Annotated in this window: 47 protein-coding genes (2 of these 47 cut by a window edge); 38 read left to right on the plus strand and 9 right to left on the minus strand. The window is 39.2% G+C overall.

All coding sequences use genetic code 11. The features are described from left to right. Window positions 1-304 carry the 3' portion of a glycoside hydrolase family 30 protein gene (locus OQ268_RS00245; RefSeq protein ID WP_265854049.1) on the plus strand. The gene continues 1,151 nt to the left of window position 1, outside the view, so the window shows 304 of its 1,455 coding nt (coding positions 1,152-1,455); its start codon lies beyond the left edge, outside the window; its stop codon occupies window positions 302-304. Window positions 305-421: 117 nt separating this feature from the next. Further along, the gene (locus OQ268_RS00250) at window positions 422-877 is read left to right on the plus strand and encodes a hypothetical protein (protein ID WP_265854050.1); all 456 of its coding nucleotides are present in this window, start codon (window positions 422-424) and stop codon (window positions 875-877) included. Window positions 878-990: 113 nt separating this feature from the next. Here the strand turns inward: OQ268_RS00250 and OQ268_RS00255 are convergent, their stop codons facing one another. Further along, window positions 991-1,677: an RluA family pseudouridine synthase gene (locus OQ268_RS00255; RefSeq protein WP_265854051.1), complete on the minus strand. Its 687-nt coding sequence runs from the start codon at window positions 1,675-1,677 to the stop codon at window positions 991-993. A 168-nt stretch (window positions 1,678-1,845) separates the two neighbouring features. Beyond that, window positions 1,846-2,661 carry a 3-methyl-2-oxobutanoate hydroxymethyltransferase gene (panB, locus tag OQ268_RS00260; RefSeq protein ID WP_265854052.1) on the minus strand — a complete coding sequence of 272 codons (816 nt, stop codon included), beginning with the start codon at window positions 2,659-2,661 and terminating at the stop codon, window positions 1,846-1,848. Window positions 2,662-2,980: 319 nt separating this feature from the next. Here panB and carA point away from each other — a divergent pair, with 319 nt between their 5' ends. From carA to OQ268_RS00280, 4 genes are all read left to right on the plus strand, one after another. Beyond that, on the plus strand, window positions 2,981-4,093 hold the full coding sequence (carA, locus tag OQ268_RS00265) for a glutamine-hydrolyzing carbamoyl-phosphate synthase small subunit (protein ID WP_265854053.1): 1,113 nt from the start codon (window positions 2,981-2,983) through the stop codon (window positions 4,091-4,093). A 195-nt stretch (window positions 4,094-4,288) separates the two neighbouring features. Next, on the plus strand, window positions 4,289-5,053 hold the full coding sequence (locus tag OQ268_RS00270; protein WP_265854054.1) for an ABC transporter ATP-binding protein: 765 nt from the start codon (window positions 4,289-4,291) through the stop codon (window positions 5,051-5,053). 65 nt (window positions 5,054-5,118) lie between these two features. Beyond that, a complete protein-coding gene (locus OQ268_RS00275) occupies window positions 5,119-6,228 on the plus strand; it encodes an ABC transporter permease (RefSeq protein WP_265854055.1) in 1,110 nt (369 codons plus the stop codon). A gap of 91 nt (window positions 6,229-6,319) precedes the next feature. After that, on the plus strand, window positions 6,320-7,003 hold the full coding sequence (locus OQ268_RS00280; protein ID WP_265854056.1) for an XAC2610-related protein: 684 nt from the start codon (window positions 6,320-6,322) through the stop codon (window positions 7,001-7,003). A 1-nt stretch (window position 7,004) separates the two neighbouring features. Here OQ268_RS00280 and OQ268_RS00285 read toward each other — a convergent pair whose 3' ends face one another. The 4 genes from OQ268_RS00285 to kbl form a co-directional block, all read right to left on the minus strand. Next, window positions 7,005-7,580 (minus strand): TetR/AcrR family transcriptional regulator, encoded by a 576-nt coding sequence (locus OQ268_RS00285; protein WP_265854057.1) that lies wholly within the window; start codon window positions 7,578-7,580, stop codon window positions 7,005-7,007. Next, complete coding sequence (locus OQ268_RS00290; RefSeq protein WP_265854058.1) at window positions 7,580-7,990, minus strand: Rieske (2Fe-2S) protein; 411 nt, start codon at window positions 7,988-7,990, stop codon at window positions 7,580-7,582. The genes OQ268_RS00285 and OQ268_RS00290 overlap by 1 nt, the downstream gene beginning before the upstream one ends. After that, window positions 7,990-9,030: a phenylalanine--tRNA ligase subunit alpha gene (pheS, locus tag OQ268_RS00295; RefSeq protein ID WP_265854059.1), complete on the minus strand. Its 1,041-nt coding sequence runs from the start codon at window positions 9,028-9,030 to the stop codon at window positions 7,990-7,992. The genes OQ268_RS00290 and pheS overlap by 1 nt, the downstream gene beginning before the upstream one ends. 147 nt (window positions 9,031-9,177) lie before the next feature. Then, window positions 9,178-10,365: a glycine C-acetyltransferase gene (gene kbl / locus OQ268_RS00300; RefSeq protein WP_265854060.1), complete on the minus strand. Its 1,188-nt coding sequence runs from the start codon at window positions 10,363-10,365 to the stop codon at window positions 9,178-9,180. A gap of 241 nt (window positions 10,366-10,606) precedes the next feature. Between kbl and OQ268_RS00305 the strand changes: the two genes are divergently transcribed. The 15 genes from OQ268_RS00305 (at window position 10,607) to OQ268_RS00370 (ending at window position 37,304) form a co-directional block, all read left to right on the plus strand. Beyond that, entirely contained in the window at window positions 10,607-13,054 is a 2,448-nt protein-coding gene (locus OQ268_RS00305; RefSeq protein ID WP_265854061.1) for a DUF5686 and carboxypeptidase regulatory-like domain-containing protein, read from the plus strand. A gap of 107 nt (window positions 13,055-13,161) precedes the next feature. Beyond that, window positions 13,162-14,112 (plus strand): oxygen-dependent tRNA uridine(34) hydroxylase TrhO, encoded by a 951-nt coding sequence (gene trhO / locus OQ268_RS00310; RefSeq protein ID WP_265854062.1) that lies wholly within the window; start codon window positions 13,162-13,164, stop codon window positions 14,110-14,112. A gap of 175 nt (window positions 14,113-14,287) precedes the next feature. Further along, window positions 14,288-17,170, plus strand: a complete 2,883-nt coding sequence (locus OQ268_RS00315; protein WP_265854063.1) for a ligand-binding sensor domain-containing protein — start codon at window positions 14,288-14,290, stop codon at window positions 17,168-17,170. A 327-nt stretch (window positions 17,171-17,497) separates the two neighbouring features. Further along, window positions 17,498-20,518: a SusC/RagA family TonB-linked outer membrane protein gene (locus OQ268_RS00320; protein ID WP_265854064.1), complete on the plus strand. Its 3,021-nt coding sequence runs from the start codon at window positions 17,498-17,500 to the stop codon at window positions 20,516-20,518. A 20-nt stretch (window positions 20,519-20,538) separates the two neighbouring features. Continuing rightward, on the plus strand, window positions 20,539-22,089 hold the full coding sequence (locus OQ268_RS00325) for a RagB/SusD family nutrient uptake outer membrane protein (RefSeq protein ID WP_265854065.1): 1,551 nt from the start codon (window positions 20,539-20,541) through the stop codon (window positions 22,087-22,089). Window positions 22,090-22,107: 18 nt separating this feature from the next. Then, entirely contained in the window at window positions 22,108-22,995 is an 888-nt protein-coding gene (locus tag OQ268_RS00330) for a LamG-like jellyroll fold domain-containing protein (RefSeq protein WP_265854066.1), read from the plus strand. 427 nt (window positions 22,996-23,422) lie between these two features. Then, complete coding sequence (locus OQ268_RS00335) at window positions 23,423-26,458, plus strand: SusC/RagA family TonB-linked outer membrane protein (RefSeq protein WP_265854067.1); 3,036 nt, start codon at window positions 23,423-23,425, stop codon at window positions 26,456-26,458. 13 nt (window positions 26,459-26,471) lie between these two features. Next, entirely contained in the window at window positions 26,472-27,953 is a 1,482-nt protein-coding gene (locus tag OQ268_RS00340; RefSeq protein WP_265854068.1) for a RagB/SusD family nutrient uptake outer membrane protein, read from the plus strand. 20 nt (window positions 27,954-27,973) lie between these two features. After that, window positions 27,974-28,801: a LamG domain-containing protein gene (locus OQ268_RS00345; protein WP_265854069.1), complete on the plus strand. Its 828-nt coding sequence runs from the start codon at window positions 27,974-27,976 to the stop codon at window positions 28,799-28,801. Window positions 28,802-28,864: 63 nt separating this feature from the next. Continuing rightward, on the plus strand, window positions 28,865-30,532 hold the full coding sequence (locus OQ268_RS00350; RefSeq protein ID WP_265854070.1) for a glucoamylase family protein: 1,668 nt from the start codon (window positions 28,865-28,867) through the stop codon (window positions 30,530-30,532). A 9-nt stretch (window positions 30,533-30,541) separates the two neighbouring features. Further along, window positions 30,542-31,912 carry a glucoamylase family protein gene (locus OQ268_RS00355; protein ID WP_265855150.1) on the plus strand — a complete coding sequence of 457 codons (1,371 nt, stop codon included), beginning with the start codon at window positions 30,542-30,544 and terminating at the stop codon, window positions 31,910-31,912. Window positions 31,913-32,146: 234 nt separating this feature from the next. Then, complete coding sequence (locus OQ268_RS17945) at window positions 32,147-32,284, plus strand: GxxExxY protein (RefSeq protein ID WP_407673992.1); 138 nt, start codon at window positions 32,147-32,149, stop codon at window positions 32,282-32,284. Between the two features lie 93 nt (window positions 32,285-32,377). Beyond that, window positions 32,378-34,123: a discoidin domain-containing protein gene (locus OQ268_RS00360; protein ID WP_265854071.1), complete on the plus strand. Its 1,746-nt coding sequence runs from the start codon at window positions 32,378-32,380 to the stop codon at window positions 34,121-34,123. A 26-nt stretch (window positions 34,124-34,149) separates the two neighbouring features. Further along, window positions 34,150-36,447, plus strand: a complete 2,298-nt coding sequence (gene bglX, locus OQ268_RS00365) for a beta-glucosidase BglX (RefSeq protein ID WP_265854072.1) — start codon at window positions 34,150-34,152, stop codon at window positions 36,445-36,447. A gap of 74 nt (window positions 36,448-36,521) precedes the next feature. Continuing rightward, a complete protein-coding gene (locus tag OQ268_RS00370; protein WP_265854073.1) occupies window positions 36,522-37,304 on the plus strand; it encodes a carboxylesterase family protein in 783 nt (260 codons plus the stop codon). Window positions 37,305-37,443: 139 nt separating this feature from the next. Here the strand turns inward: OQ268_RS00370 and OQ268_RS00375 are convergent, their stop codons facing one another. Together OQ268_RS00375 and OQ268_RS00380 are read right to left on the minus strand one after the other, a co-directional pair. Then, window positions 37,444-38,172 (minus strand): YebC/PmpR family DNA-binding transcriptional regulator, encoded by a 729-nt coding sequence (locus OQ268_RS00375; protein ID WP_265854074.1) that lies wholly within the window; start codon window positions 38,170-38,172, stop codon window positions 37,444-37,446. Between the two features lie 111 nt (window positions 38,173-38,283). Beyond that, entirely contained in the window at window positions 38,284-39,231 is a 948-nt protein-coding gene (locus OQ268_RS00380; protein ID WP_265854075.1) for an NAD-dependent epimerase/dehydratase family protein, read from the minus strand. A gap of 411 nt (window positions 39,232-39,642) precedes the next feature. Between OQ268_RS00380 and OQ268_RS00385 the strand changes: the two genes are divergently transcribed. The 11 genes from OQ268_RS00385 (at window position 39,643) to OQ268_RS00435 (ending at window position 50,995) form a co-directional block, all read left to right on the plus strand. Then, entirely contained in the window at window positions 39,643-40,227 is a 585-nt protein-coding gene (locus OQ268_RS00385) for a gluconate 2-dehydrogenase subunit 3 family protein (protein ID WP_265854076.1), read from the plus strand. Between the two features lie 26 nt (window positions 40,228-40,253). Next, window positions 40,254-41,954: a GMC oxidoreductase gene (locus OQ268_RS00390; RefSeq protein ID WP_265854077.1), complete on the plus strand. Its 1,701-nt coding sequence runs from the start codon at window positions 40,254-40,256 to the stop codon at window positions 41,952-41,954. A gap of 78 nt (window positions 41,955-42,032) precedes the next feature. Beyond that, window positions 42,033-43,190, plus strand: a complete 1,158-nt coding sequence (locus OQ268_RS00395) for a Gfo/Idh/MocA family protein (RefSeq protein WP_265854078.1) — start codon at window positions 42,033-42,035, stop codon at window positions 43,188-43,190. Window positions 43,191-43,198: 8 nt separating this feature from the next. After that, a complete protein-coding gene (locus OQ268_RS00400) occupies window positions 43,199-44,251 on the plus strand; it encodes a sugar phosphate isomerase/epimerase family protein (protein WP_265854079.1) in 1,053 nt (350 codons plus the stop codon). A 57-nt stretch (window positions 44,252-44,308) separates the two neighbouring features. Then, the gene (locus OQ268_RS00405) at window positions 44,309-44,692 is read left to right on the plus strand and encodes a c-type cytochrome (RefSeq protein ID WP_265854080.1); all 384 of its coding nucleotides are present in this window, start codon (window positions 44,309-44,311) and stop codon (window positions 44,690-44,692) included. Window positions 44,693-44,719: 27 nt separating this feature from the next. Further along, window positions 44,720-46,177: a Gfo/Idh/MocA family protein gene (locus tag OQ268_RS00410; RefSeq protein WP_265854081.1), complete on the plus strand. Its 1,458-nt coding sequence runs from the start codon at window positions 44,720-44,722 to the stop codon at window positions 46,175-46,177. Window positions 46,178-46,267: 90 nt separating this feature from the next. Continuing rightward, on the plus strand, window positions 46,268-46,948 hold the full coding sequence (locus OQ268_RS00415; protein ID WP_265854082.1) for a 3-keto-disaccharide hydrolase: 681 nt from the start codon (window positions 46,268-46,270) through the stop codon (window positions 46,946-46,948). Between the two features lie 156 nt (window positions 46,949-47,104). Further along, window positions 47,105-48,346, plus strand: coding sequence for a nucleoside permease (locus OQ268_RS00420; protein WP_265854083.1), 1,242 nt, complete (start codon window positions 47,105-47,107; stop codon window positions 48,344-48,346). Window positions 48,347-48,348: 2 nt separating this feature from the next. After that, on the plus strand, window positions 48,349-49,239 hold the full coding sequence (locus OQ268_RS00425) for a hydroxypyruvate isomerase family protein (RefSeq protein ID WP_265854084.1): 891 nt from the start codon (window positions 48,349-48,351) through the stop codon (window positions 49,237-49,239). A 10-nt stretch (window positions 49,240-49,249) separates the two neighbouring features. Beyond that, the gene (locus tag OQ268_RS00430; RefSeq protein ID WP_265854085.1) at window positions 49,250-50,122 is read left to right on the plus strand and encodes a sugar phosphate isomerase/epimerase family protein; all 873 of its coding nucleotides are present in this window, start codon (window positions 49,250-49,252) and stop codon (window positions 50,120-50,122) included. A gap of 3 nt (window positions 50,123-50,125) precedes the next feature. After that, window positions 50,126-50,995, plus strand: coding sequence for a sugar phosphate isomerase/epimerase family protein (locus OQ268_RS00435; RefSeq protein WP_265854086.1), 870 nt, complete (start codon window positions 50,126-50,128; stop codon window positions 50,993-50,995). 86 nt (window positions 50,996-51,081) lie between these two features. Here OQ268_RS00435 and OQ268_RS00440 read toward each other — a convergent pair whose 3' ends face one another. Next, a complete protein-coding gene (locus OQ268_RS00440; RefSeq protein WP_265854087.1) occupies window positions 51,082-52,089 on the minus strand; it encodes a lamin tail domain-containing protein in 1,008 nt (335 codons plus the stop codon). Window positions 52,090-52,138: 49 nt separating this feature from the next. Between OQ268_RS00440 and OQ268_RS00445 the strand changes: the two genes are divergently transcribed. The 6 genes from OQ268_RS00445 to eno form a co-directional block, all read left to right on the plus strand. Next, window positions 52,139-53,128 carry an aspartate-semialdehyde dehydrogenase gene (locus tag OQ268_RS00445; RefSeq protein ID WP_265854088.1) on the plus strand — a complete coding sequence of 330 codons (990 nt, stop codon included), beginning with the start codon at window positions 52,139-52,141 and terminating at the stop codon, window positions 53,126-53,128. A 19-nt stretch (window positions 53,129-53,147) separates the two neighbouring features. Continuing rightward, complete coding sequence (locus tag OQ268_RS00450; RefSeq protein ID WP_265854089.1) at window positions 53,148-53,417, plus strand: CDP-alcohol phosphatidyltransferase family protein; 270 nt, start codon at window positions 53,148-53,150, stop codon at window positions 53,415-53,417. 53 nt (window positions 53,418-53,470) lie between these two features. Beyond that, on the plus strand, window positions 53,471-53,788 hold the full coding sequence (locus OQ268_RS00455) for a hypothetical protein (RefSeq protein ID WP_265854090.1): 318 nt from the start codon (window positions 53,471-53,473) through the stop codon (window positions 53,786-53,788). 74 nt (window positions 53,789-53,862) lie between these two features. Continuing rightward, window positions 53,863-55,272, plus strand: a complete 1,410-nt coding sequence (dacB, locus tag OQ268_RS00460) for a D-alanyl-D-alanine carboxypeptidase/D-alanyl-D-alanine endopeptidase (RefSeq protein WP_265854091.1) — start codon at window positions 53,863-53,865, stop codon at window positions 55,270-55,272. Between the two features lie 229 nt (window positions 55,273-55,501). Further along, window positions 55,502-56,560, plus strand: coding sequence for an alpha/beta hydrolase (locus OQ268_RS00465; protein WP_265854092.1), 1,059 nt, complete (start codon window positions 55,502-55,504; stop codon window positions 56,558-56,560). Between the two features lie 171 nt (window positions 56,561-56,731). Then, on the plus strand, window positions 56,732-57,671 hold the 5' portion of the coding sequence (gene eno, locus OQ268_RS00470) for a phosphopyruvate hydratase (protein ID WP_265854093.1). The gene runs 356 nt beyond the window's last position; 940 of the gene's 1,296 nt are visible here — the first part of the coding sequence; it begins with the start codon at window positions 56,732-56,734; the stop codon falls past the right edge of the window.

The raw sequence follows: 57,671 nt of genomic DNA on the forward strand, positions 1-57,671 counted from the left end.
GCACACTGATAAAGGCGGCTGTACCTCTTGCCTTGGTGCGTTAACCATAACACCGGGCATAAGTAGAAATGTGGCATACTATGTAATTGCTCATGCTTCTAAATTTGTACCAACGGGTTCTGTAAGGATTGCTTCAAACATCACCAGCAATTTGCAAAACGTGGCATTTAAAACCCCCGAAGGCAAGATTGTACTTGTGGTTTGCAATAATAACAATAGCGAAACGGCATTTAACATTAAGTACAATGGTAAAATAGTTTCTAGCAACTTAGCGCAGGGTGCTGTTGCCACTTATGTTTGGTAAAGAATTTATCTTAATTATTAAAATGAGCCCTGCAATTTGCGGGGCTTTTCTTTTTAAGCAGAAATTTAAGCAATATTGGCAAGGCCTTTGTAGCCGGTAAACAAATCAACCCGTATTATGAAAAGAACAATACCGATAGTGGCTATGGCACTAATGAGCTTGGCTGCTTGCCAAAACAACACCAATAGCAATGGCGAAGAGACTAAAAATAGTCAGGCAGAAAATAATGGAGCGGAATGCTTTGAATACGTTAACAACAAAGATACCGCAAATTTGAAATTAAATTTCGACGATGATAAAATTACCGGCACGCTGGCCTATAATCTATTTGAAAAGGATAAAAACGATGGGGTTATCGCTGGTATTGTGAAGGGCGATACCTTGATTGCAGACTATACATTCAATTCAGAAGGAACGACCTCTACAAGACAGGTAGTTTGGTTAAAACAAGATGGAAAATTAGTTGAGGGTTTTGGAGATATTGAAGAGGTAGATGGGAAAACCATGTTTAAAAATGTTTCTTCACTCACTTTCGGAAAATCGATGGTATTTACCAAAACCGAATGCAATTAAAACAATATAGAATGAGATGCGGCAATCGCTTGCAGGTTGCCGCTAGATTTTTTTTGATGTTTTAGAGCCACCAAACATGATGCTGAAATGTTATTAATAAACAGGTTTACACCTTAGGCATTTTCGAATCTTTCCCAAAAACCATCTACGGGTAGTTTAGCGAAGATATTAACCGGTTCTTTTTTTACGGGATGAATAAATTGTAAACGCCGAGCATGCAAGCAAATACTTCCCTTTCTGCTTCCTCGGGGATAGCCATATTTATTGTCGCCAACTATGGGACAGCCCATTGATGAAAGCTGAACTCTAATTTGATGCGAGCGCCCCGTTAGTGGGTCGACCTCGATGAGGTAATAATCGCCAAGCTTGATTAACAGGCGGTAAGAAAGTTCCGCCCTTTGGGATCCCTGAACCTCACTATTGTAATAGGTTACAACATTCTTCTGGGGATTTTTAACTAACCAATGTACCAGCGTACCCGACTCGTTTTCGGGCTTGTTTCTGGCCACTGCCCAATAAGTTTTCTTTACCTCACGATTTTTGAAGGCGGCGTTCATCCTTTCTAGCGCCTTACTGGTTTTTGCAAATAAAATTACCCCACTTACAGGCCGATCTAGCCGGTGCACAACACCTAAAAATGCCCCGTTGGGTTTATTGTATTTCTTGGCAATGTATTTTTTTACCTGCTCATCCAAAGGTTCATCGCCGGTTTCATCTACCTGTACAATATCGCCCGCCCTTTTGTTAATTGCGATTAAATGGTTGTCTTCAAAAAGAATGTCTTTATCGGTAATTGGCATATAAATAAAAAACGCTGTTATTGTACGCTATGGTTAAAGTGTTGTGTACCACATGATGTTCTTAAACCCGATTGCAGTGGCAGCCTCCGATTTTTTTCAATCGGAGCTATAACGGAAAGCGGGACTAACATCAATTGAAATGCTGCCAGTGCTTTCCAAAAAAAATATCTAGTACTGCTCTTTCTCGTTTGGAAAATCGTTACCCTTCACATCGTGAATGTAAGACTGCGCTGCGCCAAGAATCTCTTCGTACAAATTAATATATTGGCGCAGAAAACGTGGTTTAAAGCCTTTAGTGAGGCCAATCATATCGTTTACTACCAAAACTTGTCCATCGCAATGTGGCCCGGCGCCAATGCCAATGGTTGGAATATGCAGGCTTTCTGACACCTCTTTTCCAAGCGCCGCCGGAATTTTCTCTAACACCACAGCAAAACAACCTGCGGCCTGTAAGGCCAAAATGTCGGTTTTAAGCTTATTGGCCTCAGCGTCTTCTTTAGCTCTAACGGTATAAGTGCCAAATTTATAAATAGATTGCGGCGTTAAGCCCAGATGACCCATTACCGGGATACCGGCAGTAATTATACGCTGTACAGATTCGATGATTTCTTCGCCGCCTTCTAGCTTAACACCATGTGCACCAGACTCTTTCATGATCCTGATAGCCGAATTTAAGGCTTCTTTAGAATTACCTTGATAAGAACCAAAAGGTAAATCGACCACTACAAAAGCACGCTTTACAGCCCTAATTACCGAGGCCGCATGGTAAATCATTTGATCGAGGGTAATTGGCAAGGTAGTTTCATGGCCAGCCATTACGTTTGATGCCGAATCGCCAACAAGCAATACATCTAAACCAGCATCGTCTAAAATGGTGGCCATCGAATAATCGTAAGCTGTAAGCATTGATATTTTTTCACCTCGCTGCTTCATTTCCTGCAAAATGTGCGTGGTTATTCTTTTTATTTCCTTGTGTACCGACATGGCTTGGGTTTTAATGCCCAAAAGTATTGTTTTTTCTTCAATTAAGCTGATAAGCAAAACGTAAAACATAGACGCAATCTCAAACTAAAATAATTTTTAAAATTACAGGGCTTAGATAGCCAGGAGTTGATGAACTTGTGATTTTCATGCGGGCTTATTTTATTTTTCTCTTTACATTGCCAATCTTAAAACCTATCTTTGTACCCCGAAATGGAAGGGATTTATTCATCTTTTTTTGCATCCGGCAAAAACAGCTTTACTGCTGAAAGCAACCCTTTTTTCAACTCTTTTTTAACCCAAAATCCACATTGTAATTACCATGACTAACTACACCAAGTTACCTGCGATTTTATTACTGGCCGATGGTACGGTTTTTTACGGCAAAGCTGCCGGAAAAATTGGCACCACAACGGGCGAAATTTGTTTTAATACCGGGATGACAGGTTACCAGGAAATTTTTACTGATCCCAGTTATTTCGGACAAATAATGGTTACCACCAATTCGCATATCGGCAATTACGGTATCCAAAGAGAGGAAATTGAATCTGATTCGATTAAAATTGCTGGTTTGGTTTGCAAGAATTACAACATTGTTTATAGCCGTAAGCAAGCAACAGAATCTATTCAGGATTATTTCCAGAATGATAACTTAGTGGCCATTTCTGATATCGACACGAGGGCGCTTGTACGTCATATTAGAGATAAAGGTGCCATGAATGCGATTATTTCTTCTGAGATAACTGATTTAGATGAATTGAAACAGAAACTGGCAGAGGTGCCATCAATGGAGGGGTTAGAGCTTTCTTCTAAGGTGAGTACAAACGAACCATATTTTTTTGGTAACCCAGATGCGAGCCTAAAAGTTGCTGCATTGGATCTTGGCATTAAGAAAAACATCCTTCGTAGTTTCGAAAACAGAGATATTTATGTTCAGGTATTTCCGGCTAAAACCACTTTCTCCGAAATGGAAAAATTTAGTCCCGATGGATATTTTATTTCTAATGGTCCTGGCGATCCATCAGTGATGCCATATGCTGTAAATACCATTAAAGAAATTTTAGAGGAAAACAAACCTTTATTCGGAATTTGCTTAGGGCACCAACTATTGGCGGAAGCCAACGACATTGGCACCATGAAAATGTTTAATGGTCACCGTGGGTTAAATCATCCCGTAAAAAATGTTATAAAAAACCACTGCGAAGTTACTTCGCAAAACCATGGTTTCGGTGTTGTACCAGACGAGGTTTTAAAATCTGATAAAGTAGAGGTTACCCACATCAATTTGAATGACAAATCTATCGAGGGCATCCGAGTTAAGGGTAAAAAAGCATTTTCTGTACAGTACCACCCAGAATCATCTCCTGGCCCGCACGATTCTCGTTACCTGTTCGATGATTTTGTAAACGTAATGAAGGGCGAATTGGTCTGGTAGCCAATTAATATGATAAAGCAACTGATGTAGGCATCATTACTACAATGATAAATCTGCGAACCTTTAGCTTATTGGCTTAAGCTTCGCAGATTTTGTTGTTTATTCCTTTGGCCTTCAAAAAACTATCTGGCGTTTTTTTGGGTACGTAAAATAAAACTCATCATCTATTCACTTAAAGGTTGTTACATTAGCACCATGGAAACAAAAAAAGCCATTATCAGCGTAAAAAATCTGTTTAAAAAATATGATGATTTTACCGCTGTAGAGGATTTAAGTTTTGAAGTTTATGAAAATGAAATTTTTGGCTTACTTGGGCCAAACGGTGCGGGTAAAACGACTACGCTGGAAATCATTGAAACTTTAAGAGCTAAAACTGCTGGCGAAATTATAGTTGATGGATTTTCCGTAGACAAGCATCCGCAGGATATTAAAAAAATAATTGGTGTACAACTCCAGGCAGCGGGCTACTACCCTAACCTAAACCTCCTAGAGCTTATTGAGCTTTTTGCCGGTTTATATGGTGCTAACATTATACCAATGGAGATGCTTGAGAAGGTAAACCTACAAGACAAAGCAAAAGCAAAATACAAAGCTTTATCTGGCGGGCAAAAGCAGCGTTTCTCTATCGCAACCACATTAATTAATCAACCAAAAATAATTTTTCTTGATGAGCCAACAACCGGTTTAGACCCACAGGCACGCAGAAATTTATGGGATTTAATTATTGAAATTAGAGACGCCGGCACCACAGTTGTAATTACGACGCATTACATGGATGAAGCGGAACAATTGTGCGATCGCGTAGCCTTTGTAGAGCGAGGACAGATTATTGCACTAGATACGCCAGATAATCTTATTGACCAATTGGTAAACAGTGGTTTTGAGCGTAAAAAGGAGGTGAAGAAGGCTAACCTGGAAGATGTTTTTATTAATTTAACAGGTAAAGAGTGGAGAGAATAATCGCTCAGCTAAACTGGTAAAAAGCAACCTTAACACAAAACGATATAACAGATTTACGATAAATCATGGGCGAAAAAAATGCAAAAGCTGCTTCGGGCAGTAATAAGTACAGCAATGTTAAGGCAACTTTGGCCTTGGCGAAGGCTAGTTTCCGATCCATTATGCGCAGCCCGTCTGCCGTGGTTTTTACGTTAGCCTTTCCATTGATCTTCATTCTGGTATTTGGTTTTCTGGGCGGTGGCGGCACACGGATAGACGTGGGTGTTACGCCAGGGTCTGACCTTAATAGCCCCGTTATTACGATGCTTGATAAAACGGGAATGATTCGGCTGGTGCTAGATAAAAGCAAAGCTGATTATGATAAACTCTTGGAAAAGGGAAATATCGATGCCATGATTGATGTGCATAGGAAGGTAAATACTGCTGCTTATTCTGTAAATGTAGTTTATACCTCTGCATCTAGAGATAAAGGTGGAATTTTAAAATCTGTATTGAATAGTGTTTTCTATGATAAGACCTTAAAGCCAACAGTTGCCGAGATCAAGGAGAGTACTGTTACCGGAAGAGCGTATAAAACCATCGATTTTATTTTACCTGGTCAGCTGGGTTTCTCGCTTTTAAGTACCGGGGTGTTTGGAACCGCATTCGTTTTTTTAAGCTTGCGCCAAACACTCGTAATTAAACGTTTTTTTGCCACACCGGTTAGTAGAGCTAGCATTGTTATTGGTGAGGGCATTGCAAGAATCGGCTTTGCCCTAATTGGGGCCTTATTCATCATCTTAATAGGTCATTTCTTTTTTGGTTTTACATTAGTGCATGGAGCAATTACGGTGCTTAATATGTTGCTGCTTGCTACCTTGGGTGTCATCGTTTTTATGGGATTTGGCTTTATCATCTCTGGGATCGCAAAAAACGAAAGCATGGTTCCACCAATTTCAAATATTGTAACCCTTCCTCAGTTTTTATTATCGGGCACATTCTTTTCTATCGAGGCTTTTCCGAAATGGTTGCAACCCATCAGCAGGGCTTTGCCATTAACCTATTTGAACGATGCCATGAGAAAAGTGGCTTTTGAAGGGGCCGGTTTGTGGGATGTGAATTTCCAGATTATGATTTTACTAATCTGGGGAATTGTAATTTACGCCGTAGCAGTTAAAGTATTCAAGTGGGAATAATACAATATGGGATTTAAAACCCTATTCTAAACTTAACTTTTTTTAACTTTTATGGTTATTTTATTGAAGTACTTTTGAAGAAAAAGGCTTGATGAAATTTTTCGGCTCACTTACAATATTACTTCTTGTTGCCATAACCGGCCGAGCTCAATTTAAGTTTCTTGCAAATAACTGTTCAGAAAAATACAAAGCTAAAATCTTTGTAGCGAACTGCGAGGGTGGAATTTGCGATGGTAAAGCAACGCTGATTATTTATGATAAAATAACTGATCGAGAGTTGCAAACGTTTAAGTCGACGAACTTAAATTTTGCGTTAAACAGCAACCAAAATGCTGCCATTGGATGGTTGGATCTTGGCAAATACCAAAGCCCGCTTGTTTTTGGTGATTTTGATTTTGATGGCAATGAAGACGTAGCCATTAGAAATGGCAACAATGGTACATATGCAAGTCCTTCCTTTGATGTTTACCTTAACAACGGAAGCAAATTTGAATTGAATGTATCTTATACTAAACTGGCGAGCGAAAACTTGGGCATGTTTACTGTTAACGCCAAAAGTAAGCTCATCAGTATCGAACAAAGAGACGGCTGCTGCTATTTAAAGAAAATTGACTATGCCCTGAATGGAAAAAAGGGCTTAACTGAAGTGTCATCGGTAATTGAAGATTCGACCATTGGCGATGAAGTAATCGTAATTACACAGAAACGGATTAATGGTGCTATAAAGAAGACGGTTCAAAGATTTAAAACCAAGGAATACTACGCTGAGCAATAAATTACAGCGCTGCCTTGACTAAAAACGGCAAAATTTCTTTTTGGAAACTCACAAAATTTTTCCGCACATCAGCGTCACTTACAGAAGTAAAGGCAAATGAAAATACGATACTTTTGCTCGCCTTTAGTAAGAAAGCTAACCCCTCTCTCCTGGCGGGATTATTTTTAAAGTTATCAAGTTCGAGATAGGCAGCGAGTAGTAACGCCTCTAACTGATCTGATAAGTGTTTTAAAAACTCTTGCGAATTTGCATTCTCGCGAACAAAATCCCAACCAATAAATTCATTACACGCCGTAAAAGACAGTCGACTGGTTTTCATTACCAAAGCTTTCAAATGCTCTTCTTCAGAACCGTAGCTTACCTTATTATTGATAATCTCATTTAAATTTTGATCGAGGTAATCCATCAAGATACTGTCTAAAACCTGCTCCTTGCTTTCGAAATACTTGTAGATGGTAGCTTTAGCAATGCGGGCTTTCTTTGCAATCTCGTTTACACTGGTTTTATGATAACCGTACTTTCTAAATAGCTCTTTTGCTGCTTTCTTTACGGTTTCTTTAATTTTTTCGGCTTCCATTAATTGCTTACATTTATAAGTACATTGCCTTGCAAAGAGATATTATACTGCTTTAGTGTTTTTTCTGCAGGCGCTTTCTGAGGGCTTCCATCTAGCAATGAGAACTTCGCACCCGAACATGGATCTGTAGCAATTAAACCATTATCATCGGGCACTATTTTACATTTATTTTCCGGGTTAACAGTACTACAACGATCAAATGCTACAAAACCACCCAAAGGTGTTTTTACAATGATCAATCCGGCTACACCCTGGTTGGGCACCAATAACACATTATTAGTCGCTTTTAAGCTAAACTCGGTAAGGGTTACATTATAGTTAACCACTACATCCGGAATGTAGTTTTCTTCCTTACCACAACCGGTAAAAAAAGCGAATACAAACAATAGGCAATAAAGGTGCTTCTTCATTATATTAATGCAGACTTAAACTGCTTTAAGAAACGTATATCATTTTCTGAAAACAACCGCAAATCTTTAATTACATACTTAAGGTTGGCAATACGCTCAATACCCATACCGAACGCAAAGCCGCTATATTTTTTCGAATCTATACCGCAGTTGTCCAAAACATTAGGATCTACCATACCGCAGCCCAAAATTTCTACCCAACCACTATATTTACATAGCTGGCATCCCTCGCCCTTGCAAATGGTACAAGAAATATCCATTTCTGCTGAAGGTTCTGTAAATGGGAAATAAGATGGGCGGAAACGGATTTTGGTTCCCTCCCCGTATAACTCTTGTACAAAGTAAAACAGGGTTTGTTTTAAATCTGCGAACGATACATTCTCATCAACATACAAACCTTCAATCTGATGGAAAAAGCAGTGCGCCCTGGCAGATATTGCCTCGTTACGGTAGACCCTGCCTGGCATTATAGCTCTAAATGGTGGTTGGCCTTGTTCCATCATCCGTACCTGCACAGATGATGTATGTGTACGTAATGCTATATCACCTTTTTCGCCACCCTTTTTTATGAAAAAGGTATCTTGCATGTCTCTGGCAGGGTGCTCTTCCGGAAAGTTGAGCGCAGAGAAGTTATGCCAATCATCTTCTATTTCTGGCCCTTCGGCTACTGTAAAACCAACTTTAGCGAAAATCTCTACAATTTCCCTTCTTACCAAAGCCAGTGGATGACGTGAACCAATTTCAAAACCCTCGCCTGGTAAACTTAAATCTAAGCTGAGTTCATCAGCTTTACCACCCGATTGTTCTGTAGACTCTTTTAGGGTTTGATATTTCGATTCTGCAAGTTGCTTAAATTCATTTAATACTTTTCCTAAAGACCTTTTCTCTTCGACAGAAACGGTTTTAAATTCTTCAAATATTTCTTTGATAATCCCCTTGCTGCCTAAGTATTTTATACGGAACTGTTCTAATTCATCTGCTTTTTCGGTCACAAAAGCATTAATCTTGTCAGTATACTGTGTTATTTTATCCTGTAACATGGGTTCAAATATACGGCAAATAATCTTAAGATTTTACTTCCAACGGGTTCAAATAATCTCTTTAGAACGTCATTATAAAAGAAAATGAACTCAAAAATAAAAAAAGCTACACATGGTAGCTCTATAATTTATTTAGGAGGTTGTTGTTTAGATTACGCCTAGTTCTTTACCAACTTTGGTAAAGGCTTCAATGGCCTTGTCTAAATGGTGTTGCTCATGCGCAGCAGAAAGCTGAACCCTAATGCGGGCTTTGCCCTGGGGCACCACAGGGTAAAAGAAGCCGATAACGTAAATTCCTTCATCAAGCATTTTGGCAGCAAATGTTTGTGCAATTTTTGCATCATAAAGCATTACAGGTACAATTGGATGAAATCCTGGCTTAATATCGAAACCTGCAGCCGTCATTTTCTCGCGGAAGTATGCCGTGTTGCTTTCTAATTTATCTCTTAGCGAAGTGGTTTCACTTAACATGTCTAAAACCGCTATCGATGCACCAGCAATTGCAGGAGCTAAAGTATTAGAGAACAAATAAGGGCGAGAACGTTGACGCAACATATCGATAATCTCTTTTTTACCAGAGGTGAAACCACCAGATGCACCACCTAGGGCTTTACCTAAGGTGCCGGTAATGATGTCGATCCGATTCATCACATTAAAATGTTCGTGTGTACCGCGACCAGTTTTTCCAATGAAGCCAGAGCAATGCGATTCATCAATCATAATTAATGCTTCATACTTGTCCGCCAGGTCAGCAATCTGATCTAATGGCGCTACAGAACCATCCATAGAAAAAGCACCATCTGTAACAATGATTCTGTGCCTGCAATCTTTGGCTGCAATGAGTTGTTTTTCCAAATCTTCCATGTCGGCATTTTTGTACCTAAACCGCTGTGCTTTGCATAAACGCACACCATCAATAATGGAAGCATGATTCAATTCATCAGAAATTATGGCATCTTCTGCATTGAATAAGGGCTCGAAAACTCCACCATTCGCATCAAAAGCTGCAGCATATAAAATAGTATCTTCTGTACCTAAGAACTTTGAAATTTTGGCTTCAAGGGATTTGTGTACATCTTGCGTACCACAAATAAAACGAACCGACGACATCCCATACCCATAATCATCAATAGCTTTCTTAGCCGCTTCGATAACTTTTGGATGAGATGATAATCCTAAATAATTGTTTGCACAGAAATTAATAACCTCTGCCCCGCTATTCACTTTTATATCTGCGCCTTGCGGAGTGGTAATAATACGTTCGCGTTTAAATAATCCGGCATTTTCTATTTCTTCAAGCTCTTTTTGGAGAACAGGTTGTAATGTTTTGTACATGTTTTTTTGGTGATTTTTGTTCCAAAGTTATTAAAAAAAATGGCTTAAATACCTCAGTATATACCGTGTAATACTAATTTTTCACAAACTAACTCCCTAGGTTTTACTTGTTGTCGGTCTTCCAATTGGTGCTTTGAGTTCATAAATCAATATATTTTCTATTCAATTAACAAACTTTAACAGGTAAAATCTGTATTGTCTAAAAACTTATTCGATATTTATAGTCTACTACTCCTTATATATGGTAAAATTTTGCGCACTCGTTCTTCTTTGCACACTAACCAAATTAGCCATTGCCCAGCAACATATTGTCTCTGGCACGGTTAAAGATCTTAATGGGCAAGCCGTACCTTTTGCTTCGGTTTATCTTAAAAATACCACCACAGGTACTTCAGCAAATATCGATGGGAGATATGAAATAAGACTTAACGATGGAGAACACGTTTTAAGTTTCAGGGCTGTAGGCTATAAGCAACAGGAAAGTGTTGTAGATATTCATTCGAATGTAACGCTCGATGTGAAACTTGCTGCCGAGAGTTATACACTGGAAAACGTAACCATAAAGGCAAATGCCGAAGACCCGGCCTACGCTATTATTAGGAAAGCAATAAAACAACGAAAAGCACATTTAAATGAGGTGGCCCAATTCAGTTGTGATGTCTACATTAAAGGTGTACAAAGATTAAAGGGTGCACCAAAAAAATTTATGGGGCAAGATATTAGTAAAGTAATGGAGCTCGATACCAATAGGCAAGGCATCATCTACTTATCGGAATCGCAAAGTAAATTCAATTTCCGTAGGCCTAATGATGTACATGAGGAAATGATTTCATCTAAAATTGCCGGCCGCAATAATGCCTTTAGCTTTAACAAAGCCTCAGACTTAATTATTAATTTCTACGATAATTACCTCCTTGAAAACAAGCTAAGCGCCCGGGGGTTTATCTCACCTATTGCAGATAATGCGCTATTCTATTATAGGTATAAGTTAGTCGGTGAGTCTAACGAGAACGGAGAGTTAATTCACAAAATACAGGTTACGCCACGCAGAGAAAATGATCCGGCATTTAGAGGAATTATTTACATTATAGACGAAAGCTGGCGTGTTTACAACACCGATCTATACCTCACAAAAAGTGCCGGTATAAATTTTATAGACACGCTCAACATTGCGCAACAGTTTACGAAAGTGAATAATGTTTACATGCCCACTAGCATTAACTTCCAATTTAATGGCAATGTTTTAGGTTTTAAGTTCGCAGGTTATTTTGTAGGCGTATATAGCAACTACAACCTTAATCCGGTTTTTCCGAAAAATTTCTTCAATGGAGAAATACTGAAAGTTACGGAGATGGTTAACAAGAAAGACTCTGCCTATTGGAGCAATAACAGGCCTATACCGCTAACTACCGATGAGAAAGAAAATTACGTGAAAAAGGATAGCATAGCCAGGCTCAAAGAATCTAAAGCATACCTTGATTCTTTGGAAAACGATAACAATAGGTTTAGCATAGGAAAGCTGCTATTAAACGGATATAGTATCAATGACAGGTACAATAAGGAATACTATACGTTCGATCCCCTGTTAAAATCGGTGTTTTATAATACAGTTGAGGGATTCGCCATTAAGTATGGTGTAACTTTTAGGAAAGTATATACCAATAACATCATGTATAGCGTAAGACCAGAATTGAGGTATGGCTTTGCCAATCAAAAATTAACCGGAAACATTACGGCAAACTACTTATACAACCCGGTAAAAAGGGCAAGCGTTGGTGGGTCTTTCGGGAGCGGCATTTTCGATTTAAATAATCTGGGTTCAATGACCTTGCTGGGTAATACCATCAATTCGCTATTGTACGAAAAGAATTTTGCCAAGTCTTACCAAAAGAATTTCGCTTCCATCAACACAACTAGAGAACTTGCCAATGGCCTGCAAGGAAGTTTAGCGGTAGATTACAGTCGAAACTTTTATCTCACAAACAGCAGCGATTTTAAATTTTTTGATAATAAGGAACGAGAATTTACATCAAATAATCCTTTTAGCCCAGCGGTAGAAACACCGCTGTTTCCGACTTATAATTCTTTCAGCGCTACAGCAAGTTTAACCTACACTATTGGCCAGAAATTTATTACAAGGCCCGATGGCAAATTTTATACGGAATCGAGGTTTCCAAGAATCACCGCTTTATACAAAAAGGGATTTAATAATCTATTAAGCAGCGATATAGACTACGATTTCTTAAAACTAGAAGTATATCAGGATAGAATTGGCTTAGGCCTATGGGGGTATACCTCATTTTTAGTAGGCGCTGGTAAATTCGTGAATAACAGTAAAATGTACTATTTAGATTATAAACATTTTGCAGGTAACATCTCTACCATCTTCCCACCAAATCTGAGAAAGTTTCAATATTTAGATTTTTACCAATTTAGCACAAACCAACAATATTTCGAGGCACATCTGGAACACAATTTTGCCGGGTTTTTCTTAAACAAAGTACCTATCCTCCGCAAAGCCAAACTCGAAGAATTTATTGGTGGAGGATATTTATCATCGCCAGAAAAAAGGAATTACAAGGAATTCTATTTTGGCATACAACGCCTTGTACTTAGGGCAAGTTATGGTTTCGCTTACGATGGAGCAACAAAATTGACACAAGGTTTTAGAATTAGTTATGGTTTTTAATTAATTGCCAGTGCTTGGTGGCTAGATATTGTTAAAATTTTTCGATCGCTGTTTTTTTGCTACCTTTGCGTTGCATTAAACGCCGTATGCAACGGTATCAACGCATTATGAAGAAATATCAAACACTACTTTACTACTGCTACAGTTATATAGCAGAGGCTGAGCAATTTGCCGCCGATCATCTTAAATTCTGCAAATCTTTGAACCTCGTGGGTCGCATTATTGTTGCCGATGAAGGTTTAAATGGCACTGTCTCAGGCACGCAAGAAGCTTGCGCTATTTATATGGAAGCCTTACATGCCGATGAACGTTTTGCCAAAACAGAATTTAAAATAGATGATGTTGATGAGCCTTCCTTTTTAAAAATGCACTGCCGTTATAAATCTGAAATTGTGCATTCTGGTTTAAGAGATACTTCGATCATTAATCCAAACGAAAAAACTGGCAAACATTTGGAGCCAATTGATTTTATGGCGATGAAAGATGATGAGGATGTGGTAATATTAGATGTTAGATCTAATTACGAACACAACCTTGGTAAATTTAAAAATGCCATCACTTTAGACATCGAAAATTTCAGAGATTTCCCTGAACAGATTAACCAGTTGGCTAAATATAAAAATAAGAAGGTTTTAACATATTGTACAGGTGGGATCAAGTGCGAGAAGGCATCTGCCCTACTATTGCACCATGGTTTCAACGATGTATACCAACTACATGGCGGCATCATTAAGTACGGTAAAGAGGCTGGCGGGAAAGATTTCGAGGGCAAGTGCTATGTTTTTGATAACCGAATCGCTGTAGATGTTAATCAGGTTAATCCTACCATTGTATCAGTATGTTATAATTGCGGTAAAACTACACCAAAGATGATCAACTGTGCCAATCCTGAATGTAATGAGCATATTACTCAATGTGATGAATGCGGCGATAGTTTGCAGGGATGTTGTTCGCCAGCTTGCACCACAAACCCGCGTAAGCGCCCATATGATGGAACAGGTTATTATGTAAAGGTACCACAAACTGTAAGCAAGAAAAGCGGATTATTAACAGATTGAACACTGTAAAATGGTGCTATTTAGATCTTTTGGTATGCATTAGCTTAAAAAGGCTCATTTATGTCACTTTTACAGATGAAATTTATTCTAACTTTAGATTTAAGAACGAGCAGATAAAGCCGAATTGAACAAATTTTTTACTTTGTTCTGCAATGGATTAACCAAATACCATTTTATGTTAAAAATTGTTAGAGCAATCTGTAGTTTTTATTTTCTTCTAAACGTTGCCTTTGCGGCTGATATTAAGAGTATCGGCGTTCCTTATATAGAAAACTACCCAAAATCGGTGTATGCTTCTGGAAATCAAAACTGGAGTATTGCGAAAGACAAGCAGGGTGTAATGTACTTTGGCAATGCGGAAGGGTTACTTACTTTCGATGGCAAATACTGGCAGAAGTATAAAATGCCCAACAGGCAAATTGTACGTTCTGTAGCAACAGATGAAAAGGGTAGAATCTACACCGGATGCTTTGGCGAATTTGGCTTCTGGGCAATTAAAAATAATAAACTTACCTACAATTCATTAACTAATTTATTACCAAAGGGCATAAAAATAACCGATGAAATTTGGAAAATTTATGTAGACAAAGATCAGGTAATTTTTCAGTCCTTCTCTAAAATCTTCATCTACAAAAACAACAAGATTAAGATCATTTCGTCCCCAAAATCTTTCCTTTTTCTACATAAAGCACGAGACAGGTATTTTGTAGAAGTATTAGAAAATGGTCTTTACGAACTAGTTAACGACAAACTGGTTTACCTTGCGCAGAGCGATAAATTAGGCAAGCAAGGTGTACTTTCTATACTGCCTTATAAAAATAATGCGTTTATTATTGGTACCAGCAAAAATGGCCTGTTTATCTACGATGGAAGCGACTTTAAGCCAGTGGTTAGCGCAGCAAACGATTTTCTAAAAACTTTCCAGCTTAATAATGGTGTGCGTTTGTTAGGTAAATATTACGCCTACGGAACAATATTAAACGGTTTAATCATTATAGATGAGAGCGGGAAAATTGTACAGAAGATTAATAAATCCAGTGGGTTGCAGAATAATACAGTACTAAGTTTATATGCAGATAATGAACAAAATCTATGGACTGGCCTAGATAATGGGATTGATCGAATTGAATTAAATTCGCCGCTTTATTTTTATTTTGATAAAACCGGACAATTTGGAACCGTTTATTCGAGCATTATCTTTAACAATAAAATCTATCTGGGTACTAACCAGGGGCTTTTTTATAGCGATTGGCTTCCAAACAATGAGTTGCTACCTTTTAATTTCAGGTTAATCCCAAACTCTCAGGGTCAGGTGTGGGAATTGGCCATCATCGAAAACGAACTGGTTTGCGGACATAATAGTGGTACGTTTAAGGTTTTTGGTGATAAAATTGAATGGATTTCAAGAACCAGTGGCGGTTGGACGATCAAAAAACTTAATGCTAACCCGAATTATTTTGTCCAAGGAACATATACCGGGCTTTCGCTATTTCAACAATCACCAGGAACGGGGCTAAAATATGTAACAAAAATCGCTGGCTTTGATGCGCCATCAAGATTTATAGAACAAGATCATAAAGGCGACATCTGGGTGGGGCATGCCTATAAGGGTTTATATAAAGTTACATTAAATGCAGCTTTTACAAAAGTTACCAGCACTAAATACTTTGACGAAAAAAATGGATTGCCAAGTAACTACAACATCAATATCTTCAACCTCGAAAACAAGATAGTATTCTCATCAGACGAAGGATTTTTTACCTACGATGAGCTGAGTAATAAATTTACCAAATACGATGTATTAAACCACAAACTCGGTTCCTTTTCTACGTCAAACAACATTATCAAAGCGGGCGACAAAAAATATTGGTTTATCGATCACGGGAAAACAGCTTTAGTAGATTTTACAGAACCCGGGAAAGTTGACATCGACTCCAATCAATTTAGTTTACTTGATGGAAGAATGGTACAATACTATGAAAACATCAGCAAGATTAGCAACTCGATTTATCTAATTAGTGTTGATGACGGATTTGTAATTTATAATACAGCAGAAAACCGTGCAAAGCAAAAGGTTAAACTGCCGGCAGTGCTAATTCGTCGCATTGATGATATTACCGATAAATATTATACCATAAGTGAAACCGGGAATGATGGTGGAGAGACAGAAGTACCCTACAGCAGAAACAATATTAGGATTTCTTTTGCATTGCCATACTACAGGCAAGCAAAAATAAAGTTTCAATATTTCTTAAAAGGTTACTCGAAAGACTGGTCTGACTGGAGTTACGCTACACAAAAAGACTTTACCAACCTCAGTTCGGGAAGCTATGAATTTAAGGTAAGAGCCAAATTAGACGATTCATCCGTTACTGAAATAACCACTTTTGAATTTGTCATATTGCGACCCTGGTACCTAAATAATTGGGCAATTATTTTTTACGCTATCATTTTCGTAGCCTTGCTGATTATTGGCAAAAGAACCTATGAACGAAAGTTACGCCGCGATAGCTTAAAAATTAGTGACCGCTTGCAGGCAGAGCAAGACGAGATTTTGCGTCAGGAAACAGAAGCAAACGAAAAACAGATTATCAAACTACAAACCGAAAAACTTCAGGCCGAATTGGCTTCAAAAAACCGTGAACTTGCAAATTCGGCCATGACTTTGGTTTATAAAAATGAGTTGTTACAGAAACTGAGCGATGAAATTACAAAGCTAAAAGATGAGAATGGCAAAAAGCTTTCAGAAGATCAAACCCGAAAAATCCAAAAAGTAATAAATGATGGAATGAATGATGAACGGGATTGGCATTTGTTCGAGAACAGCTTCAATGAAGCCCATGAGAGTTTCTTTAAGAAGCTTAAAGCACAACACCCCGATTTGGTACCAAACGATCTAAAGCTTTGTGCTTATTTAAGAATGAATATGAGTAGTAAAGAAATGTCATCTCTTCTAAATATCAGTTTAAGAGGCGTAGAAATTCGTCGCTACAGGCTGAGAAAAAAACTGGAAGTTCCACACGATAAAAACCTGACTGAGTTTTTAATGGAACTGTAAGCCCACTAAAATTTCTTTCCTTAGTTATGTCACATTCATGATATGATCGAAAATATCCTATAAAATCGGTTTCAATAGACTACATCATTACCTCTCATAGTAAAAAAAAACTCACCTAATTTTGCTTCGTGTATTCTTGACACCATATGAATACATAAATCTTGGCTTCTTGTGACTATACCTATTTTATCCGACGATATATAGCTATCAGGAGTTAAATATAAGCCATGTTCTATCGTTGATGTACTAATGTTGAGGTGAGATTGTTTGCACAGCCAAAAAAACTCCTTCACTTTTGTAGGATAATCATAACCAAATTTATAAAGCATGAAAAGAATTTTTACGAAACTTTCTGTTCTGGCAATCTTTTGTTTACTTACAATTAACGCAACATTTGCACAAGATATTACTATCAAAGGTAATGTGAAAGATGGTGGAGACAAATCCACTATCCCAAGCGTAAGTGTAGTTGTTAAGGGAACACAAAATGGCGCACAAACAGATGTCAAGGGTAATTTTAGTATTAGCGCTCCGGCTAATGGAGTTTTGGTATTTAGTTACATTGGCTATACTACCCTCGAAGTTCCAGTGAATAACCGCACAACTATTAATGTTGAACTACAATCATCAAGTCAACAACTAGAACAAGTGGTAGTTATAGGTTACGGAACACAAAAACGAAAAGATTTGACGGGTTCAATCTCTAGCGTAAGTGGCGATGAGGTGGCTAAAATGCCAGCGGTAAATCCTTTATCGTCTTTACAGGGAAAAGTAGCTGGCTTAACCGTTGTTAACTCCGGAGGCGCAGGTTCTCAACCTGTAATCAGAATTCGTGGTATAAGCAGCACCAATAGCGCATCACCACTTTATGTTGTAGATGGTTTGCTGCAGGATAACATCGACTACCTTAATCCTGCAGATATCGAATCAATTGATTTACTAAGAGATGCTTCATCAGCAGCAATTTATGGTTTGAGGGGTGCAAACGGTGTAATAGCAGTAACTACTAAAAGAGCAGCACGCGGACAGACTAGGGTTAACTTCACCTCCAATATTGGCGTACAAAAAGTGATTAATAAAATTGAAGTTGCTGATGCCGATGGATTTAAAAAACTATACTCCACTCAATTGGCGAACATTGGGGCACCTGCTTTCGATTTTTCTAATTATACAGCAAATACCGACTGGCAAGACCAGGTTCTCCGCAGCGCAATGATTAGCAGTAATAGTTTAAGCTTTAGCAATAGCGGTGAAAAAACAACTACATTGGTTAACTTAAGTTATAACAACCAGGAAGGTGTTGTGAAATACAATAGCTACGAAAAATATGTTCTAAGGTTAAGCGAGCAAATCAATGTGACAGATAAACTTAAAATTGGTGGCGACGTAACTGGTTTTTTTGCCAAACCAAATGGCACATCATTAAGCTTGAATAACGCCATTTGGGCGGCTCCAATTGTGCCTGTTCAATTGGATGAAAATACTTACTACTCTCTTCCATCTTTCCAACGGGCACAAGTAGGTAATCCGGTTGCGGCAATTATGCGTGGCAATAGGACGTCGGTAAATAAGAATTACCGGTTTAATGGAAGCATATTCGCAGAATTAACCTTTCTAAAAGACTTCAAATTAAAATCTACCCTTTATGGAGATTTTGGTTTTAGTAATTCCAGGGGCTATTCCAGACCTCCATTTTCGTTTATCAACATTGGAGAGAATGGAGCTCAGAACACTATCGTAAGAGACGATCAGTTCCGTTCTACGGTATCACAAAGTCAATTTGAGACACATAGATACCAGCAAGATCATACACTAACTTATGAAAAGTCATTAGAAGGTGGACATAGAATTACTGCACTTGCAGGTTTTACTTCCTTACGCTTTGCGGCTTCAAATGTTAGTGGTAGCAGAACTGATAGTACCCTAGTTGTGCCAGGAGATCCAGATCTTTGGTATTTAGGTGTAGTAAACCCAAATAATATCTTATCAAACGGCGGAGATGGAAGCGAAGAATCAAATGTAGGTGCCTTTGCCAGATTAAGCTATGTCCATAAAGATAAATACCTATTTAATGGAACAATCAGAAGAGATGGAAGTTCGAGGTTTTCTCCGCAGAACAGATGGGGTACATTTGGAAGTGTTGGTTTAGGCTGGGTTGCCAGTGAAGAAACTTTCTTCAAAGAGAACGTAAAGGGCATTGATTATCTGAAATTAAGGCTTTCATGGGGACGCTTGGGTAATTCAAATGGCGTATCTCCCAACCTATATCAACAAGGTTTATCTAATGGTTCAACAGCGGTTTTTGGTGAGAATGTTTATACTGCAATTCAGAATGCTTATATTCCAGATCCAAACCTTAGATTCGAAATCGTTCAGGGATTGGACGTAGGCCTAGATCTAAAGGCTTTCAAAAATCGTTTCAATGCAGAAATTAACCTCTACGACAAAACAACTGATGGTATTTTAACCAGCTTTCCATTATTAGCCGGTCAGCTACCCTTTTTCACCAACCTGGGAAAGATTAACAACAAAGGAATAGAAGTAAGTTTAGGATGGAGTGATAAAATTGGTGAATTATCTTACAACTTTTCTGGAAATTTCAGCTACAATCGTAACAGAGTAGAATCTTTAGGTAACACTACAGAATTTCAGATTACCGGTAACGCCGGAGTAAACCTTACCAACTCCGGACAATCCATAGGCTATTTTTATGGCTATCGCCAGATAGGGATATATCAAACAGCTAGGGAAATGCTAACGCAAGCGCAGTTCCCAACTTCTCAAGTTGGCGATATTGCGTTCGAAGATGTAAATGGCGATGGAATTATTTCACCTTTAGATAGAACCTACCTGGGCACACCATTCCCACCTTATAGTTATGGATTAAGCCTATCTCTTGGATACAAGTCTTTCGATTTCCTTCTTGAAGGACAAGGTGTTGCAGGGAATGAAATTTATGCACAACGACGCACTTCAAACTTCGCTCCATTGAACTATGAAAGCAACAGACTTAACGCCTGGACAGGACCCGGAACATCTAATGTTGAGCCGATTCTAGACAATACAAGGGGAAATAACTTCCAGTTTAGTTCTTACTTTTTGGAGCCAGGAGATTATTTCAGATTGCGTACAATTCAACTTGGTTACACCTTTGCACCAACGCTAATGAATAAGATTGGAGCCCAAAAACTAAGAATATATGTGAGTGGACAAAATGTACAAACCTGGACTCAGGCAACTGGCTACACGCCAGAAGCTCAGATCGGCAGCATTTTAGGTGGCGGGGCAGATAATGGTGTCTATCCGGTACCTGCCATATATTCATTTGGCCTGAATGTTACATTTTAATCAAACTAAAACATTAAAAGATGAAGACATTAAATAATTTTAACAGAAATATTGCTGTTGGTTTTCTAGCGATAACTATTTTATCTACCAACGTTGGTTGCCAAAAATTACTAGATACACAAAGACAAGGTGAATATACAGCAGACGACTATCCTTATCCACAAGGAGGAACCCCTTACGATACTTTTTTATTCTCTGCATACAGTGCGTTAAGGGCTTACAACTATGTTTCAGATGGCTTTATGGTTGCTACCAGCATTAGAAGCGATGATGCTGATAAAGGCAGTACGCCGACAGATGGTGGTGCAGACGTTATTGCAATGGATAATTTCCCTGTACTTACCAATGGCAGGGTGAACACGTTATGGACAGAGTATTACACCATGATCAACAGGTGTAACACCATCATTGATCAAATTTATAATAACACCGAAATTGTTGCAAATGATCAGCAGAAGAAGCAAGCAGAAGCAGAAGCCAGGTTTTTAAGGGGATACTCCTATTTCTTTCTAGTAAGAGCATTTGGAAGAGTTCCGAAAATCGATAAAGTACTAGAGGTAACATCAAACGTTCCACAAAGCAGTCCTGCAGAAATATATGCCTTCATTGAGGCTGATTTGCAATTCGCAGCGGCAAACCTTCCATTAAGCTGGCCTTCGAAATTTATTGGCAGACCTACTAAAGGTTCAGCGAATGGAATTTTGGCTAAAGCATACCTGTATCAGCAAAAATGGGGAATGGCTATGTCTATGGCCAACCAGGTGATGTTATCAGGGCAGTATGATTTGAGCGTTCCTTACGGCGACATTTTTAGCGAAAAAGGGGAAAATAGCAAAGAATCAGTTTTCGAAATTCAGGCAACTGCTAGCGCTACAGTTCAAACCGCAAATGGTGTGCAATACGCAAGTATTCAGGGTACAAGAGGAACAACTACAGAGTGGAACAGAGGTTGGGGATGGAATTCTCCAAGTGCAGCACTCGAGGCCGCTTACGAACCAAATGACCCTAGGAAAACAAGAACCATTCTTTACAGTAGTTTCGCAGGCAAAGATAATTTTACCATCTATGGCCAAAAAGCCCCTTTCTATCCTACCGAAGTTCCTAATTTAAAATACAATCAAAAAGTTTTGGCAAACCCATCCTTCATCGCAGCATATAACACTCGCAGCGGATGGTGGATGAATGTTCGTATCCTTCGTTATGCCGATGTAGTACTCATGTTTGCGGAAGCAGCTAACGAAGTTGGAGGTTCAGCTAATCTTACGCTGGCTCAAGATGCCTTAAATACGGTAAGGACCCGTGCCAGAATTGGCGCAGTAGCCGGAACACTACCTAATATTAATACTACAGACCAGAATGTTCTGAGAAATGCCATCAGACAGGAACGCCGAGTTGAACTTGCAATGGAACACGAACGCTTTTTCGATATTGTGCGTTGGGGAATTGATGCTGATGCAATGCAGGCTGCAGGAAAAACAAATTATAATCCAAACAGAGACCGTTTATTGCCCATTCCACAGCAACAGATCGACTTAAGCAAGGGTGTATTAACTCAAAACGTTGGTTATTAACAATTAAAATATCTCAAGATGAAACGAATCCGAATTCATAGTTTAAAATATATACTAGTGCTAATCCCGGTCATATCAGGATTTGCAGGATGTAAAAAAGATGGCAACCCGAATAATCTACCAGTTTTAGACCCAACAGATTATCAGGGTACAGTAGGTGGTTTTAGGACTTCCGATGAAATTTTAAAAGATAACCTTGTCGCGTATTTTAGCTTTGACGATACCTATGCCGAAAAAATAACAAATACATCGCCTACACAGAAAACTGGCGACTCGTTTGTTGAAGGTTTCAAAGGAAAAGCACTTAATTTAAATGCTGGCTATTTATATTATGCTACCCAATTTGCTGCATTTAAAACCGATGCGTTCAAGAGTTTTACTATAAGTCAATGGATTCAGATTTCGAATAACGGGTCGAAAAAAACGATGTTATTGCAACTCGCCCGACCAAACGTGTTTGATGGTAATCTGGATATTAGGTTAAACACCAACAGCTATCCTGCTACAAATACAGATATCTTAAAGGTTAATCCTCGATTTTCAACGATCGGCGGTGGTTCACAAGACAATTTAAATTCGACAAAAACGCCTAAAATTGGTAACGGCAATTGGGTTCACCTGGTGCTAAGCTATAATGGGCTAACTGGACGTTTTAATGTACTTACTAATGGCGAGAACATAGGTAGCTTCTCGGATAGAGGAACTGGAAACAACCTATTCAAAAGCAATGAACCCAATGAGTTAATCATCGGTGCTAATTATAATCTCATTCCTGGCAAAAGCATTAATACAAATGCTGATTTTGGTTTAATGACGGGTAAAATAGATGAACTTAAAATTTATAATGCATTCATGCCAGATGCAGTAGTTAAAGCATTGTACGATCTTAGTAAGGCAGGAAAATAGTTTATATGTCACATGGCGCATTCGTCATGTGACATATCTAATTTTTTACCATTACTGGCACATATTTATCAGCTTGTCAAACGGTATGGACTGGCAAAATCATACCCATCTCCCATCACATTAATTGCCTTTATTGAAATTCTTGCATAAAAGAGGTTTAAAACTTACAGGAGTCACTACATCAATACCTCTCACTAAGGTTTATAATACCCCACAAACGCCTTGGTGTACTTTATACACTTGAGACCTGGTAATTATTCAGTTACAATCGAAAATACTGCGATTTAAGGCCAAAAATGGAATTAGTCTACAGTGATGAGATACCACTCTATGAAGATTGATGTAATAATGTAGAGGTAAATTCACTTGCACAAGAGGGAAATCTACCTCACATTTAGCTTAACAATTAAACTAAATTTTAACAAGCATGAAAAAAATCTTTACAAGAGTTTCTGTTCTGGCACTATTTTGTTTGCTCGCAATTAACGTAGCATTTGCGCAAAACATTACCATTAAAGGTAAAGTTACAGACGGTGGCGACAAGTCGACCGTTCCAAGTGTAAGTGTTACAGTGAAGGGCACACAAACAGGTGCGCAAACAGACGCAACTGGTGCATATAGCATTAATGCTCCAGCTAACGCAACATTAGTTTTTACATACATCGGATATGTAACACAAGAGGTATCGGTAAATAACCGTACCACAATTAATGTGGTATTACAATCATCCAGCCAGGAACTAGAACAGGTTGTTGTGGTAGGTTATGGTACACAAAGAAAGGTAGATGTTACGGGTTCTGTCGCTACCGTAAAGGGTGAGGATATTTCTAAACAGGCATCGGTTAATCCAATTAGTGCTTTGCAAGGCAAAGTTGCCGGAGTTAACATTACCAATAGTGGTTCGCCGGGCTCTTCTCCTCAAATTACTATCCGTGGTACAGGTACCATTTATGGGAATTTAGGAGTGCTTTACGTAGTAGATGGGGTATGGTTCGATGATGTAAGTTTCTTAAATCCGAGCGATATTGAGTCTTTAAGTATCCTCAAGGATGCATCCTCACAATCGATCTACGGTATCAGGGCGGCAAATGGTGTGGTTTTAATCACTACGAAAAAAGGAAAAACAGGCGACCCGGTAATTAGCTATAATGGTTCTGTTGGCTATAAGAAAGTTACCAATCAAATCGAAATGACCAATGCCACTGAATACGCAACAATCATCAACGAATTGATTAACTCGAATGATCCAACTGCAACGCCCTTATTCGCAAACCCAGCAAGCTTCGGTGAAGGAACCAACTGGTATAACCAAGGGTTCAGAAATGCGTTGCAAACCAACCACCAGGTTTCGGTAAATGGCGGAACGGAAAAAACAACTTACAACTTTTCTTTGGGTTATACCAATGAAGAAGGTATCGTAAAAACACAAGATTTTGAGCGTTATACTGCAAAATTGTCTAACGACTTCCAGGTTTTGAAACCTTTGAAGATTGGTTATACGGTTTCAGGAACAGCTATCAATACCAACGACATTGATGGAGGTATTTTCCGTCAGCTTTACGCTGCAGGTCCGGTTGTGCCAGTTTATTATGCTGATGGTACCTATGGTGATGCGAATGATTTTGGTTTGGGAGGTGGAAACAACTTCAATCCGCAGGTTACTTTAGACTTCTTTAATCAAAAATCAAAAAATTATCGCCTCACCGGCAATGTATACGCAGAGTTAACATTTGCAAAACATTTCACTTTCAGAACAAGCGCAGGTGGCGAGTTTGCTCAAAATGAAGTTAGAGGATATGCTCCTGTTTATCAGGCTACTCAAGGCCAGCGAAATACGCAAAGTAAACTAGACGTTAGAAGGAATGAGAACAGAAATTGGATTGTCGAGAATACATTGACCTACAAAAATACATTCGGCGATCATAACCTAACCATATTAGCAGGTACAACTGCGCAACGAAGGAAAAATTATTTTATCAACTCTTCGGCCTTTGATGTTCCTAATTCTAGTGATGGTGATTTATATCTTGCACTTGGAACTGCAGGCACACGTACGGTTGGCGATGGCGGTAGCTTAACTACATCTGCCTCTTACTTCGGTCGTGTAAATTATGCTTTCAAAGATCGTTATTTATTAAATGCTACAATCCGTAGAGATGGTGCTTCACAATTCTTTAATGGAGGCGACTTATGGGGTAACTTTCCTGCAGTAGGTGCCGGCTGGGTAGTAACAAACGAAGACTTCATGAAAGATCAAAAGGTTGTTAATTACTTAAAACTTAAAGGCTCCTGGGGTAAAGTAGGTAACGCTGGCGTTCCAGTTAACCCAACAACATTAACTATTGCACAAGGTGGCAATTTGGTCGCTTTTTTCAATGGCGTGGGCTACACTGGTGCAAGTGTTAACTCTATTGTACCTTCATTTCTAAACTGGGAACGTACGGTTGGTACCGATTTGGGTTTAGAAGCCAGATTCTTAGACAATCGTTTGAGCATTGAAACTGGTTTCTACAACAAAAAAACCCAGCAAGCAATCTTTGATATCAATGTGCTAAGCTCGATTGGCACTGCATCAAGTAGACTAATTGGCAACCAGGCCGACTTCCAAAACCGTGGTTTTGAGTTTTTAGCAACCTATGCTGATAAAACAAAAAGCGATTTTAGCTACTCGGTGAGTGCTAATGTTGGCATTAACAACAACAAAGTATTGTCCGTAATTACAGGTTTAAATCCTATCTATGGTGGCGGCCAAGGTATTGCAAATGGTGCGTTGGCAACCAGAACAGTTCAGGGTGGCCCAATTGGCGCTTTCTTTGGCTACCAAGTAGCAGGTATTTTCCAGAATGCAGCTGACATCGCATCTTCTGCTCAAAGTGCATCAGCGAAACCTGGAGATTTTAGATATGTGGACACAAATGGCGATGGTATAATCGATGGAAAAGACCGTGTAGTTCTCGGAAATCCAAATCCTAAATACAGTTATGGCTTTAGCTCCACTTTCGGATATAAGAATTTCGATTTGACGTTTGATATTCAAGGGGTAGCCGATGTTGATGTATACAATGCAAATATTGCCTTCCGTTTTGGTAATGAGAATTTTAGCAAAGATTTCTACGATAATAGGTGGCGTGGCCAGGGAACTTCAACAACCTACCCTTCCGCAAATGTGGGCTCTACTACTAATGCAGCACCAAATTCATTTTATGTGGAAGATGGATCATATATCCGTCTTAGAAATATCCAGTTAGGTTATGCATTACCAGCGAGTTTGATGAGTAAAATTAGTATGAAGAGAGCGAGAGTATTTGTTGATGCGCAAAATGCGGTAAACTTATTCGGATATAAAGGTTTCACTCCAGAAATTGGCTATGATTCAAACAGCGGCCCAACTTCAAGGGGTATTGATGCTAATGTTTATCCATTATCAGCAACTTATAGATTAGGTCTTCAAGTCACTTTCTAATATCAATTAAGAGATGAAAAATTATAAAAATAATTATATTCAAAAAGCGAGTATAATCGCATTATGCGCAGCGGTTTTAACATTGCCTGCATGTAAAAAAGATTTTTTAAATGTAGATCCACAAGCTCAGCAACCGGCCATTACTTTTTGGAAAACGCAAGATGATGCGACTAAGGCTGTGAGTGCCATCTATGGTAACTTAAGATCTTGGGAGAACACGGCTTTTCCGGCTTTGGCAATTGAAAGCATCCCTGGAGATGATGCTGAGAAAGGAAGCTCGGTTAATGATGCAAGTTTTCTTAACAACTTTGATAATTATTCAGCCTCATCTACAGAAGGCCAATTTCAAGGTTTTTGGACAGGGCAGTACCAAAATATCAATCTTTGCAATCAGGTGCTTGTTAATGTTCCGGCAATAAGCATGGATGCGAGTTTGAAAGCCCGTTATTTAGCCGAGGCTAAATTTGTACGTGCCTACTCGTATTTTAGATTGGTACGTGCGTTCGGCGATGTGCCATTGCGTTTAACCCTGCCTAAAGACGCTTCAGAATTTAACATTCCGCGTACACCGAAAGCCCAGGTATATGCAGCAATTGAAAAAGATTTGGATGATGCGGCAGCTGTTTTGCCACAAGTATACCCGGCAGCAGATAGAGGCCGTGTAACCAGAGGCGCTGCTTTAGCACTCCATGCAAAAGTTGCCATGTATTTAGGCAAATGGGATCAGGTGCTATCTTTAACCAATACGGTTATAGGTTTAGGATATGATTTATTTCCAAACTATGAGCAAGGATTCCGCTTAAACAATGAAAATAATATTGAATCGATCTTCGAAATTCAGTGTGAGATTAATCAGAGCATTGCAGGATCAGCAACCTCACAGTATAGTCAGGTGCAAGGTGTGAGAGGAACGCCAGGGGGTTGGGGTTTTAATGTGCCAACGGCTACATTGGCTGCAGCTTACGAAAGCGGAGATACCAGACGAGATGCAACCATCATTTTCAGAGGTGAAACTACCCCACAAGGAGACCAAATTCCGGCGGTCGGTGATAATCCAATGTACAATCAAAAACCTTATGTGCCATTCAGTTTAATTATTACTGGATTTAATGAAGGCGCTCAACAAAATGTTAGGGTTTTACGCTTCGCAGATGTATTGCTTATGAATGCTGAAGCAGCAAATGAGCAAGGCAACCCAACATTAGCTAAAACATCGTTAAATAAGGTTCGTGCTCGTGCACGTGGCGGCGTTGCTGGTGTATTGCCAGACGTAACAACAAATGATAAAGATGCCCTACGCCAGGCCATTTGGAAAGAAAGACAGGTTGAATTTGCAATGGAATCTGATCGTTATTTCGATGTAATTCGTCAAGGCCGTGCAGCTGCTGTTTTTGGTCCAAAAGGATGGAAAGCAGGTAAAAACGAAGTGTGGCCAATTCCTTCAACAGAGATCGATTTGAGTGCAGGTACACTTACACAAAATCCAGGTTATTAACGGTTAAATCTGAACAAGAAATGAAAACAAGAAATTTTTTATTAATGGCAGCTGTAACCTTGGGGTTATCATCTTGCCAAAAGGATTTTGATCCTGCTACATATGCTCCGGCACTTAATATTGGTGGCTACACCAGCGCAAAACAGGTTGCTCCAAGCAGCTTAGTAGCATACTGGGCTTTCGATGGGAGTTTGATCGATAGTGTATCAAGCACCGCAGGGGTTAATACCGGAACTTCATTCGCTACAGGTATTAAAGGCCAGGGTTTACAAGGGGCTTTAAATGGTTACGTTGTTTCCAATACACCAGCTGCTGTCCAAAATTTAAAAAGCTTTACCCTTACCATGTGGGAAAAAATGCCACTCAATGATAAAGGTATCGTGGGATTAGTTGATGTATCGAATGCCTCAGACTTTTGGGGCAACCTAACAATTTTCTTTGAAAATGGTGGAGATGCATCGACTGGAAAATTAGTTGCACGAACCTACAATGGAGTAGTGAACAACGGTGGTGATAATTTTGTAAAGATGACGAGTCCTCGGGATAAATGGAATCATATTGGCTTTTCATATGACGCTACGACATCGAAATACAAAGTTTATGTAAATGGCAGCAAAGTGGGTGAAAAAGTAGTTGCAAACCTGGGCAACTTAACATTTCAAAATGCAACTAAAATGGTTTTTGGAACCGTTCACTTTCAAACAATACCTAGTCTAACAACTTCAACTGGCAAACAGGACTGGGCAAGCTATTTAGTTGGTCAATTAGACGAAGTTAGAATTTACAATAAAGCTTTAAGTGATACAGAAATTGGGTCACTACAAAAGCTAGAAGGAAGAGGTAAATAAACCCTTCACTTATAGTCAAATAAAAAGGGCTGCCAGGTGGTGGCCCTTTTAAAACCTACCAAAATGAAAAAAATCCCCTTTTACATCCTCTTGCTTTGCGTCCTCTTTTTTGCTTGCAAAAAAGGCACTTCAACCGATCCCGTCATTGATCCGGTTTCTCCTCCTTCAACTTATGCTTTTTCAGATCTTAAAGTAAATGGCACTTATAGCGGATTTACCTACTACGGTTTAAATAATTCGCCAGTCGTCAAAATAACTTTTTCGGCTCCCATAAACCTGTCTTCTGTAACAGGAAACATTACGCTTACCGATGTGGCGGGAAGTACTGCAGCATTCACCTCAACGCTTGAAAATAATGATAATACGGTTGTGATCACGCCAAGCGGCTTACAACCAATTACTAAATATATTTTATCCGTAAATACAGGCTTATTATCCAAAACCGGAAATAAGTTACAAACTAATATTGCTGTAAACTTAATTACTGCAGTAGATGATAGCGACAAATTCGCCCGCATTACTGACGATGAACTCTTAACCCTAGTTCAGAAACAAACTTTTAAATACTTCTGGGATTTTGGTCACCCAACCAGTGGATTGGCCCGCGAGAGAAACTCCTCAGGAAATACCGTCACTTCCGGTGGTTCCGGTTTCGGTATTATGGCACTGGTTACGGGTATCAGTCGCAATTTTATAAGCAGGGCTGATGGATTAGCCAGAATGCAGAAAATCGTATCCTTTCTCAAAACTGCTGAGAGGTTTCATGGCGCTTACCCACATTGGTTGGATGGAAATACAGGAAAGGTAATTCCCTTTAGCACTAAAGATAATGGTGGTGATTTGGTAGAGACATCTTACTTAATGGCAGGGTTAATTACCGCAAGACAATATTTTAATGCAACAGATGCTGCAGAGACGGCGTTAAGAAACGATATCAATGCCATTTATAATGGCGTAGAATGGAGCTGGTATCGTAAAGATAATAGCAATACCCTATATTGGCATTGGAGCCCAAATTATAACTGGGACATGAATTTACCAATAAAAGGATGGAATGAGTGTCTGATAACTTACATCATGGCCGCAGCCTCTCCTACTTTTGCTATTCCGAAATCTGTTTACGACACTGGCTGGGCACAGAGTGGAGCCATGAAGAATGGCAATACCTACTATGGTATTCAGTTGCCATTGGGAACCTCCAATGGAGGGCCATTGTTTTTTGCACACTATTCTTTTATGGGCATTAATCCAACTGGCCTAACAGATGCCTATGCTAATTATGAAACTCAAACCAAGGCGCATACTTTAATTAATTACAATTATTGTAAAGCAAACCCCCTGCAAAATTATGGTTACAGCGAAAACTGCTGGGGCTTAACGGCTAGCGATATCCAAAATGGATATACTGCCAGCTCGCCAAATAATGATGTTGGGGTAATTGCACCAACAGCGGCTTTGTCATCTATGCCCTACACACCTACAGAATCTATGCAGGCCTTAAGGTATTTTTACTATAAGCTTGGTAATAAAACTTGGGGAGAATATGGCTTTTATGATGCATTCTCATTGAAAGATCAGTGGTTTGCATCCTCAACCCTGGCAATTGATCAAGGTCCAATCATTGTAATGATAGAGAACCACCGCACAAAACTAATCTGGAACTTACTTATGGGTGCCCCTGAAATCAAATCAGGGATGAAAACCCTTGGTTTCAGCAGTCCTAATTTATAACGATAAATGATGAAAAATAATTTCCGAAACCTGTTATTTCTTTCTTTAATTGCCATTGCTAGTACTTCTTGCGCACAAAAACCTTATGAAAGCTATCGGCCAGATCTTACTATAAAAAAGAATCTAAGCGACGAACAGCTGCTTGATTTGGTACAAAAACAAACATTCCAATATTTCTGGGATGGTGCAGAGCCTGTTTCCGGTGCTGGGAGAGAGCGTTATCACGTTGATGGCATGTACCCACAAAACGATAAAAATACGGTTGCAACTGGCGCTACAGGTTTTGGGCTCATGGCCATTTTAAGTGGAATAGATAGAGGCTATGTAAGCAAAAAAGAGGGTTTAGACAGGTTGAACCAAATCATGGATTTCCTGGCTAAGGCAGATCGCTTCCATGGCGCCTGGTCGCATTGGATTGATGGTGAAACAGGTAAGGTTAAGCCCTTCGGTAAAAAAGATAATGGTGGCGATTTGGTAGAAACCTCGTTTGTTGCTCAAGGGTTAATTTGTATCAATGCCTATTACAAAAATGGAAATGCGGCAGAACAGGCGCTGGCAAAAAAAGCAGACGACCTTTGGAAAGGTATCGATTTCAACTGGTACCGCAATGGCGGGCAGGATGTACTCTACTGGCACTGGTCGCCAGAATACCAGTGGCAAATGAATTTTCCAGTTAAGGGGTATAACGAATGTTTAATCATGTATGTACTTGCGGCTTCCTCTCCTACCCACACCGTTCCAGCAACGGTGTACCACAAAGGATGGGCTCGTGATGGTGCAATTCGAAAAGAGTTTACCTTTTACAACCATAAATTCACCTTAGATTATCAAGGGCAGAAAAATAGCGTTGGTCCTTTGTTCTGGGCACATTACTCGTACCTTGGCCTTAATCCGAAAGGACTAAAAGATCAATATGCAGATTATTGGGAAAACAATGTAAACCATACTTTAGCCATTCACGATTACTGTGTTGCTAACCCCAAAAAATTTAAAGGCTATGCAGAAAACAGCTGGGGCCTAACAGCAAGCTATTCTGTTAAAGGTTATGCTGCACACAATCCGCAAGAAGATTTTGGCGTTATTTCTCCAACAGCAGCAATCTCTTCGATTCCTTATACACCAAAAGAATCAATGAGAGTCATCCGTCATTTGTACGAAGATCTGGGTGACCGCGTTTGGGGTAAATATGGTTTTTACGATGCCTTTTCCGAAACGGATAACTGGTATCCAAAAAGATACTTGGGTATAGATCAAGGTCCGATGGCGGTGATGATAGAGAATCATAGATCCGGTTTATTGTGGAAATTATTTATGAGCAATACAGATGTAAAAAATGGTTTAAAAAAATTAGGCTTCGAAAGCCCAGAGATAAAAAAATGAGCATATAATTTTAGCCACAGATTGAAACATTAAATTAAATTACGAATCCAATTGGCTTTAACGACGGGTGAAATTTACAATCAGGATGAATATCCTCTTCAAGATGAAACCTCTGAACTTATTGGAATTGCAATGGAGATTCACAGAATATTAGGCAAAGGACTATTTAAAATTGTATGTAAAGACGCCATTAAATATGAATTGATTGAAAGGAATATTCTTGATAAATGAGAAATGGAATGTGCAGTAGTATATAAGGATGTGATTTTACCGCGTAAATTTTATCTTGATTTTATGGCTTATGATCAACTTATTGTAGAGATAAAATCAAGGAATGGTATCATTAAAGCATATTGTACACAATTGGTTTGATAGAAATTTAAATCCGTTAGTCTGTGGCAAAAGCATAAATAAAATTTTTAACAATTATAATTCAAGTTCTTATCGGCAAAAGAAACGAACACAATGAGAAAAACCTTACTTACACTTTTCTTCTTAGCAACATTCATAAGTTTATTTGCTCAACAGCAAAAAACATATTGTAATCCAATCAATGTAGATTATGGGTATACACCTTTCGAATCATTTACCGAATGGGGAAAACATCGTGCAACGGCCGATCCGGTAATTGTGAATTACAAAGGGGAATACTTATTGTTTAGCACCAATCAATGGGGTTACTGGCATAGCTCAGATATGCTGAACTGGAAGTTTATCGAGCGAAAATTTCTTCGCCCATGGAATAAAACAAAAGATGAACTTTGTGCTCCGGGAGTGGGGATTATTGGTGATACTGTGGTGGTTTTTGGCAGCACTTATACAAAGAATTTTACGTTATGGGGTAGTACAGACCCACTAGGCAACAAGTGGTTTCCATTAGTAGATTCCTTGGAAATTGGCGGTTGGGACCCTGCATTTTTTACTGATGATGATGGCAGGTTTTATATGTATAACGGCAGTAGCAACAATTACCCGATGTATGGCGTAGAATTAGACCGAAAAACTTTCAAACCAAAAGGTGCACGTACACCAATGTATTTGCTAGAGAGTTGGAGATATGGATGGCAACGCTTTGGAGAATATATGGATAATACTTTCCTCGATCCTTTTGCAGAAGGCGCATGGATGACCAAACACAACGGGAAATATTATTTCCAATATGGGGCTCCCGGAACGGAATTTAGCGGTTATTCTGATGGTGTAGTTGTTGGAACAAAACCCCTTTTTTATGATAGCCCTTTTACACCTCAATCAGACCCATTAAGTTATAAAGGTGGTGGTTTTTCTCGTGGCGCAGGTCATGGCGCAACTTTTCAAGATAACGCAAAAAACTATTGGCACATTTCTACCAGTATCATTTGTGTTAAAAATACCTGGGAAAGGCGAATGGGTATCTGGCCTACTGGTTTCGATAAAGATGATGTGATGTGGACCAACACTGCCTTTGGCGATTATCCGCTCTATCTTCCATCTGAAAGAAAAGAAAACAGCCCAGCAGGCCCCGGATGGATGCTTATCAATTATAAAAAGCCGGTAACCGTTTCTTCTACGCTGGGCGGCTTCCATGCCAACAACGCTGTGGATGAAAGTATTAAAACCTATTGGAGTGCTAAAACAGCAAATAATGGCGAATGGATCCAAACAGACTTAGGCAGTTTGGCTACGGTAAACGCCATCCAAATAAACTATGCAGATCAAGATGCAGAATTTATTGGAAAGCAGGTTGGGATTTTCCATCAATATCAAATTTTTTCTTCGGTTGATGGAAAAAAATGGACACTGTTGGTAGACAAAAGCCAAAACAAAACCGATGTACCTCACGATTATATTGAGCTTCAAAAACCTGTTAAAACAAGGTTTATTAAGATGGTTAATATTCACATGCCTACCGGAAAATTTGCCATTAGCGGCTTGCGGGTTTTCGGCAACGGAAACGGCGAAAAACCTTCATCAGTAAACAACCTGATTGTGCTAAGAACAGAAAAAGATAAACGAAGCGCTTACATAAAATGGCAACCTGTAGATAATGCATTTGCATACAACCTCTACTACGGAACCGCCCCAGATAAGCTGTATAATTGCATCATGATACATGATTTTAATGAATATTGGTTTAAGGCAATGGATAGTCAAAAGGCCTATTATTTCGCTATTGAAGCAATTAATGAAAATGGCGTTTCGGCAAAAACACAAGTAAAGAAAGTTGATTAATTGGTAACTAAGTAAAAACAGATATAATGAATAGAGCGAAAATCCTGGTAGTTTTTTTAACATGCCTGATGTTTAATGCATCAGCACAAAATAAAAAGCCTGTATCGGCAGCGGAGGTAAAAATGAATAACTTCATTAACACCCTCATGGCTAAAATGACTGTAGATGAAAAAATCGGACAATTAAATTTGCCAAGCTCCGGAGATATCACCACTGGTCAGGCCAATAGCAGCGACATTGGTAAAAAGATTAAAGATGGGCAGGTTGGTGGCTTATTCAATATCAAAGGAGTTGACAAGATAAAAGCCGTGCAAAAAATTGCTGTAGAAAACAGCAGGTTGAAAATTCCCTTGCTTTTTGGGATGGATGTAATTCATGGGTACAACACAGTGTTTCCAATTCCACTAGGGATGAGCTGCACCTGGGACATGGGAATTGTGCAAAAATCTGCAAGGGTTGCTGCCATAGAGGCAAGTGCAAGTGGCATCAACTGGACCTTTTCTCCTATGGTAGATATTTCTCGCGACCCGCGTTGGGGAAGAATTTCTGAAGGAAGTGGTGAAGATGCTTACCTCGGATCGCAAATTGCCGCGGCCATGGTTAAAGGCTATCAGGGAAAACTGCAAGCCAATAACGAAATTTTAGCTTGTGTAAAACATTATGCCCTGTATGGTGCAGCCGAGGCTGGTAGAGATTACAACACCACCGATATGAGTAAGGTTAGAATGTACAACGAGTACTTCCCACCTTATAAAGCTGCGGTTGATGCTGGTGCAGCTAGTATTATGGCTTCTTTTAACGAGGTGGATGGTATTCCTGCAACAGGTAGTAAGTGGTTAATGACGGAGGTGTTGCGTAACCAGTGGGGTTTCAAAGGCTTTGTTGTTACCGATTATACAGGTATTCCCGAAATGATTGCACACGGAATGGGGGATTTACAGAAAGTATCTGCCTTAGCAATGAATGCAGGTATAGATATGGATATGGTAGGCGAAGGCTTTTTAGGTACTTTGAAAAAATCGCTAGCTGAGAAGAAAGTAAACATCAATGAAATAAACCGTGCTTGCCGTTTAATTCTTCAGGCAAAATATAAACTGGGCTTATTTACCGATCCTTATAAATTCTGTAATCCAGAACGTGCTGAAAAGGAAGTTTTTACTCCAGAAAACCGCCAGATAGCACGCGAAATCGCTGCAGAAAGTTTTGTCCTGCTAAAAAATAATAATAACATTTTACCCCTAAAAAAATCGGGAACTATTGCCTTAATCGGACCATTGGCAGATAATACAGCCAATATGTATGGCACATGGAGCGTTGCAGCTTTGTTTGATAAATCTGTAACCGTTTTGCAAGGATTAAAAAATGCTGTAGGCAGCGACGTGAAAATATTAACCGCCCGCGGCGCTAATTTTCTAGCAGACTCTATAGCCGAGCATCGTTATGTAAATATTCACAACCCCACCTATAAACGCGACGATAGATCTGAAGAAGATATGATTAAAGAAGCCTTAAAGGTTGCTGAAAAATCTGACGTGATTGTGGCAACCGTTGGCGAAGGCTCTGAATTTACTGGAGAGGCCAGTAGTGTTACAGACATTCAAGTTCCCGAAACTCAGAAAAATTTACTTAAAGCACTCGCTAAAACGGGCAAACCTATCGTTATGGTATTGTTTACTGGTAGGCCACTAGCACTCAAATGGGAACAAGAAAATATTCCTGCTATCTTAAATGTATGGTTTCCAGGTAGTGAGGCGGGCAACTCAATTGCCGATGTACTTTTCGGAAAAGTAAATCCTTCTGGAAAACTGAGCACCACGTTCCCTCAAAATGTTGGACAGGTGCCTATTTATTATGCCCATAAAAACACTGGCAGACCTTTAGCTGAGGGTAAATGGTTCGAAAAATTTCGTTCTGCTTACTTGGATGTTACCAACCAGCCATTATTTCCATTTGGCTATGGGTTAAGTTATACTACGTTTAATTATAGCGATATCAAACTAAGTAATAGCAGCCTAACAAAAGGAAAATCCATCACCGCATCGGTAACACTTAGCAATACAGGTAAGTATGATGGTAAGGAAGTTGTTCAGTTATACATCCGCGATTTAGTGGGGAGCATTACCAGACCTGTAAAAGAGCTGAAAGGTTTCCAGAAAGTAAGTTTAAAAGCCGGGGAGAGTAAGACTGTAACCTTCAATATCTCAGAAAACGACCTAAAATTCTATAATTCTGATTTAAAACATGTTGCAGAACCCGGAGATTTCGAGGTATTTATTGGAACCAATTCTCAGGACGTTAAAACCGCGGCATTTTCACTAAAATAATTTTGTGAAAGGTAAATGCTAAATTACAAACCCTGCACTATTGTAAAGTAGTCAGGGTTTTATATTTTTGTTATATGAAGAAGATCTTTATCATCATCTATTTACTCTTAGTCGCATCTTTATTAAATGCTCAGGATTTAAAAAAATACGATCGCGGGAGCTTTATCAAAGGAAAGGATTCCATTTACTATAGAATTCTTTTTCCTGAAAATTTCGATCCAAATCAAAAATATCCAATTTTATTTTTTTTGCATGGCAGAGGTGAAAGCGGAAATGATAACGAGAAACAGCTCACTCACGGTGGAAAATTGTTTTTAAAGGATGAAGTTAGAAGAGATTTTCCGGCCATTGTGGTTTTTCCGCAGTGCCCAAATGATAGCTATTGGGCCAATGTAGAAATTACAACCAGTGAGAAAGGTAAGCGAAGTTTTGCTTTCGTTGAGGGCGGAAAACCTACAAAACCAATGCATGCCTTGCAAGGAATGGTGAAGGATTTCCTAAAAAAACCTTTCGTTAATAAGGAGCAAGTATATGTTGGTGGCCTTTCTATGGGTGGAATGGGTACGTATGAGTTACTAAGAAGACAAAGAAAAACATTTGCGGCAGCCTTCGCAATTTGCGGTGGCGACAATACCAACAATATCAAAAAATACCAAAGTATACCATTATGGATATTTCATGGTGGTAAAGATGATGTCGTAGATCCGGCATATTCAATCGCGATAGCTGAAAGATTAAAAATTGTTGGTAAGGAAGTGAAATTTACGCTTTACCCAAACGCAAACCATAATAGCTGGGATAGCGCCTTTGCTGAGCCAAACTTATTACCTTGGCTTTTCGGACATAAAAAAGACTAAATCCTTCCGGATAAATTATTTGTTAGCGTGGCTGGAAAATTAATACCTAACTAATACTTAGGTGGTATACTCATAAACTACAAAGGCTTGAAGAATGATATCTCCAAGCCTTTGTCTATTCTATCGTAATTATAAATTCTTATTCAGCCATGTTATGATAAACGGCCTGTACATCATCATCCTCTTCCAGTTTATCAATTAATTTCATTACATCAGCTGCCTGCTCTTCCGTTACCTCGTGGTGCGAAAGCGCAATTCGCTCTAACTTTGAGCTTTTAAGTTCTATGCCTTTCTCCTCAAGCGCTTTCTGCAAGGACCCAAAATGCTCGAAAGCACCTTGTGCAACAGCCACGTCGTTCCCCTCTTCATCAGCTTCTACGTAAAGTTCCTCAAGGCCTGCATCAATCAGTTCAAATTCCAGCTCTTCTAAATCTAAGTTTTCTGCAGGCGTAAAACGGAAAATAGATTTCCGGTTGAATACAAAGTCCAATGATCCGGTTTTACCTAAAGATCCATCGGTCTTATTAAAATAGCTACGTACGTTAGCAACTGTCCTGTTCGTATTATCGGTAGCCGTTTCAATAAGAACAGCCACTCCATGTGGAGCATAACCTTCGTAAACAATTTCTTCGTAGTTGGCCATAGATTTATCTGAAGCACGCTTAATAGCAGCTTCTACCCTATCCTTTGGCATATTTACAGCTTTCGCATTTTGCATAGCTGTACGCAGGCGGGAGTTGGTTTCAGGATGTGGCCCAGATTCCTTAACCGCCATAACAATATCTTTACCAATACGTGTAAACTGAACGGCCATTTTGGCCCAACGTTTAAATTTTCTTTCTTTTCTAAATTCGAATGCTCTTCCCATTTTTTTGGTGTTGAGTTTAAGAGGCGAACCAGGGCAATTTATGCACCTAACCTACAGCCTCTTACCTTAATTATTTTAATCTATATTTCTTCTTTACTATTGGTTTTATACTTAACCTTTTCCTAAATTTTTCAACATATCAGCAGTTAGTTTGGCTAAGTCAAATTCTGGTTTCCATCCCCAATCTTTAGCAGCAAAATCATCGTTAATAGAACGCGGCCAGCTATTGGCAATTTGCTGGCGAGGATCATGATCAGCGTAAGTTAGCGTAAAATCCGGAATATGTTTTCTTATCTCTGTAGCTAAAATTTCCGGAGTGAAACTTACACCACCAAAATTATAGCTACTACGTACTGAAATCTGATCTGCGGGAGCATCCATGAGTTCGATGGTTCCACGGATGGCATCCTCCATATACATCATTGGCAATTCGGTTTGCGCACTTAAAAAACTTTGGTAACTCCCTTTCTTTAATGCCTCATGAAAGATATGAATGGCATAATCAGTAGTTCCTCCACCTGGCGCAGCTTTCCAGCTAATTAATCCCGGATAACGAATACTCCTTACATCTAAACCATATTTTTGATTGTAATATTCACACCAGCGTTCTCCTGCCAATTTACTAATTCCGTAAACCGTATTTGGATCCATAATGCAATATTGCCCGGTATTATCTTTTGGCGAATTTGGTCCAAAAACCGCGATTGAACTTGGCCAATAAACTTTTGCTACCTGGTATTCCAAGGCCAGATCAAGTACATTCAACAAACCATTCATATTCAAATCCCAGGCTAATTTAGGATTTTGCTCACCAGTAGCTGATAATAAAGCAGCCAACAGATAGACTTGTGTTGGTTTATATTTCTTGAATATACCGTTAATCATCTCCTTATCCAAAACATTAACAAACTCAAACGGGGCAGAATTTTTAATGTCGTAATCGGGTCTCCGAATATCACAGGCAACCACCTGATCTTCACCATAAATTTTACGTAACATAGTTACCAACTCTGTACCGATTTGCCCGTTAGAGCCTAAAACAATAATTCTTTCTTGCATAATTTTTTTAGAGATTTCGCAAAGGTAGAAAAATGAGCCTAAATGAGTAGAAAATTTTCTTGCAGGCTTATCTATTTCGCTCGGTGGTTGGTTTTTAAAGCAATTACTATTTCCTGCCGATGGATGAGACGAGTTGTTTTGAACCCGCTAAAAGGAGAACGTGAACATTGCCTTCTTCATTGCCAATATGAAAGCGGTTATTGTAAGTCTTACACTATTTGAACTGAATAAAAAAACTTGCATAATTATGCAGTAAATCGATTATCTTTAATCTATTTAGAATATTTCCATATTGTAACAATCCCATTGCAGTAACTTTAATTAACACTTACATTTTTAATTTTTCGCTATATTTTTTCTAATATTACTAATTGAACACATACCAAACCAATATATAAAAATAACAAAACGATGCAAAGAAGAGAAGCACTCAAAAATGTTGCATTTTTGCTGGGAGGAGCGATCTCGGCAAGTACAATGGGCGTTTTATTCGAAAGTTTTACACTTCCTGAAAATGAAAAGAATTTTGTTTCCTTTTCAGCTCAGGACGAAAAGATCTTCGCCGAATTCGCTGATATTATTGTACCAACCACCAAATCATCGGGTGGTGCAAAGGCCGCAGGATTAGGCAAATTTATCCCGATGATGATTAAAGATTGTTATCCGGCGCAAATGCAAACCTCATTTGCAAACGGCTTTAAACAACTGCAAGACAAGTCGATGAAAGATTTCGGGAAAAACTATCTGGCATTAAGTGCTGCTGAGAAAACAAAATTGATGGTTGACTTACGACTAATGGCCATTGCACAGAAAGAAGCTAAAGTTGAGGAAAACAAAGACCTAACTTACTTTTTTGTTACCGCGAGAGATTTAACATTGTTGGGTTATTATTCATCCGAAATTGGTTGTACCAAAGCCCGCGAGTATGTACTTGTGCCTGGGCGGTACGATGGCAATGCCCCTTTGAAACCGGGACAAAAATCTTGGGCAACTTAATTTCTTAACTCAGAACAAAAAACATCATGAATTTAAATACAAATTTAAAAGCAGAAAATACTTACGATGCTATTGTTATAGGATCGGGGATTAGTGGCGGCTGGGCTGCAAAAGAACTCACAGAAAAAGGCCTTAAGGTGCTAATGCTGGAAAGAGGAATGAACATTGAGCACATTACCGGCTACGAAACTGCCATGAAAAGCCCTTGGGAATTTGAGCATGCCGGTCGTTTAACTGAAGAACAAAAGCGTACGCACCCTGTTCAAAAACGCGATTATCCATATAGCGAAGCCAATGAAAAATGGTGGGTAAATGATTTAGAGTGTCCTTATACTGAAGATAAGCGTTTCGATTGGTATCGTGGATTCCACGTAGGCGGAAAATCATTGATGTGGGGTCGCCAAAGCTACCGTTTCAGTGACCATAACTTCGAAGACAACAAGAAAGATGGACACGGAACAGACTGGCCAATACGCTATGCAGAGCTTTCGCCCTGGTATGATTATGCGGAAAAATTTGCCGGGATAAGTGGATCGAACGAAAATTGGTCTACCTGCCCAGACGGTCATTTCCTTCCACCGATGGATTTAAACATCGTAGAAAAATCGGTTAAAAAACGTATCGAAGAACACTACAAGCGAGAAAGAATAATGATGATTGGACGTGTTGCCAATCTTACCGTTCCACATAAAGGAAGAGGTAACTGTCAATACAGAAATCTGTGTAGCAGAGGATGCCCTTTTGGTGCGTATTTTTCTACGCAATCATCTACACTACCAGCTGCAATGGCCACCAAGCGCTTAACGCTGAGACCTTACTCTATTGTTAACCACATTATTTACGATAAGGACACTAAAAAAGCTAAAGGTGTTATGGTAATTGATGCGGAAACCAACAAAACGATGGAGTTTTACGCCAAAATTATTTTCGTGAACGGTTCTACGCTAGGTTCTACATTTATTTTATTAAACTCCACTTCAGAGGCGCATCCTAATGGTTTGGGTAACAGCAGTGGTCAACTTGGTCATAATTTGATGGATCACCACTTCCGTTGTGGTGCATCTGGCGAAGCCGAAGGTTTTGATGATCGTTACACTTACGGACGCCGGGCGAACGGTATCTATGTTCCAAGGTATCAAAATGTAGGTAACGATAAACGCGATTACTTACGTGGATTTGGCTACCAAGGTGGCGCAAGCAGATCAAACTGGCAAAGTGATGTTGCAGAACTATCATTTGGTGCTGGCTTAAAAGACAAAATGACTAAACCAGGAAAATGGACTATGGGCTTGGGTGGATTTGGAGAAATGCTTCCTTATTATGAAAATAAGGTGTATATCGATAAAACAAAAAAAGACAAGTGGGGCCAACCTGTGTTAGCCATAGACTGTGAGTACAAAGAGAATGAGAAGAAAATGCGTGTAGATATGATGAATGATGCTGCTGAAATGTTAGAAAGAGCAGGCATGAAAAACATCAGAACTTACGATAACGGCTGCTACCCTGGTATGGCCATTCATGAAATGGGAACCGCCAGAATGGGTAACGATCCGAAAGACTCGGTGCTGAACAAATGGAACCAAATGCATGAGGTGAACAACGTATTTGTAACAGATGGTGCTTGCATGCCTTCAATTGCTTGCCAAAACCCATCGTTAACATTTATGGCCTTAACCGCTCGTGCAGCAGATTACGCAGTTAAAGAATTAAAAAAGAACAATATCTAATAAGTAAGGCTTAAAGGTAACTGGATGGGAAGTTTAGCTCGACTGAACTTCCTCCCAATACCTTAACCTTCATTTCTTATGAAAAGAAAATTAAGAATGGGCATGATAGGCGGTGGAAAAGACGCCTTTATAGGTGCTGTACATCGTTTGGCAGCTAATATGGATGGTTTGATAGAACTCACTGCCGGTGCCTTAAGTATAAACCCAGAGGTTGGTTTAGAATCGGGCAGACTTCTTTTCCTCTCAGAAGATAGAATTTATAAAAGCTACGAGGAAATGATTAAGCAGGAAAGCCAATTGCCTGCTGATACCCGAATAGATTTCGTAACCATTGTAACGCCTAATTTTGCACATTTCGCTCCCGCTATGATGGCGCTGGAACATGGTTTCAATGTAGTGATCGAAAAGCCGATGACTTTAACATTAGACGAGGCCAAACAGCTCGATAGCAAAGTAAAAGAAACTGGCTTAACCCTTTGTTTAACCCATACCTATTCTGGGTATCCGATGGTAAAACAGGCAAAGCAAATGGTTGCAGAGGGCGCTTTAGGATCAATCAGGAAAATTATAGTAGAATATCCGCAAGGGTGGTTAAGTACGCTCTCAGAACGCGAAGGGAATGCCCAGGCCGCTTGGAGAACTGATCCATCAAAAACCGGGAAAAGTGGGAGCATGGGCGACATTGGTACGCATGCTGCACATCTGGCCGAATATATTTCTGGCTTAAAAATTACCAAAATTTGCGCAGATTTAAATATTGTGGTAGAAGGTAGAGCTATTGATGATGATGGCAATGTATTACTTAAATTTGATAACGGAGCCAATGGCGTATTGATAGCTTCGCAAATTGCTGCCGGCGAAGAAAACGCCTTAAAAATTAAGGTCTACGGTGAAAAAGGCGGTTTAGAATGGCATCAAATGGAGCCAAATATCCTCTTTGTAAAGTGGCTGAACCAACCTGCTCAGATCTACAGAACCGGCAATGGATACATGGGCAGTTTTGCTCAACATAATACCCGTACCCCTGGAGGCCATCCTGAAGGTTATTTGGAGGCTTTCGCAAATATTTACAGAAATTTTGCGTTAACAGTTGATGCAAAGCTTAACCAGCAGCAGCCTACAAAAGAGATGTTAGATTTTCCGACGACTTCAGATGGGATTCGCGGAATGGCATTTATCGAAAATGTAGTAAACTCAAGCCAATCTGATCAAAAATGGTGGGATTATAAACTTTAATACTTAGCATGACAACTATAAAAGGACCAGCCGTATTTTTAGCTCAGTTTATTGGTGATCAAGCTCCGTTTAATTCACTCGATAACATTTGCCAATGGGCAGCAGGACTCGGTTTTAAAGGTATTCAAATGCCCACACTCGATGCGAGGTTTATTGATCTGCAAAAAGCTGCAGAAAGCAAAACTTATGCCGATGAGCTTAAGGGTACCATAGCATCTTATGGCCTGGAAATCACCGAGCTGTCTACGCACCTACAGGGTCAACTTGTTGCTGTTCACCCTGCTTACGATGATTTGTTTGATGCTTTCGCTCCGCAAGCGGTACACAAAGACGCCAAAGCTAGAACAGCCTGGGCAGTGCAACAGATGAAGTATGCGGCAAAAGCATCTCAAAACTTAGGCTTGAATGCCCACGCTACTTTCAGTGGGTCTTTACTTTGGCAATACTTTCACCCTTGGCCTCAACGGCCCGCCGGGTTGGTTGAAGAAGGTTTTGCTGAACTGGCTAAGCGTTGGATGCCGATATTAAATGAATTCGACGATTGTGGCGTAGATGTTTGCTATGAGATCCATCCTGGAGAAGATTTGTTTGATGGCGAAACCTACGAAATGTTCCTAGCTGCAGTAAATAACCATTCTCGGGCATGCTTATTGTATGATCCATCACACTTTGTATTGCAGCAATTAGATTATATCCAGTATATTGATTTTTACCATGAACGGATTAAAGCTTTTCATGTTAAAGATGCGGAATTTAATCCAACCGGAAAACAAGGTACTTTCGGTGGATATCAAAGCTGGGCGAATCGTGCCGGCAGATACCGTTCTCCTGGCGATGGTCAGGTTGATTTTAAAACGATCTTTAGTAAACTGGCTCAATACGATTTTAAAGGTTGGGCGGTTATGGAGTGGGAATGTTGCATTAAAAATCAGGAAGATGGTGCCCGCGAAGGTGCCGAATTCATCAAGAATAACATTATTAACGTAACCGACAAAGCATTCGACGATTTTGCAGCATCGGGTAGTGACAGCGCTTTCAACAAAAAAATTTTAGGACTTTAAACACATGAAATGAGTTGTGCTTGCTGGCATAACAAATACCTTTTAAATAGAACACAAATGAAAAAAACACTATTAGGTTTAGGTGCTGTAGTAATTTTTATGGCATCCTTTACGAAAGCAGAAACAGAAACAGAGAAGAAAATTACAGCTACGGCTACATTGGCAAAACACGAATTTCAGATGAGTGCAGGTGAAAAACTGATTAATAAATCTGATTGTATCGGCTGCCACAACAAGGTTAATAAAATTATCGGCCCGGCCTATGTAGATATTGCAAAGAAATATCCGGCAACAGAAAAAAATGTTAATTATTTAGCCGATAAGATTATCAAAGGTGGTACAGGCGTTTGGGGAACTATGCCAATGACAGCTCACCCTACTCTAAAGCCTGCTGATGCCAAGCTGATGGTTAAATATATCCTTTCTTTAAAGAAAAAATAGAAACAATAGTTAAACTCAAGAACTAAGATGAAAACAGAGCAAGAGAATAAAAACACGAGTAACCGCCGTGATTTTATTAAAACAAGTGCCATTGCTGCAGCAGCATTTATGATTGTGCCACGCCATGTATTGGGTGGGCCGGGCTATTTGGCCCCAAGCGATCGTTTAATAGTTGCAGGTATAGGCGCTGGTGGTAAAGGACAAAGCGATATCGCCATGTTTGCCAAAAGCGGTAAAGCAGATATCGGATTTTTGTGTGATGTGGATGACCGCCGTGCGGCTGCAAGTGTAAAAGCTTTCCCTAAAGCGAAGTATTATAAAGATTATCGCGAAATGCTCGATAAAGAACATAAAAATTTCGATGCGGTTTCAGTTTCTACACCAGATCATAATCATGCTATCCAAGCCTTAGCAGCTATGCAGTTAGGCAAACATGTTTATGTACAAAAGCCCCTTACGCATGATATTCATGAAGCTCGTATCTTAACTGCTGCTGCTAAAAAATATAAAGTAGTAACTCAAATGGGTAACCAGGGCGCATCAAATGATGGCCCTCGCCAAATGAAAGAATGGTACGAAGCTGGGTTAATTGGCGATGTGCATACGGTATATGCCTGGACCAATCGTCCGGTTTGGCCTCAAGGTATTCCATGGCCAACTAAAAAATCAGAAATTCCGAAAGAATTAGACTGGAATTTGTGGTTAGGAACTGCACCTGAGCAAGAGTACGTTGATAAATTAGTGCCTTTTAACTGGCGTGGATGGTGGGATTATGGAACTGGCGCACTAGGCGACATGGGCTGCCACCTAATCGAGGCCCCTTTTAGTGTATTAAACCTCAAGTATGCTAAAGAAGTTGAAGCAAGTGTAGGCTCTGTGTATGTAGATGAATTCAAACGTGGATATTTTCCTGAGAGTTGCCCTCCTTCAAGTCATGTTACCCTCAAATTTCCAAAAACAGACAAAACCAAAGGTGATGTTACTTTACATTGGATGGATGGCGGTATCCAGCCAGAACGCCCTGAAGAATTAGAAGCAAATGAAACCTTCGGCGATGGTGGAAACGGTACGCTCTTTATCGGTACAAAAGGAAAGATGATGTCTGAAACCTATAGTGCAAACCCTAAATTGTTGCCGTTAAGCAGAAATAAAGACATCAAAGTTAAAGAAAAGTACGCTCGTGTTAAAGGCGGTGCAGAAGGTCACTACGCACAATGGGTAGAAGCAGCAATTGCGGGCTATGGTAAGCAAGAAGTAAGTTCTCCTTTTGAAATCGCAGGTCCGTTAACTGAAGCACTATTAATGGCAAACCTTGCTATAAGAAGTTTCGACGTTCAGAGAACGGTGAATGGCAAAGTTTCTTATCCGGGCCGTTACATGAAAATGCTTTGGGATAACGATAACATGAGAATAACCAACTTTGATGAGGCCAACCAATTCGTAAAACGCGAATATCGTAAAGGCTGGAACAATTTAACGTTGTAATAAATTAGCAGAAACCATGGATTGTGCATGGCACTGGAAAAATTTTCACGCCATGCACAAACTTTACATTAATAATCTTTGAAAAACAGAATGAAAAAATTAATCCTATCTGCTTGCGTATTGTTGGCAGTAACACAAATTTCAAAAGCGCAAAAAGGCTTTAAGCCTTTGTTCGATGGCAAAACAACTACAGGCTGGCACACTTATAACAAAAGCAAAGTAGGTAGTGCCTGGCAGGTTGAGTCTGGTGCTTTGCATCTAGATCCAAAAGCAAAAGGCAAAGATGGCGGTGGCGATTTAGTGACTGACAAGGAATACAAAGATTTCCATTTAAAATATGAATGGAAAATAGCACCAAAAGGTAATAGTGGATTGATCTTCTACGTACACGAGGAGCCAAAATACAACGCAACCTATTCTACAGGTTTAGAAATGCAGGTACTAGATAATGATGGTCACCCGGATGGAAAAATAACAAAACACCGTGCAGGCGATTTGTACGATTTAGTTAAGAGTACCTCAGAGCCTGTTAAACCAGTTGGAGAGTGGAACAAAGCCGAAGTAATTAGTAAAGGTGGCAACTTAACACTTATTTTAAATGGTGTTGAGGTTGTTAAAACTACCCTTTGGGATGAAAACTGGAAAAAACTAGTGTCAGGTAGCAAGTTTGCAACTTGGGAAAACTGGGGAACTTTTAGGTCAGGTAAAATTGCCCTTCAAGATCATGGCGATGAAGTTTGGTACAGAAAGATTTCTATAAAAGAACTATAGTGAATTGATGATGCAGGATTAGTGGCAACCAAGTCACCCGTGCTGACATTAATTTAGCGATGCAATTCGGTTAAAGGCGTAAGGTAAAGTTGAAGGTAAATCCATCACTTTAACCCTGCGCCTTAATCCTTAAACAAATAACCTAATATAAACCAAATGAATAACTCTACTCGCTTTAAACTTTCTGCCATGATGTTCCTGGAATTCTTTATCTGGGGTGCATGGTTTGTTACCCTTGGAACATTCTTGGGGAACAATTTGAAGGCAACCGGTGCAGAAACCGGTGCCGTATTCTCTACCCAGTCTTGGGGTGCCATCATTGCTCCTTTCATTGTCGGCCTAATTGCAGATCGATATTTCAATGCAGAAAAAATATTAGGGGTATTGCACATTATTGGTGCAATCTTAATGTATCAAATGTATAATGCTACTGATATTAGTGTATTTTATCCATATGTACTTGGGTACATGATTATTTTTATGCCAACGCTTGCACTGGTTAACTCTGTTTCTTTTAACCAGATGAAAGATCCGGAGAAAGAATTTTCCTCCATTCGTATTTGGGGTACTTTAGGTTGGATAGCCGCAGGATTATTAATTAGTTATTTTTTCCATTGGGATTCAAAAGAAGGTACAGAAAGTGGTCTGTTAAAAAATACATTTTTAATGGCCGGTATCGTATCGTTGGTTTTGGGGCTATTTAGCTTCGCCTTACCTAAAACACCACCTAAAGTATCTGCTGATGAAAAAATCAAAGTTTCAGATGTATTAGGTTTGGATGCTCTAAAATTGCTTAAAGACAGAAATTTTCTGATCTTTTTTATCTCATCAATTTTAATCTGTATTCCGCTTGCTTTTTATTATCAAAATGCAAATCCTTTCCTTTCGAATATAGGTATGGATAATCCGACGGGCAAAATGACTATCGGACAAGCATCTGAAGTAATCTTCTTGCTGTTTATTCCCATATTCTTTAAGCGCTTCGGATTTAAGATGACTATTCTTGTTGGTATGCTGGCATGGGCAGTTCGTTATGCATTATTTGCATACGGTAACGCTGGTGAATTAAGTTTCATGCTTATTTTAGGAATAGCCTTACATGGTGTATGTTACGATTTTTTCTTTGTTTCTGGTCAAATTTATACCAACTCTAAGGCAGGCGAAAGATTTAAGAGCTCTGCCCAAGGTTTAATCACCTTAGCCACCTATGGCGTTGGTATGTTAATTGGTTTTGCCGTAGCCGGAAAAATTTCAGACGTATACAAATCAGCTGATGGCGTAATGGATTGGAAAATGATTTGGATTATTCCTGCTGGGATAGCACTAGTTGTTTTCATTCTATTTGCATTGGTATTTAACGATAAAACCAAAACAGAAATAGATCCACAAACGGTATAAAAATGTCAGCTAACGTAAACAGAAGAAGCGCCTTAAAAAACATCATTGCAGGTAGTGCTGCAATTGGTATTTCATCGAGTTTTTCAGCCTTGGCTATGGAAGAATCAAAAAATCATTCATCAACAAATCTAAAAGGGAATATTAACCATGCCGTTTGTCGCTGGTGTTTTAGCTCGGTAGATGTGGATACGCTATGTGTTGAAGCAAAAAAAATAGGTATTAAAGGGATTGACTTGGTTGGACCAAAAGATTGGCCAATACTTAAGAAACATGGGCTTGTATCAACCATGTGCAATGGGGCAGAAATTAACCTGGTAGATGGATTTAACGATAAGAAGTTTCACGCCACATTAATAAAAAACTATACCGAAATGATTCCCCTAGTGGCAGAAGCAGGTTACAAAAACCTGATTTGTTTTAGTGGTAATAGACGGGGCATAGATGATGAAACGGGTTGGAATAACTGTGTTGAAGGAATAAAAGCGCTTATGCCGCTAGCAGAAAAACACGGTGTTGTTCTGGTAATGGAGTTGCTCAACAGTAAAATAAACCATCAGGATTATCAGTGTGATAAAACCGCCTGGGGCGTTGAACTTTGCAAACGTTTGGGTTCCCAGAACTTCAAACTCTTGTACGACATCTATCACATGCAAATTGACGAAGGAGATGTGATACACACCATCAAAGAAAACCACCAATATATTGCACATTACCATACGGCTGGTGTTCCTGGCAGAAATGAGATTGATGAAACCCAGGAATTGAATTATCCGGCCATTATGAATGCAATTAAGGATACGGGATTCAAAGGTTATGTGGCACAAGAATTTATCCCGAAAAAAGCTGATAAACTTGCGTCATTACAACAAGCGATTTTGATATGCGACATTTAATCTAAACTCAATGTTATCAAGAAGAAGTTTCATCATTAACAGCAGCATGGCTGCAGCGGTTGCTTTGGTAGCGCCAAATTTTGCATGTTCGACAGAAAAGAAAGATGTTGGATTACAATTATGGTCGTTACGTGATGATTTGCCAAAAGACCTTAAGGGTACGATTGAAAAAATAAGCAAGGCAGGTTTTACACAGGTAGAAACTTTTGGTTATTCTAGCAAAGACCAATTTTGGGGGCTAAATCCTTTGGAGTTTAAGAATTTGTTGGCTGATAATGGTTTAACAGCACCCAGCGGCCATTACGGTATGGGAACATATTTGTTTGACGGTAATACAGATGAGTTGAGTGACGCAATTGACGCTGCTAAAATACTCGGGAGCGCCTATGTAACAGTGCCTTTTCTAGATGAGAGCATTAGAAAAAATGCCGATGATTACAAGAGGCTGGCAGAGAAGATTAACGTAGCCGGAAAAATGTGTAAAGATGCAGGATTAAAAATTGCCTATCATAACCACGATTTCGAATTTCAAAAGCAAGGAGAAACAACTGGTTACCAAATTTTGCTCAGCGAAACGGATAAAGCCTTGGTAGATTTCGAACTTGATTTGTATTGGGCTGTGCGTTCGGGAAACGATCCATCCAAACTTTTTAAAGAAAACCCAGGTCGTTTTACAATGTGGCATGTTAAAGATATGGATAAACAAGATCAAACATTGAATGCGGAGGTTGGTACGGGTTCTATAAACTTTAAATCTATCTTCGCCGAGGCAAAACTCTCGGGCATGAAATACTTTTTTGTGGAGCATGAAACAAACTATAAACCAAACCCTTTGGCATCTGTTACTGCCAGTTGCGCATACATCAAGAAAGAACTCATTTAAATTATGAATACCAGAAGAACCTTCATCAAACAAGTCGGATTAGCCGCAGGCGCCGCTTTACTTGTTCCATCGTTCGCTTTTGATAAAGCAAGCAAAAATATTGGGTTACAACTTTTCACCCTCAGGGATTTATTACCGAAGGATGTAAAAGGTGTAATCGAGAAAGTAGCTAAAGCTGGCTATAAGGAAGTAGAAACTTATGGCTTCAACAATGGCAAATTTTGGAATTTAACAACAAAAGAATTTAAATCCTTATTGGATGCCAATGGCCTAAAGGCACCGAGTGGTCATTATGGGATGGATGATTTCTCCAAAACTGGTAACACAGATAAACTTAAGGCCGATATTGAATCTGCCGCCGCATTGGGTGGAAAGTATTTTACCATCGCAGGTGCGTGGGTAGATCCGAAGAAAGGAATTGATGGTTTCAAAAAAACAGCGGAAGATTTTAATAAAGTGGCAGAAATTGCAAAAACTTCCGGATTGAAATTTGCCTATCACAATCACGATTTCGAATTCCATAAAATTGGTGACACTACGGGATATGATGTTTATCTTAAGGAAACAGATCCTAAACTCGTTAATTTCGAACTGGATTTGTATTGGGTGGTGCGCTCAGGAAATGATCCACTAACACTATTTAAAAAATATCCGGGCCGTTTCCATATGTGGCATGTTAAAGATATGGACAAAGCAAAACCCGAATGGAACACAGAAGTTGGAAAGGGCTCCATTGATTTCAAAACAATTTTTGCCGAGGCGAAACTTTCTGGAATGGAGCACTTTTTTGTAGAGCATGAAAATAATTATCAGCCAGATGAATTGGGTTCGATCATAACAAGTTGCAATTTTATCAAAGCTAACTTGGTCTAATTCCTTTTATAAGATAACTAAACCCATAAAATGAAGATTTTGATCTTTGTTTTATGGGTTTTATATTTTAGGGATGTTTGAACTGGCTAGTCATTCAATTTATTGGCCAATACAAAAGTATTTGTTATTGTATTTCTTTTCCCGTTTAGATTAAAATACTCAAACAAGATGATGTAAATCCCGACAGGTGCTCTTGTTCCTTTGTCATTAATACCATCCCAAAACAAATCTCCATTGGTACCAATGGTTTGGTTCTTAAGTACTTTTTTTACCAGCCTACCTTTGTCGTCAAAAATATTTACGTTAGCCAAGGTGGCATTTTCGCCAACCTGGTAACTTAACATCAATAGATCTTCGAAATTATCGCCATCTGGAGAAAATGTGTTAGATTGTAATTTTGCGAAATACTTTTCGTCTCCAATCTCTTGCGAATTCCTGTAAGTTGGTGTTGCAAATCCAACACTCGCCGCAGCAGATTTAAAGTTGCCTGTTTCATTTGCGGGTACGTCGAAAGATACACGTTCAAGCGAAATTCCATCCTCATCTCTAATTAAAGGATGGTGTATTTTAGCATTATAATCCAGTTGATCGATTACTTGGTTACTACTGAGCAATACCACTGAACCCTTATCGTTATTGAATGCCGGCGTACTGCTTATCTGCACAAATCGATCTGTGAATTTCGCATAGTAATTTTGTTTAACATTTGCAGTGTTAGTGGTAATCACCCAATATGATCCGGGCGCAATCATCAACTTTGTTGAAGAAATATTCTTAATGTTTGCTGGCTGCCCAGCGGTATTTACATTGGCCAACTGCAATTCTTTCAAATCAATTTCATGGTTGGAATGATTAAATATTTCTACGAAATCTACACCACCTGTTCGGGGGTTAAACAACACCTCAGAAATCAAAACATCGCCTTTATTAATAATATTAAATGTTTTAATTGTAGTAAACGAATGATGTGTGGAAGTGGTTTTGTGAGCAAAAGGCATATCAAATTCTATTATTTCCGTAGATAAAATAGGATATACAACATTTAACGTAAATTTACTCAGTAACAATAGGGATATAAGCGTAATTTTTACCATATTTGGGCCTATATCAAATGTTTAATAAATATAATAATTAAAAATTAAAATGAAAGTAGCAGTTGTAGGTGCCACTGGTTTGGTTGGTACCGTGATGTTAAAAGTATTGGAAGAAAGAAATTTCCCTTTAACAGAGTTAATTCCCGTGGCATCAGAAAAGAGCGTTGGTAAGGAAATTACTTTTAAGGGTAAGAAGTTTCCAATCGTTAGCATGGATACTGCAATTGGTATGAGGCCAGATATCGCATTATTTTCTGCGGGTGGCAACACATCGTTAGAACATGCACCTCGCTTTAAAGAAGCTGGCACAACCGTAATAGATAATTCTTCTGCATGGAGAATGGATCCTGCTATTAAGTTAGTGGTTCCTGAAGTGAATGCACACGAACTTTCTATCGACAATAAAATTATTGCCAATCCTAACTGTTCTACGATACAAATGGTGGTGGTTTTAAAACCACTGCACGACAAATACAAAATCAAGCGAGTAGTAGTGTCTACCTATCAGTCTGTTACCGGAACCGGTGTAAAAGCGGTAGAGCAACTGATGAATGAGCGTAAAGGTATAGACGGACCTAAGGCTTATCCATATGAAATCGACTTAAACGTACTTCCTCATATTGATGTCTTCACGGAAAATGGATACACCAAAGAGGAGGTAAAAATGATTAAAGAAACGAATAAGATTATGAGCGACGACAGCATTAAGGTTACCGCTACTACCGTTCGGATTCCAGTAATGGGAGGTCACTCAGAATCGGTTAATATCGAATTCGAAAATGATTTTGATTTAGCTGAAGTACGCAGTATTTTAGAAAAAGCGCCGGGTATTATTGTTGTGGATGATGTAGCGAACTTAAAATACCCGATGCCAAAAGATGCACATGAAAAAGATGAAGTTTTTGTAGGTCGTATTCGCAGAGATGAATCGGCTCCAAAAGCTTTGAACCTATGGATTGTTGCAGACAACCTCCGTAAAGGAGCTGCAACCAATGCTGTTCAAATTGCTGAATATCTTTTGCAAAAAGAATTGGTTTAAAAAAATAGACTTATAGCTCGTGAAAATATTCACGGGCTTTTTTATGCTTTTTATTTTGATAAAAGATATTCCTTTTGCGCTTATCTACGCTAGGTTACTTATTGGGTTTGGAATAATTTTACTCCGCCTATTAGAGATAAATCACTACGCTACCTGGGCCATTTCACTATTATCTATCGGATTAATAACTGATATTTTTGATGGAGTTATTGCCCGTAAGCTAAACATTTCATCCGAAAAATTACGACGACTGGATTCTAGCGTAGATCAGGTTTTTTTATCTCGGTAACTGTTGCAACGTATATCCAATGTCCGGATTTTTTTGTGCGAAATTTGTTTAAAATGGCAATCTTAATTGGGTCAGAAATTTTTTGCTATGTAATAAGTTACGCAAAATCTAAGAAAGAGATTGCTACGCATTCAATTGGTGCCAAAATATGGACCCTAATATTATTTGCCACTTTGGTAGAGGTGATGGCGCATTGCCAATCGGCAATCTTATTCGAATTTTGCTTCTGGATTGGACTAATTACCCGAGCGGAGATTGTTGCAATTATACTTACCCTTAAAGAATGGACCAATGACGTTCCTACCATCTATCATGCCGCGAGGTTACGGCAAGGTAAGCAGATTAAACGCAATAAACTTTTTAATGGGTAGCCATTGTAAAGAATTTGAAAGGCAAACTACAGCCCTTCAAATAATTTTATCTTTGTTATCCTATTGAAAAAACTATGCAATTTAGAATATTCCTCCTTGCTTTATTTACATTTGTTTCTGGTGTTGGTTCTGCGCAAAACCGGATCCAAAATCTTGAAAAAGCATTTAATAATCTACTGGCCGATGACCAGGCAAAACATGCCATAACATCACTCTGTGTGTTAGATGCAAACACTGGAAAAGTACTATTTGCGAAAAATGAACAGGTTGGTTTGGCAACTGCATCTACCCTAAAAACAATTACAGCGGCAACCGCATTTAGCATTTTGGGTAAAGATTTCCAGTTTCAAACTACTTTAGCTTATACCGGCAACATTACTGCGGATGGGATTTTAAAGGGAAATTTAATAATTGTAGGCAGTGGCGACCCGACCTTAGGCTCTTGGCGATATCAAAATAAGGAGAACGCCGTACTAACACAATGGGTATCGGCTATTAAATCTGTCGGGATAAAAAAAATTGAGGGCTCCATAATTGGCGACGACCGGATTTTCGGAACGCAAACTACACCTGAAGGTTGGGTTTGGCAAGATATCGGAAACTACTATGGTGCAGGAACATCAGGATTGGCATGGAGAGAAAACCAGTTTGATATCCATTTACGTCCGGGTGCAAGCATCGGCAATGAGGTAAGAATTGTTAAAACAGTTCCAGAAACAACATATCTAGAAATTCAAAATGAGCTGAAAACGGGCGCATCTGGAACTGGCGATAGGAGCTATGCCTTTTTGCCTCCTTATGCAAATGTGGCTTATTTACGTGGCACCTGGGGAATTGGTATCGGCAAAACAGGAATCTCAGTTGCCCTCCCCGACCCTGCTTTCGACTGCGCATATCGCTTGCAAGATACCTTAAAACGTTTAGGAATTGCAGCTACGCAACCAGCAACCACCACCCGGCTAATGGACCTAAACAAACAATCCATCCCAGCAATTACCGCAAAAATAAATACCGTAAGCTCTCCAAATCTTAGTGAAATTGTTTACTGGTTTTTAAAGAAAAGTATCAATCTATATGGTGAAACCCTGTTAAAAACCATTGCGTTAAAATCTGGCAAGCTTGCTACAACTGCAAAGGGCGCAGAAACAGAAATTAATTTTTGGGCTGCAAAAGGCATTGATAGATCTGCACTAAACATTCTGGACGGGAGTGGACTATCGCCTGGAGATCGAATTACAACTGCTGCCATGGCAGATGTGTTATATCAAATCCAGAAGGAAAGCTGGTTTAGCGATTTCTACAAGGCCTTGCCAGATTACAATGGCATGAAGATAAAAAGTGGTACCATCAATGATGTTTCAGCATTTGCTGGATACCATACAAATGCGGCAGGAAATAAATATGTAGTGGTAATTAACATTAATAATTATAGCGGAAGCGGAATTAATAAAAAATTATTTCGCGTATTGGATGAGTTGAAATAATGATGTTAATATCCTTGTAAACTTAAATTATTACTCACTTTCATTAACGGGCATGAAGAGATGCCTGGGAGTTCTTGTAGATGCCCAACAACTAAGCAACCTTAAATTCCAAAATGATATATTGAGGCTGACTGCGAGGAAATAAAAAAATCAAATTTATGTTATGCTGAAGATGTGTTATTGTTTTTTATTGCTGCCCTGCTTTCTACGGGCGCAAATAAACGTGCAGATGAATGTTCGCGTTCCAGACAAAACAATTGACAGCTTGTTCATCGCCGGAGGTTTTAACGACTGGAATCCACATGCTGAAGGTTTTGGATTAGCTAAAAAGGATAGTTTAACTTACCATATCAACCTAAATTTAGCTAAAGGTAATCACGAATTTAAAATTACACGGGGGAGTTGGAATAAGGTAGAATCGAAAATTAATGGTTATGCCATTTCAAACAGAATTTTAAATTTGAATGTTGATACAGTTATGGATATACGCATTGAAAATTGGGCCGATCATTTTAAAGCGCAAGAAAAAATAGCTTACACTTTTGGAGATCATGTGCATGTAGTCGACACCAGTTTTCACATGCCTCAATTGAAAAAAAATCGTAAAATTTGGATTTATCTTCCGAAAAGTTATAAAAACGGTTCTAAAAAATATCCGGTGCTATACATGCATGATGGGCAAAATTTATTTCATGCCACGCCAGCCCGGAATGATGAGTGGGCAGTAGACTCCGTTACGGATAGCCTGATTCGCGAGGGCGAGAAAGAAATGATCATCGTTGGTATTGACCATGCGGGAACAGACAGGTTAACAGAATATAATCCATACGATAGCAAATATGGAAGAGGTGAAGGTAAAGCTTATACACAATTTTTGGTGGAAACATTAAAGCCTTACATCGATAAGAATTACAGAACCCTTACAGATGCTCAGCACACATCAATTGCGGGTAGTTCTTTGGGTGGCTTAATATCCATGTACGCCATTTCCACCTATCCAAAAGTATTTGGTTCGGCCGGAATTTTTAGTCCTGCATTTTGGTTAGCTCCTAAAATTTACGAAGATGTTGCACAAGCGGCCATACAAATGAAAAATAGCAAATTATTTTTTGTAGCAGGTGATAAAGAAGGCGTAGCAATGGTGGAAGACATGAAAAAAGTTCATCACATTCTAAATCCCGAAGGGAAAAATAAAAAAGTCGTTTTCGTAGAGAAAGAAGATGGTAAACATACCGAGTGGTTCTGGCACCGCGAATTTGTAGCTTTTTATCAATTTATCGCTCAGTAATTGCGCCCATACACCCATTCAAATTTCTGATATAAAGTGAAGTAACGGGCTGAATATTAAAGCCCGGAAACGCTTTATTTATTTAAAAATTATACTAACTTTGAGGTTAAGCTTAGTAATTGTACTTTTTACACTAAGCAAGTTAAAAAACCAATAAAAAATTAAATAGAAATGAGCATAATTGTTAATGTCCATGCAAGACAAATCCTCGATTCGAGAGGCAACCCAACAGTAGAAGTAGAAGTAGTTACAGAGGCGGGCGCTTTTGGCCGTGCTGCTGTACCAAGCGGTGCATCTACCGGGCAACATGAGGCTGTTGAATTACGTGACGGAGATAAATCTACATATTTAGGTAAAGGTGTTTTGAAAGCTGTAGAAAATGTAAATACTAAAATTGCTGATGCATTACGTGGTATTGATGTTTTCGAACAAAATGCAATCGACAAATTGATGATTGGACTTGATGGTACTGAGAACAAAGGTAACCTGGGAGCAAATGCAATTTTGGGCGTTTCTTTAGCTGTGGCTAAGGCGGCTGCAGATGAAATTGGACAGCCACTATATCGCTACATTGGTGGTGTTAATGCAAACACTTTACCAATTCCAATGATCAACATCATTAACGGTGGTTCTCACTCTGATGCGCCTATCGCTTTCCAGGAATTTATGATTATGCCGGTTGGTGCGCCATCATTTTCTGAAGCTTTACGTTGGGGAACTGAAGTTTTCCATAGCTTAAAGAAAATCCTTCACGACAGGGGATTATCTACCGCTGTGGGTGATGAAGGTGGTTTTGCCCCTACATTTGATGGTACTGAAGATGCAATTGAAACTGTTTTAAAAGCCATTCAAACTGCCGGTTACACGCCAGGATCTCAAATTTGTTTGGCTTTAGATTGTGCCTCTTCAGAGTTCTACAAAGATGGCAAATACGATTATACTAAATTCGAAGGTGATAAAGGTGCTATTCGTTCTAGCGAAGAGCAAGCACAATATCTTGCTGATCTTTCTGCAAAATATCCAATCATTTCAATTGAGGATGGTATGGATGAAAATGACTGGACAGGCTGGAAAACATTAACCGACAAAGTTGGCGATCGCGTTCAGTTAG

The sequence above is a fragment of the Pedobacter sandarakinus genome (genome assembly GCF_026240095.1).
GTDB lineage: Bacteria > Bacteroidota > Bacteroidia > Sphingobacteriales > Sphingobacteriaceae > Pedobacter > Pedobacter sandarakinus.

Bases quoted from the DNA above. Each gene is read 5' to 3' on its own strand.
- OQ268_RS00350 (WP_265854070.1), top strand. From the start codon at position 28,865: ATGAAAAAAATCCCCTTTTACATCCTCTTGCTTTGCGTCCTCTTTTTT.
- OQ268_RS00370 (WP_265854073.1), top strand. From the start codon at position 36,522: ATGAAGAAGATCTTTATCATCATCTATTTACTCTTAGTCGCATCTTTA.
- pheS (WP_265854059.1), bottom strand. From the start codon at position 9,030: ATGTTACAGGATAAAATAACACAGTATACTGACAAGATTAATGCTTTT.
- OQ268_RS00275 (WP_265854055.1), top strand. From the start codon at position 5,119: ATGGGCGAAAAAAATGCAAAAGCTGCTTCGGGCAGTAATAAGTACAGC.
- OQ268_RS00325 (WP_265854065.1), top strand. From the start codon at position 20,539: ATGAAGACATTAAATAATTTTAACAGAAATATTGCTGTTGGTTTTCTA.
- OQ268_RS00335 (WP_265854067.1), top strand. From the start codon at position 23,423: ATGAAAAAAATCTTTACAAGAGTTTCTGTTCTGGCACTATTTTGTTTG.
- OQ268_RS00385 (WP_265854076.1), top strand. From the start codon at position 39,643: ATGCAAAGAAGAGAAGCACTCAAAAATGTTGCATTTTTGCTGGGAGGA.
- OQ268_RS00435 (WP_265854086.1), top strand. From the start codon at position 50,126: ATGAATACCAGAAGAACCTTCATCAAACAAGTCGGATTAGCCGCAGGC.
- OQ268_RS00255 (WP_265854051.1), bottom strand. From the start codon at position 1,677: ATGCCAATTACCGATAAAGACATTCTTTTTGAAGACAACCATTTAATC.
- OQ268_RS00455 (WP_265854090.1), top strand. From the start codon at position 53,471: ATGGCAATCTTAATTGGGTCAGAAATTTTTTGCTATGTAATAAGTTAC.
- OQ268_RS00430 (WP_265854085.1), top strand. From the start codon at position 49,250: ATGTTATCAAGAAGAAGTTTCATCATTAACAGCAGCATGGCTGCAGCG.
- OQ268_RS00330 (WP_265854066.1), top strand. From the start codon at position 22,108: ATGAAACGAATCCGAATTCATAGTTTAAAATATATACTAGTGCTAATC.
- OQ268_RS00380 (WP_265854075.1), bottom strand. From the start codon at position 39,231: ATGCAAGAAAGAATTATTGTTTTAGGCTCTAACGGGCAAATCGGTACA.
- carA (WP_265854053.1), top strand. From the start codon at position 2,981: ATGACTAACTACACCAAGTTACCTGCGATTTTATTACTGGCCGATGGT.
- OQ268_RS00250 (WP_265854050.1), top strand. From the start codon at position 422: ATGAAAAGAACAATACCGATAGTGGCTATGGCACTAATGAGCTTGGCT.
- OQ268_RS00425 (WP_265854084.1), top strand. From the start codon at position 48,349: ATGTCAGCTAACGTAAACAGAAGAAGCGCCTTAAAAAACATCATTGCA.
- OQ268_RS00395 (WP_265854078.1), top strand. From the start codon at position 42,033: ATGAAAAGAAAATTAAGAATGGGCATGATAGGCGGTGGAAAAGACGCC.
- OQ268_RS00280 (WP_265854056.1), top strand. From the start codon at position 6,320: ATGAAATTTTTCGGCTCACTTACAATATTACTTCTTGTTGCCATAACC.
- kbl (WP_265854060.1), bottom strand. From the start codon at position 10,365: ATGTACAAAACATTACAACCTGTTCTCCAAAAAGAGCTTGAAGAAATA.
- OQ268_RS00465 (WP_265854092.1), top strand. From the start codon at position 55,502: ATGAATGTTCGCGTTCCAGACAAAACAATTGACAGCTTGTTCATCGCC.
- OQ268_RS00315 (WP_265854063.1), top strand. From the start codon at position 14,288: ATGTTAAAAATTGTTAGAGCAATCTGTAGTTTTTATTTTCTTCTAAAC.
- trhO (WP_265854062.1), top strand. From the start codon at position 13,162: ATGAAGAAATATCAAACACTACTTTACTACTGCTACAGTTATATAGCA.
- OQ268_RS00360 (WP_265854071.1), top strand. From the start codon at position 32,378: ATGAGAAAAACCTTACTTACACTTTTCTTCTTAGCAACATTCATAAGT.
- OQ268_RS00340 (WP_265854068.1), top strand. From the start codon at position 26,472: ATGAAAAATTATAAAAATAATTATATTCAAAAAGCGAGTATAATCGCA.
- OQ268_RS00440 (WP_265854087.1), bottom strand. From the start codon at position 52,089: ATGGTAAAAATTACGCTTATATCCCTATTGTTACTGAGTAAATTTACG.
- dacB (WP_265854091.1), top strand. From the start codon at position 53,863: ATGCAATTTAGAATATTCCTCCTTGCTTTATTTACATTTGTTTCTGGT.
- OQ268_RS00305 (WP_265854061.1), top strand. From the start codon at position 10,607: ATGGTAAAATTTTGCGCACTCGTTCTTCTTTGCACACTAACCAAATTA.
- OQ268_RS00405 (WP_265854080.1), top strand. From the start codon at position 44,309: ATGAAAAAAACACTATTAGGTTTAGGTGCTGTAGTAATTTTTATGGCA.
- panB (WP_265854052.1), bottom strand. From the start codon at position 2,661: ATGTCGGTACACAAGGAAATAAAAAGAATAACCACGCACATTTTGCAG.
- OQ268_RS00375 (WP_265854074.1), bottom strand. From the start codon at position 38,172: ATGGGAAGAGCATTCGAATTTAGAAAAGAAAGAAAATTTAAACGTTGG.
- bglX (WP_265854072.1), top strand. From the start codon at position 34,150: ATGAATAGAGCGAAAATCCTGGTAGTTTTTTTAACATGCCTGATGTTT.
- OQ268_RS00290 (WP_265854058.1), bottom strand. From the start codon at position 7,990: ATGAAGAAGCACCTTTATTGCCTATTGTTTGTATTCGCTTTTTTTACC.
- OQ268_RS00270 (WP_265854054.1), top strand. From the start codon at position 4,289: ATGGAAACAAAAAAAGCCATTATCAGCGTAAAAAATCTGTTTAAAAAA.
- OQ268_RS00420 (WP_265854083.1), top strand. From the start codon at position 47,105: ATGAATAACTCTACTCGCTTTAAACTTTCTGCCATGATGTTCCTGGAA.
- OQ268_RS00345 (WP_265854069.1), top strand. From the start codon at position 27,974: ATGAAAACAAGAAATTTTTTATTAATGGCAGCTGTAACCTTGGGGTTA.
- OQ268_RS00415 (WP_265854082.1), top strand. From the start codon at position 46,268: ATGAAAAAATTAATCCTATCTGCTTGCGTATTGTTGGCAGTAACACAA.
- OQ268_RS00410 (WP_265854081.1), top strand. From the start codon at position 44,720: ATGAAAACAGAGCAAGAGAATAAAAACACGAGTAACCGCCGTGATTTT.
- OQ268_RS00390 (WP_265854077.1), top strand. From the start codon at position 40,254: ATGAATTTAAATACAAATTTAAAAGCAGAAAATACTTACGATGCTATT.
- OQ268_RS00400 (WP_265854079.1), top strand. From the start codon at position 43,199: ATGACAACTATAAAAGGACCAGCCGTATTTTTAGCTCAGTTTATTGGT.
- OQ268_RS00445 (WP_265854088.1), top strand. From the start codon at position 52,139: ATGAAAGTAGCAGTTGTAGGTGCCACTGGTTTGGTTGGTACCGTGATG.
- OQ268_RS00355 (WP_265855150.1), top strand. From the start codon at position 30,542: ATGAAAAATAATTTCCGAAACCTGTTATTTCTTTCTTTAATTGCCATT.
- OQ268_RS17945 (WP_407673992.1), top strand. From the start codon at position 32,147: ATGGAATGTGCAGTAGTATATAAGGATGTGATTTTACCGCGTAAATTT.
- OQ268_RS00285 (WP_265854057.1), bottom strand. From the start codon at position 7,580: ATGGAAGCCGAAAAAATTAAAGAAACCGTAAAGAAAGCAGCAAAAGAG.
- OQ268_RS00320 (WP_265854064.1), top strand. From the start codon at position 17,498: ATGAAAAGAATTTTTACGAAACTTTCTGTTCTGGCAATCTTTTGTTTA.